We start from the raw sequence: 55,935 nt of genomic DNA, 5'->3' as shown, positions 1-55,935 counted from the left end.
CTGTCGGGCAATTTGACCCGGCCATCGAAGACCAAGGCGTTCGTCAGCCACATTGTCGGGCAGGCCGCCGAAAGCATCGGCGCGGCCTCGGCCGTCTTCGACATCGAGGATCTCGGCGCGTCCCTGCCGCAGGCAAGGCGCCTCGGCGATCTCGACCCGGCGGCGCGCAACATCGTCGAACGGCTGCTGGGCGCCGACATCCTGGTGGCCGGCTCGCCGACTTTCAAAGGCAGCTATACCGGGCTTTTCAAGCATTTCTTCGACCTGCTCGATCCGTCATCGCTGAGGGGCAAGCCCGTCATCCTCGCCGCGACCGGCGGCGGCGAGCGCCATTCGCTGATCGTCGAGCACCAGTTGCGGCCGCTGTTCGGCTTCTTCGAGGCACTGACCGTGCCGACCGCGATCTACGCATCCGACAAGGATTTTGCCAATGGCGTGCTGGTGTCGGAAGCCATCCACGCCCGCGCCCGGCAGGCGGTCGCCGAGGCATGCCGGGTAACCGGGGTGCCCTACGGCGTCGGCCTTGCCGCCTGAGCGCACCGCTGACCCGAGATCCCCTTTCCGATCCGTCCAGGAGCACACCGCGATGACCAGATCCACCAAATCCAGGCAAATCAAACTGGGCGCTTTCCTGCCCGGCGGCGGACAGCATATCGCCGCCTGGCGCCACCCCGAGGCGCCGGCCGACGGCGCCACCAATTTCGAGTTCCACAAGCAGCTCGCCCTGACCGCCGAGCGCGGCCTGTTCGATGCCTATTTCCTCGCCGACAATCTGACGGTCGGGCTCGGCGCCCGCGAAGGCGGCAACGCCAAGATCGCCGGCTTCGAGCCAGTGACGCTGTTTGCAGCGCTGGCGCCGCTCACCACGCATCTCGGCTTCATCGCTACCGCCTCGACCACCTACGAGGAGCCCTACACGCTCGCCCGCAAATTCGCCTCGCTCGATCATCTGTCGAATGGCCGCGCCGGCTGGAACGTCGTCACCTCGGCCGGCGACGAAACCGCGCGCAACTTCAATCGCGAGACGCAGCCTGCCCACGCCGAGCGCTATGCCCGCGCGCATGAGCATGTCGAGACGGTCAAGGCGCTGTGGGACAGCTGGGAGGACGATGCCTTCATCCGCGACAAGAAATCGGGGCGCTTCTACGACAAGGACAAGCTCCACGACATCGACCACAAGGGCGCGCATTTCAGCGTGAAAGGGCCGCTCAACGTGCCGCGCCCGGTGCAGGGGCACCCGGTCGTGGTGCAGGCGGGGCAATCGGAAGACGGTCGCAAGCTCGCCGCCCACTCGGCGGAAGTCATCTTCACCGCCCATCAGAACCTGGCGTCGGCGCAGGAATTCTATCGCGATATCAAGGCGCGCGTGACGGCCGTCGGCCGCGATCCCGAGCAGGTGCTGATCATGCCGGGCGTGGCACCCTTCGTCGGCCGCACCGAAGAAGAAGCGCGTGCCAAGTACCAGCAACTGAATGATCTCATCCTGCCCGAAGACGGCGTCGCTCTGCTCAACGGGCTGGCCGGCCAGACGCTCGACATCAGGGGCTATCCGCTCGATGGACCGCTGCCGCCGAGCAAGGAGACCGAAGGCATGAAGAGCCGCCAGGCGCTGATCCGCCAGATTGCCGACGAGCACAACTTCACCATCCGACAGCTCTACCAATGGGTGGCAACGGCCCGCGGCCATTATACCGTCATCGGCAGCGCCACGCAGGTCGCCGATCAGCTGGAGGAATGGTTCGGCAACGAAGCCGCCGACGGCTTCAACATCCTGCCGCCCTGGCTGCCCGGCGGCCTCGACGACTTCGTCGAGCTGGTGATCCCCGAACTGCAGCGCCGCGGCCTGTTCCGCACCGCCTATGAAGGCAGGACCCTGCGCGAGAACCTCGGCCTCAGGCGGCCGGAAAGCCCCTGGACCGCCGCCCGCTCGGCGGTGCTGGCCGCCGAATAATCCCGAGAAGCCCGATATTTTCCAAGCAGGAGGCAAGACGATGACCTTGCAGCACATCGAACAGGCCGCCAGCCTCGGCACGCCTGACAGCACGACAAGCCTCGGCACGGACTTCCTGCGCCTCGGTGGCCGGGCGGGCATCCGCTTCCTGTCGCGCTACGGCGTTCTCATCGCTTTCCTCGCAATCTGGCAAGTGTCGAGCAGCGCGGGCTGGGTCAACGCGGCCGTGCTGCCGCCGATCGACATGATTGTCGCAGCACTTTGGAAGGGGCTGGCCGGCGGCACTCTGCTCGGCGACATCGCCATCAGCCTGCAGCGCGCCGGTCTCGCTTTCGCGGGCGCCGTGCTGGTCGCCATCCCACTTGGCCTGTTCATGGGTCAGGTGCGCACGGTCGAAACCGCGCTCGATCCCATCCTGCAGGTTTTCCGCCAGACCTCGGCGCTGGCGCTCTATCCCGTATTTATCCTGCTGCTTGGGCTCGGCGAGGCGTCCAAGGTATTCGTCATCTTCTGGGCGACGCTGTTCCCGCTGCTGCTCAACACCATCGGCGGCGTCAAGCAAGTCGATCCGAAACTGCTGGAGATGGCCCGCGTCTATGGTGCCAGGCAGCTCACCGTCTTCCGTCGCGTCGTGCTGCCCGGCGCTGTGCCGTCGATCTTCGTTGGGCTTAGGCTCAGCGCTACCACGGCGCTGCTCCTTTTGATCGCCTCCGAAATGATCGGCGCCAACAAGGGCATCGGCTTTCAGGTGATGAACGCGCAGTACAATTTCCAGATCCCGCTGATGTTTGCGGCAATCGTCATCCTCGCCGGCCTCGGCCTGATCGCCAACCAGGCGCTGGTCAGCCTGCAGCGCCGGCTCTGCCGCTGGAGCAATGCCGTCGACTGACCACCCGCCCTTACCAATCTCAACCAGGCCAGAACTCAAATCAAGAAAGACCCGGACCATGAAAATCACCCGCCGTTCCCTGCTTGCCGGCGCGCCCTTCGCCGCCGGCCTTCTCGCCGCCGGCCTGCCGCGCTTCGCCTTTGCCGAAGCGGCACCAGTGAAGTTCCGCTCCCTCGCCAGCCGTGGCAGCATCTCTCCGCATGAGCTGGCCGGCGAGCTCGGCTATTTCAAAGGCCTCGGTATCGAGGTGGAGAATGTCGGCTATTCCGGCGGCGGCCCGGAATCATTGTTTGCGCTCGCCTCCGGCAGCGTCGATATCGGCTCGGCCGCAACCGCCGCCGTGATCAATTCGATCTCCGGCGGCAACGACTTCGTCGCCGTCTATCCGAGCAACGGCATCAACAGCAAGGTGCGCAGCGTCTTCTACGTGCTCGACGACAGCCCGATCAAATCGATCGCCGACATTGCCGGCAAGACCATCGCCGTCAACACGCTCGGCGCCCATCTCGACTACACCGTGCGCGAGGCGCTGCACAGCGTCGGCCTGTCGCCGGACGCCGCCAATCTCGTCGTCGTGCCCGGACCGCAGCTCGAACAGACCTTGCGCTCCCGCCAGGTCGACATCGCGGCGCTGGGCTATTGGCAGGCGACATTTGCCGGGGCGCTGGTCGACAATGGCGGCGTGCGTGGCGTGTTCAATGACACCGACGTGCTGGGCGAGCTGGCCGGCGGCTTCGTCGTGCTCAGGCGCGACTTCATCGCCGCGCATCCCGACGCCGTCCGCAATTTCGTCGAACAATCGGCGCGCGCCTCCGACTGGTCGCTGCAGAACCCCGACGAAGCGCGCAAGGTGCTGGCAAACATCCTCGACAAGCGCGGCGAGAACGGCGAGCTGGCGCGTTACTGGACCGGCTTCGGCCTGCGCCAGGGCGCCAAGGCGACGGACCGCGACATCGACTTCTGGGTCAGCGTGCTCGAGCGCGACGGCCGCCTGCCAAAGGGCAAGCTGAAGGCAACAGACATCCTCTACCGGCCGGGCGAAACCAAGACCAACTGACAAAAGCGACCGACCAACCAGTTGGGAGACGAGCGCGATGAGCAGCACAAGCGGCGGTCAGGTCAGCATACGCGACCTGTCCAAATCGTTCAGCATCGGCGGGCGCTCGCTCGTCGTGTTGAGGACCCTCAACCTCGACATCCGCTCGGGCGAATGCCTTGTCATCGTCGGCGCCAGCGGATCGGGCAAGACCACGCTGCTGCGCATCCTAGCCGGGCTGGAGGCCGCCGACAGCGGCGGCGTCGCCATCAACGGCAAGCCGGTGCACGGCGTCGGCGCCGAGCGCGCGGTGATCTTCCAGGAACCGCGCCTGCTGCCCTGGCTGACCGTGCTCGGCAATGTCGCCTTCGGCCTCGAAGTGCGCGGCGTGCCGAAGGCCGAGGCCGAGAAACGGGCGCGCTTCTATATCGCGCTCGTCGGCCTCGCCGAATTCAGCGATGCGTTTCCCCGGCAGCTATCGGGCGGCATGGCGCAGCGCGTCGGCATCGCCCGCGCGCTGACCGTGCAGCCCGAAATCCTGCTGCTCGACGAGCCGCTGGGCGCGCTCGACGCGATGACCAAGATCGGCATGCAGGAGGAACTGGCGCGCATCTGGAGCGAGGAGAACGTCACCATGGTGATGGTGACGCACGACCTAGAGGAAGCGATCTACCTTGCCGACCGGGTGCTGATCCTGCCCAAGGAGAAAGGCGGCGCGGCGCGGCTGATCGACATCGACCTGCCCCGCCCGCGCGAGCGCAGCGAAAGCCGCTTCGTGCGCTACCGCGAAGAATTGCTGCGCGAATTCGGCCTGCACTGAAAGCCGCCTAAGATCCCCGCCCCGCGCTTTCCTGGAACCGGATTCCCCACCCCCGCATTTCCTTAACCGGGAGGCGAAGGAGCGCGGCATGAAAGCCTTGTTCGCAATCTTTGGCGGCTTCGTGCTGACGCTTGCCGTATTCGCCAGCGGCCTCGCCTTCGCCACCTGGCTTCTAATAGCCAAGCCGGTACGGCCGGCCGCCCCGGTCTCCAGCGTCGCCGAACTGTGGACCAGGGACCCGCGACCGGTGAACCCGGCCTCGCAGCGCCTCGAGCGCCTCCCGGCCCGCCCGGTCCCCGTTCGCACCTCGGAAGTCGATCGCACCTCGAAACCCGCCGATGCCCCAGCGTCGACAACCGACATCACCGCGACCGGCTCTACCCAGCCACCAGCGGAAGAGCAGCAGACGCTACCCGCCGCCCACGTGGAATGGTGCGCCAGCCGCTACCGCTCCTACAGGCCGGACGACAACCACTACACATCTTACAGCGGACAACAGCGCCCCTGCATCTCGCCCTATCTCGGCGCCGCCGATGACGGCAGCTATTTCGAGGCGAGCGATACGTCGTCGGTGGAGGGCTACCCGCCATCGGATGAACCCGGCGCCGCCGAGCTCTCATCCGATCACGTGCAATACTGCTTCAGCCGCTACCGGTCATATCGACCGGAGGACAACAGCTATCAGCCGTATTCCGGGGGGCCGCGCAGGCAGTGCGAGTAGGCAGGCCGGGGGGTGGCTGGCGGCCGCAGTGCATGGCGCCTTGTGCGACCCCACCCAACGATCACGCAGATTTCTTGGATCGTTCGGGTTGGCGCGGCGTTCATCCGATACCCAAAGGAGAAATCAACATGGGCGACGACCGGGAAGACAAGATTCGTGAGCGCGCATACCAGATCTGGGAACGCGAAGGCGGGATCCATGGCGATCCCGAGCGGCACTGGCACCAGGCCGAGGCCGAGATCGACAGGGAGGCAGCCCTGCCACTGACGGCAGGCGATGCCCTGCCGGAAACCCGCGAGGTCGCGAGCTCCGACGTTTTGACGGTGGAGGCCCTGGCGGTGCGCACCGGCATATCGGGCGAACAGGCGCAGGGGTTGATCGACAGGCTGGGAAACGACAGGGCGGCTATCGAACAAGCCGCGCGCAACCTTAAGGGGAAGCAGCGGCTCGGGGAGTGACAGATGATCAGAAAACTCAAAGACGGAAAATACCGCCTCTATTCGCGCAAGAAGGACGAAAAGACCGGCAAGCGCCGCAATCTCGGCACCTTCGATACCCGCGAGGCCGCCGAAAAGCACGAACGCGAGGTGCAGTATTTCAAGAGGCATTGAGGGGGCGTTGGTGCCCGCCAGCCATGCCCCTGGCGGAACCTGAATTCCAGCTCGTAACAAGCCGTCGCGAAGCCGCTACAGCGTTATCAGGCGATCGGCTGGCCTATTAGGGCGATGCCGTGCAGTGGGCAAAGTTCGGCCTGCGTGGGCTGCGATTGCGACGTCGGCGCCTTAAGGCTTGGCTGTTCTGCCCTGGCAACGGCAACGCTGTTCCCCTTCGCCAGCCAGCTTATCGCTCTGTCGCTCAACGCAGTCGCTCCGACGATCACGACAGTGGCCGAAAGCTGATGCTCGAACCACACTCATTTCAGTTGCGGCGTGCCTCCCAGTTTTGATCTCGAGGCATTTCGACTTGATCCATGTGCATGACCTCAGTCTGGTCAGGCGGGACTATGCCGGCGCGAATGTCTCCGGCGATATACAATAATTCCTTATAGGGAATATACCTGCTATCATTATACCCATGAATCAGAGAGACAATATTGCATCGAAAGATGGCACCTTCGTCGATGCAGTTCGCGTCGGCAGCGGCGAGGCTGGCCGCGTAGTTGGCATATCACTGAAAACCTTGCGGCAGGCTCTCGGACTGACCCAATTGGAGCTTGCACAACGGTTGGGCGTAGGCCAAGCCGCCGTCTCGAAAATCGAACAGCGGGGCGATGTTCAGATTTCTTCCCTTCAGCGATATGTCGAAGCATTGGGCGCGCGCTTGCGTATCGATGCTGTCTTCCCAGCTGTGTCCGACGCTCTCGCCGATACCTTGAGAGCATATCAAGATGATCATGACCAATATGTATTGCCGATCTTCGACCATGACCTCAGGTCGCGTCGCGATCTTGTTCTAAGTATTAAACCCGAGTACTCCAAAAAGATTCTGGTCGGCAAGAAAACAGTCGAACTTCGGCGCAGGTTTCCATTAGCTACCCCTCGAGGAACTGTCGCTTATATCTATTCGACGTCGCCAGTGCGCGCGCTTGTTGGCGCCGCTGAAATCCGTGGTATCGAACGGTTGCCGATCAAAACCCTGTGGCAACGCCATGGCAGATCGGCCTCGATTCGTAAGGCCGATTTCGACTCCTATTTTGGGGGGCTGGATGAAGGCTACGCTCTGACGATGGTGAAGCCACGGCTGTTTTCTCGGCCCCTCGATTTAGCGGAATTGAGGGAGCGATTTGGGTTTAAGGCACCGCAGTCATTTTTGTACGCAAAGCCCAGTCTGCAAAGAGCGCTCCAGAATGAGCCGTCAAACTTATCTAATTGATACTAATGTCATAATTTTTCTAGAAGATAACAGAACGGTCGAACCGGCCTTCGCTGCGTTCACTAGTCTCGCCGCCAAGCATAAAGTGGACATATTTGTCCATGAGGCCGCGCGAGATGATATTGGCCGGGACACTGATGCAACGCGCCGCCGTATCTCCCTAAGCAAGCTCGACAAGTTCCAGACGCTAGTTAAGGTTCGCGGTCTGACAGCCGCACAGCTTCAAGCCGAATTCGGCTCTTTGCCGCGCCCGAATGACGTGGTCGATGCAACGCTGCTACATGCCCTAGCCATTAGGGCTGCCGACTTTGTTGTTACGCAGGACCGTGGGTTCCATGATCGTGCGCGTCGTCATTCGCCCGAGCTCGGACGTCGAGTACTCTTTGTGGCAGATGCCGTGCAGCTGCTCCGTACAACCTTCGAGCCTGTCGAGGCTCCAGTCCGATATGTCGAAGAGGTTTCAGCCCATTCGATCCCGCTCACTGACACGATTTTCGATAGCCTGCGCGAAGACCATAAAGACTTCGATGCTTGGTGGACCGAGAAATGCGTCAAACAGCACCGTCCATGCTGGATCGTAGACGATGGCGGCGTGGCCGGCATTCTCGTACGGAAAGATGAAATCGGCGCGGATACAGATGCAACCCAAAAAGCTGCGAAGATCCTGAAGATTTGCACGTTCAAAGTCCGGCCGGAGAAACGCGGCTTCAAGATCGGTGAGCTGTTGCTCAAAAAGGCTTTCTGGTTCGCCCAGCGGAATCGTTACAATCTCATCTATGTCACGACCTTTGAGACCCAACCCACTCTGATCGATCTCCTGGAATATTTTGGGTTCCAGCATACCGCAACAAAGGAAGATGAGGAGCGGATCTACGAGAAAATGCTGTCGCCTGCTGCACTCCCACCCGTTCCCAGCCAAAGCAGCTTTGACACACACCGCCTGAACTATCCTCGCTTTGTGGTTACTGAGGAGACCGAGGCCTTCGGGATCCCGATACAAGAAGCCTACCATGACGTTCTTTATCCGGACCTTCGCCAGCTTGTGCAGTTTGAATTGTTCGATCCACAAGGCCGCGGTGGAGGCCCCAAACGACCTGGAAACACCATCCGCAAGGTCTATCTTTGCCGCGCGCCGTCCAACCTGGGTGCCCCTGGGGCACTGCTAATGTTCTACAAGGGAAAATCCGACCTCAAGCCATCACAGGCGATTACGGCAATTGGCATTTTGGAAGATATGAAGCTCGCGGAATCGACCCGCGATCTTTTATTGATGACTGGTGGTCGCTCCGTCTACAGCGAGAAGGACCTTGAGGCTTGGCAGGCGACGCCAACGCGTCCCGTTAAGGTGATTAATTATCTCCTAGCCGCATACATGGAGCCCGCAATCCCGATCGCTCGGCTCAGACAGATGGGAGTCTTTGGTGCCCATCCTCCACAGTCGATCTTTCGGATCACGACAGCAAAGTTACGACAGCTGTTGGCCGGTCGTGATCTCGGATTCACGCCATGACAAACCGACGCGTTGTCATCGCTTTGCGGCTAGTGACGCATCATGCGCAAAACCGGTACAGCTTAAATGGCCTGGCCGGCGGCTAGGATACCGCCTCTTTGATTAGGAGTCATAACGGCGCTTGGGTTCTGGCCCACTCTCCACTCCTCAGCGCACCGCCCGGCGCCGGCCCTCCACCGTATCAAGCCGTTCCTGCAAATGCCCATTCAGCACAATCATCTCCTTGAGCGCCTTCACCGCATCGCCCTGGTGCTGGGCAATGAACTTGTCGGCGATGGCCTGCAGGGCTGCCTCCTGGCGGCTGTCCAGCCTCACGATGTGGTCCATGACGACGGCTCCGATCGTTCCTGTTGAAATTGAACAAAACGGGAACAAAAGTGTCAAGAGCGAATTGACTCTGCGAGGAATGCCTTCCTATTTGTCAGCAGGCGGGGCGGTTGCTCACAAATCGAGGAGAGCCGCGATGGGCAGACGAAAAAGCCGGTTCGACAGGCTGTCGGCGAGGGATGCGGAGGCGATCATCAGCGACGCTTTGAGCCTGCGCCGGACGGTGCTGTCGTCGCAGCTGCATCTTAAGGCGCATGGCGAGCTATTCTGGCAGCTTTGCGGGCTTGTCGAGAAATTGCACGAGGTGCTGGCCAGCGTAGCGGAGAAGGAGCCCGATTATCGGATGGCGGAGCTTGGCCTGCTTCCCCTCCCCGAGGATTACTCGACGCGGAAATGAGCCATGGCCGGGCCGATGGACAGCGTTGGACGTGCCGCCAAGGCCAACATGCTGCTTATCGTGGAGTGCGGCCATTGCTACCATGTTGGACGGTTCAGGGCGAATGACGTGGCCCAGGTGGTGGGCTGGAACAAACCGCTGCAAGCCATCAGGTTCAGGTGCAAGCGATGCAGCCGCAAGGACACGACGGTGAGGACGCAGTTCATCGACCAGGATCATCCGCCCAAGGGCTACATCTGGGTGCTGCAGAAATTCAAGCGCTAAAACAATGAGCCCTGCGCGGGCGCCTGCTCCGGAAACTTGATCTGCGTCGCCGGTTTTTCGACGATCACCAGCGCATCATCGGGCGCCGTGCGCTGCAGGTGCCTTGCCTCCGACCACGGCGCGGTGAGCCAGGTCTCGGTTTCTTCCGGCGTGGTCAGGATCACCGGCATCGCCTTCTCGTGGATCGGCGCGATCAGCGCGTTGGGCTGCGTCGTCATGAAGCCATAGACCTGGTGATCGCCGGGGCCGTCCTTGACCTTGCGAATGCCCTGCCAATGCGTCCACAGGCCGGCAAAGAAGAACAGCGGGCGGTCCTCGCCGAGTGCAAACCAGTAGTTGCGCTGGATGCCGGTCTCGGGGTCCTTGTCGCCGGGCGTCGGGCTGGGCTCGGCGAAGCTGGTGACGGGCACCACGCAGCGGTTCTCGATGCCGAGATATTGCTGCCAGTGGCCGTATTGGGGATTGCGGATGTTGGTGGTGCCGTAGTCGGCCTTGCCCTTGACCCGCTCCAGTGGCGTCGGCATGCCCCACAGCAGATTGGCCAATTCGCGTTCGCCGTCCGGCGCGTTGCGCACCACCGGGCCGGGCTGGTTGGGATAGATGTCGATGGAGGGTTCGAGATTGCCGAGGATGTCGCGCAAGGCGCGGGTCCACTGGCGGATGGCCTCCTGGCTGGTCGTGATGTTGTAGAGATTGCACATTTTCAGGCCGTTCCCGGATGCTCAGGCATCTTGTTGGAAACGGCCCGGAATTTCCAGCGCTGTCCGTTGGGTTGCTGACACGGCAGGCCGTGCAGCAATGGCTTTGTGAGACCTACCGCGCCGATTGTCTCATAGCTTGTGCGGCTACCGCCGCGAGAAAAGCCCTCGCCGCGGCATCGCAGGCCGCTCGAGACGGGCCTTTGGCGAAAAGAAGAAGCTCGGCGGCTCGAATGTTGAGCCCGTGCTTCCTTGCGAATGTGGCTAGATCGTAAGGCTTGTTGTCGTAAGGTTCGTCGTAGTCGATCGTCAGATCGTAGTTTTCTTTCATTTTCTTCCTCCCGTTAGCGATCTCCCCCCTCCTGTCGCTAACGCAAAATTAACGTCGATGGCGGCGGGCGAGTCCACCAATCAGAGATTGTGTAAAAAACGTACGAGCTCGCATGCTCACCCTCGCAACGGGCCTGCGAGCAATCGCCGCGGACCGGACCGGTCGAAAGAGCCGATTATGATGGCAATGTTGGAAAGGCTGCCACGGCCTGGTGCTACGGGTGTCCGAGACGCCTAGCGTGCCTAAATGGCCGGCATTTTCATCTTCCAGGCCCCGGTCCGCAGCCGGCCTCGTTGGGTCCGGCTAAAGGATAAATCCGGCTAATAACACTGTAAGGAGCAGCGACAGCGGAACGGCCGCAAGACACCAGATCTCCAACGTGTTGTTTTGCAGCGGGTCCATCATCAGCCTCACTTTTTGGTTTGTCATTGTGACACTAACGGTTGGTCGGAGGTAGCGGTTCCAAGCGACGCCGTTCATAGAGCGCTGCCTATGCTGCATATTAGCAACAGCTTGACGACCGCTACGTACCGCTTGGACAACTTCACTGGCGCCGGTGGATGCGTATTCCGCAGGACTCCAAGCGCCCCTCGGCATCAGTCGTGCGGGGATCGATCGCCGCCCATGATCAGCGCCGAGCCGGTCATGCCCCGGAACCCAATGGCTGCATCTATCTCCGGCCGAAGTTTCGCTACCACCGAACCGATCCGATGTTCACTCCAGCCAGCGATGCGCGTTTACAGGGACCTAAGTCTGACCTGCCTGCGCAATGGTCTTGTGTACGGCCGGCGTCGGGAACAACTGCGCCCGTCTTCAGTTGATGGCGTCACCTCCTCGAGGAGACATCGGCGCAGAATCAGTCCCTTCATGCGCTGATTAGGGTCCGCCTGCCATTGCTGGATTTGGCAGGCGGACCCTTGGTTCTGTACGCTCCAGATGGAAAGCGGGTAAGCTCGGGATCACTCATCATCCCAGAAATCCCGTAGAGACGTATGGCGGAGGTCTTCCTCGCCCCTGAGATGCTTGACCTGGCTTGACATCCGAGACGACCTCCCAGCGCGTGCACGCAGCGGGTCGCCCAGCGCGCGCACGCAGCGGGGTCGCCCTCAGCCTTCCAGCGCCTCGTGCTGGTAAAGCTCGTCCATGCTGAGCGTCGCAAGCGCGGCGAACGGCGCCTGCTTTTTCACGCGGCCGTGGCTCAGGATCACGACGTCGTCGCAGAACGAGATGGTACTGCGATGATGGCTGATGACGATGGTGGTGCGACGGCCGGCGCGCGACTTGAGCGTCTCGACGATTGCCGCTTCCGACAGGCCGTCCACTGCATTGGTGGCTTCATCGAGGATGAGGATATCGGGATCGCGCACCAGGGCCCTGGCCAGCGCGATCCGCTGCCGCTGTCCCGCCGAGAGATTGACGCCACGATAGCCGACGACCGTCCAGTAACCCTGCGGCAGTTGCTCGATGAAGCCATGCGCTTCGGCCAGTTTTGCGGCGCGCTCGGCGTCATCGGCCGAGGCCGCGTCCTGGCCGTAGATGATGTTGTCGAAAATCGTGCCGTCGACCAGCTCCAGCTCCTGGCTGGCGAGCGCGATGTGCTTTCGCCATTGGCTGGGGTCGATGCGGTCCAGGGGCGATCCATCAACGAGAATCCTGCCGCTATCCGGTTCGACGAAGCGGCACAAAAGATTGACGATCGTCGTCTTGCCGGCGCCCGACCGGCCGATCAGCGCGGTCGAGCGGCCGCTGCGGAGGTCGAAGCTCGCCGCATGCAGCACCACCGCGCGCTGTTCCGAACCAGAATAGGTAAAGGTGACGTCCTCGAATTTGATGCCTTGGCTGAGCCCAGGGAACGCTGCGCTGCCTTGCGGCGGCGCGGGCTTGCCGGATGGGTCCAGCATCCACGTCACCTCTTCAAGCGATCCGCTCAGGCCCTGCAGCTGGCTCCAGGCCATTTGCAGCGACCGCATATAGGGCTGCAGCCTGTAGAGCAGGATGACGAAGGCGACGATCAGCGGGAAGGAAACATTGGCGAACCAGGCGCCGATCACCACCGCCAGGAACAGCATGGCGTGCAGAACCTCGGTCAGCGGCGGCAACGCTCCCTGGCGGGTTAAAAGCACGAAGGCCGCCCGGCGCACCGCATCCGATGCCTGGTCGAATGCCGCCTTCTCGCGTTGCTCCTGGCCGAAGATGCGGATCAGCCGCCCGGCATGCACCAGGTGCAGCATCTGCGATGCGAGCTGGCTGTTGCGGGAGGCGACGCTGCGGCTCGGCGCCTTCAGATTGGCCGACAGCATGGCGTGCGCGACCTGGACGAGGGCCAGCCCCAGCGTGACCAGCAGCGTCATTTGCCACGACAGAAGCAGCAGGAAGGCCAATAGGATGATTGCGGCCGATGCATTGACGATTGCCCCCAACGTGATCTGGATGGCATCCGAGGCCCGCCAGGATTCGTTGGAGATGATGTTGAGCAGCCGTCCGGGGCTTTGCTGCAGGAAGAACGGGTAGCCCACCCGCAGCAGCTGCTCCGACAGCGCGCTGCGGATCGAATGGCTGGCCTTGCCATAGATGAAGGTGGTCAGCAGCGTGTTGGCGAAAGCGAACAGGTTCTTCAGCACGATCGAGCCGAGAATCGCGACGGATATGACGATCAGGCGGTCGCGCTCGCTCAGGCTCGATCCGACATGCTGGAAGACGGCGGAAAAGCCGGCCATGCCGGTCTGCCCCTGCTGCCCCATGATTATGTTCAGCAACGGGATGATCAGGCCGATGCCGAAGCCTTCAAGCGCGGCGCTGAGCAGCCCGAGCACCACCACGGCAGGAAGCAGGCGCAACTGCTTTCTTCCGAGCGCGCGGCGCAGCATCGGCAGGCTGGGCGGCATCAATCGCATGGTGGCGGATCACCTCGCCTCGGCATTTGCCTGTTGCTCCTGTCGCATTTGCGCCGGCTGCGGCGATTTCGCCAGCAAAAGCACCGCGAACTTGGCCGCGCCGAGCAAATTCATGCCGACGATCGGCCAGTGCGACAGCTTGAGTTCACGGTCGAACAGAGGGCCTTTCACCAGTTCGCGCAAGGCCGCCCTCATCGACCAGTAGCAATGGCGAAGCAGCCACGGCGCGTGGCGGAAATGTTTCAGGCAAAGCCCGCCATTGCCCATGCTGTAGTCGCGGTGCAGCTTTTCGATGGCCTTGCGGTCGCGCCGGCCGTGATGGTGATAGATGGTCATGTCGGGCACATATTCGACCGGAATCCCAAGCAGCACCGCCCGCACCAGATAGTCCGTATCCTCGGCGGAGCGCAGCGGGCCGCCGGCGCCGAACCGTTCGTCGAAACGGCCGATGCGGGCGGCAACATCGCGGTGCATCGTCATGTTGCAGCCAAGCACGAAGCCGCCGGGATGGACATCCGGCGTAAGCCGCGCGCGCACCGGCGACCGCTTGATGGTGAACGGCAGGTCGCGAGGATCGCCGATCTCGACGCGGCCACCGCGGATGACCCGTTCGCCGGCCGCATAGTGCCGCTGCAGATCGCGCAGATAATCCTTGTGGACAGCGCAATCATCGTCGACGAAGACCAGCACGCGGCCCCGCGCCCGCTCCAGCCCGGCGTTGCGCGCGGCCGCCAATCCGGGTCGCGGCTCGCGAATGGCCGTGAACGGAATGTCCGAAAGTTCGGCTATGCCGGCCAGCCGTTTGGCCGTGCTGTCGGTCGAGCCATTGTCGACAACCACCAGTTCGGCAGAGAAGGCAGCGTAGGCGCGGCACGCGGCCTGGATCGACTTTATGCAAGGCTCGAGCACGTTGACGCGGTCGCGTGTGCAGACAATGAAGCTGACCTCCGGTGCCGGCCCGTGCTGCGGCCGGGGCGACATGGCCGCCGGCACCGTCGAGCGGCCGCGCTGCTGGAGCTGGTGCGATTTGACGAACATGCGTTGCTAGCTCAACTGGTTCGAAGGCAAAACCGCCGCGGCCGGCACGGACTGCAGATACCGCGACAGGGCATCCACCTGCCTGGTGACCGACATCGAGGCGAGACTGAAGCGCGGCGCGAAGGCACCGGTGCGAAACACGTACTGCTCGCGCCGCCGGATGAGTTTCCATTTCGCCGTCCGCGTCAGGAATTCGTGCATCAGCAGCGGCTGCCTTTCCCCCGATATCAGCTGGTAGAGGAAATAGAACAGGTTCAGCGTGCCGGCCTGGTAGCTCGGCCTCGTCTCGGCCGGCAGTGCGGAAATCCTTTCTTCCAGCGCAAGGATCCATTCGGCGGCACGGCGAACCGTGTCCATCGACAGGACCTCACCGATGCCGCGGAGGTCCTGCGTCTCTTGTACGAGCCCTTCGCGCTCGAGGTTCTCGGCGACGATCTTCAAATGCGTCCTGCGCATTTCGCGCTTGTGCCTGTTGGTCACGCTGTCGTCATGGATACGATAGGCGATCAGGCTTTCGGGGCTCATGGCCGCCGGATAGCGGTCGGTCAGCCGCCTGAACAGGTCGAAATCCTCGGCATGCTTGTAGCTGGTATCGTAATATAGAACATCTTCTTCTATGACATTCCTGTTGTATACCACGGTGGAATGCATGAAGATCGTGAAGAACATCGACAATATACGCAGCGGATTGTCCTGGAATATCGGATCGGGCGAACCCCTGACGACGCGGTTGCCGAGCAAGGTATCGAAACCCGCGCCGCATAGAGCGAGGTCAGGCTGCTGGTTGAACAGCGCGACCTGCCGCGACAGGCGCTGGGGATAGGCGATGTCGTCGGCGTCCATCCTGGCGACCAGATCGCCGCGCGCCACGGCCAGGCCTTCGTTCAAAGTTGCGATCAGGCCGCGGTTTTCGCGTGAGATGATCGAGATGCGATTGTCGGCCTGGCGGTATTTCTGCAGGATCTGCAGCGAGTTGTCGGTCGAGCCGTCATCGATGGCGATGACCTCCAGACACTCGTAATCCTGCCGCAGGATGCTGCCCAGCGCAGCGGCGAGATAAGGTCCGGCATTGTAGATCGGCAGCACGACGGACACCAAGGGAGCAGCCATGATCAGCTCCGATCGGTTCGCTGCAGCTTGCGGGGGAAGCGTGATGCGCCATCGAGCGGCCTGCCCGGATATGCTCCCGCCGCGAGCCATCCGGCATTGCCCACGTCGATGCCTGCCGGGATGGCGCCGCGGCCTTTTCGAGCAACATAGGGGAAGTGGCGCTTGAGGCTGTTGAGAGGCTTTTCGAAAAGCAGCCACGAAACCGAGGCCAGCATGAGCGTCGCAGTTCCTGCGACCAGGAACCGTCCCGGCCCTTGTTCCGAGACGTTGAGCGGGATCCACGGCTGGGACTTAACGACCAACGCCAGCACTATCGGATGGTAGAGATAGACGCCGTAGCTGATGCGGCCAAGGCCAAGCAGCGGCGGCAGTTCGAGAAGTTTTCCGATATAGCCGCCAACCCCTGTCGAACAGCTTGCAACGATGACCACCAGCGGTACGAGAGGCAGTATCTGCAACAGCAGCCAGAGGCCCCATTCCTGCACCGGATTTGCCGGCGCCGGCGCAAACCACTGCAGAACGAAAAACGCCACAGCGAGCCCCGGCCAGCCATTTCGAAGCCATTGCGGCAAGCCGGCTGTTCTTGACCGGTAGGCGGCAAGCAGCGCGCCTGACGCCAATGCGTCCATCGACGCCGGCGGCAGCAGGTCGCGTGCCAAACCCGGCGTTCCAGCGATCGGCCAATAAAACCGATAGGCCAGCGACAGCACGATAACGCCAATGTAAATCGATTCCAGGCGCCGGCGCGGCGCCAGCAGGACGATCAGCGGCCAGACGATGTAGAACTGCTCCTCGATGCTCAGGCTCCAGAAATGGCAGAGCAGCCAGGGCGTCCATTCATTTTGCGATGCGTACCAGAAATTCGACAGATAGACCGCATGCCAGGCCAGCGAACCTCTAGACTGCTCCAGGTCCACCAACCAGACGAAACCCAGCACGGCGAAATAGGGCGGGAATATCCGCAGCGCCCGCCTGATATAGAAGGATTTCAGCGCCGGTCCGGTTTCGAATTCGGCGGCCGAGCGGGCTTCGAGCAGCAGGCGGGTGATCAGAAAGCCGCTCAGCACGAAGAACAGGCGCACGCCGATATGGCCCCAGAACGAGGACCCTCCAGCCGCGAAGAAGTGGGCGTACAGCACCATCGTCACGGCGATGGCCCTCAGCGCGTCCAATTGGGTGTCGCGCGCATTTCCCATTAGTGACGTACGCCGGCGGGACGGCGAAACTGCCAATCGGTCAATATAGCGGCTTCGTTCACGGCGCATTCCAATCGGAAGCGCCCCCCTTGCGCAGAATAGGACCACCATTGTGCAACGCAACACAAAAAGTTGACACATTTGAAACAGGAACGTGAGGCACGGCTAATAAAAGCCAAAAAACAGCAGGAGCCAGCCCGAATTGTCCATTTTTGACGATTTTCTCGCACTCCCTTGGCCCGCCGATATCGGCGGCAGGGTGCTGCGATGCAGCATGTTCGCCGCCATCACGGGCGCGCAAGATCTGGGTCTGGACACAGATGCCCCCACAGGACCGGCCGGCAACCGACGCTCGGCGACCTTTTTGCTGCGCTGGCGCGGCTGCTGTTAACGCGACAACAGTGGGAGCAAGCGCAAGCTTCCCCCCTCCGAGTTACGCCTCCTTGCTGGCATTCGCGAGCACCACTGCGCGACGCTCCGGGAGCCCCAATCCGACGAGCGCGCCGGCGAGCGAGAGCAGAGCGGAGACGTCGATTGCCGAGGTGAAGCCATCGCTGAACGCGTCGGCGGATGCGAAGCTTCCAGTGCCGGCGAACACCGCACCGGCGATCGCGATCCCGGATACGCCACCAAGGAAGCGGAATGTGTTGAACGTGCCGGCAGCCTTGCCGACCTCCGGCCGGGCGACCGCATTGAGAACCGCGTTCTGCGCGGCAGGCATGGCCATCGACACGCCGGCACCGGTAATGATCAGCGGGGCGACTAGCTGGATATAGGGCAGATCAGGTGCTGCGATCTGCGCCAGCCAGGCCATTCCAGCCGCTTGCAGGATCAATCCGGCCACGACAAGCCAGCGCTCGCCAACGCGGTTGATCAGGCTGCCGGCGATCGGTGCGACCACGAAAAGCGTGGCGGTCCAAGGCAGCAATCCCATGCCGGCGCCGAGCGGCCCACGGCTCTGGGCAAACTGCAGAAACTGCGGCAACAGGAACACGAGGCCGTACATGGCGGCGCAAAGCAGGAAGTTCGCCCCTACGCCTGAGGAGAATGCGCGCGCCCGAAAGAACCGCAAAGGCAGCATGGGCTCGCGGGTACGCAGCTGCCAAAGGACGAACGCGATGGCGAAAAGCAGCCCGGCCGTCAGCGCCGTCAGCACTTCAGAGCTGCTCCAGCCCACGATGTTGCCGCGCATGAGGCCCCAGACCACTCCGAATGCCGCCGCAGTTACCAGCACGACGCCGAGGACATCGATTGCCGTGCCCGGCCCGTAACTCTCCGGAATCCGACGCAGCACCAGCGGGATGAGGACGATGCCGACCGGGACATTGAGCCAGAAGATCCAGTGCCAGGAGAGGCCTTCGGAGATCGCACCGCCCGCCATCGGGCCGATGATCAGGGCCAGGCCGGTGATGCTGCTGAAGATCCCCAGCGCCCTGCCTCGTTCTTCCGGTGGGAAAGCAACGCTCAGCAGCGCCATGGCCAGCGGCATGACCATTGCGGCACCCGCGCCCTGAACCGCACGGGCCGCAATCAGCAATCCGGCATTGCCAGCGAGCGCGCAGGCAACCGACGCTGCGACGAACAACGCCAATCCGGCAACGAGCGTACGGCGGCGGCCGAACCTGTCACCGAGCGCGGCCCCGGTCATGAGCAGGACGGCAAAACTCAAATTATAGGCGTTCATCGTCCATTGCAGCGTCTCCAGCGAGGCATCGAGCTCGACCCGCATCGTGCTCAATGCGGTCGCCACAACCATCGCATCGAGAACGACCATCAAGGAGCCTATCGACGTGAGGGCGACAACCCAGACCTTCGTTGATCCCGCATTTTGTTTGCTCATGACTATGGCGCCTCCGGCTTGAACAAAGGGCCCGCCAGGTACGGGCCCGTGATCCAGAGACGCGGAAGCACCACCAAAGGATTCCAGCCAAAGAAAGTTTTTTCGACCGAATCCTTTTGCCATCGTCGAGCGTCTATAGGACGCTGCGCCCGATAGCGGGCGCCTCTGCCTGGGAGATACGCATGAAATCGACCCTTGTGCGATGACCGGATCCGCAATCGGCACGCCAGAAGGACGGGAGCCATTTGACCGGCTGCTCGGCGAATTACGGCCGAAACTGCACCGTTATTGCGCCCGCATGACCGGTTCGGTGATCGATGCCGAGGATGTTGTCCAGGAAGCTACGGTCAAGGCGCTCGAGGCGTTCCCCGGGACCGGGCCGATAGCCAATGTCGAGGGCTGGCTGTTTCGCATCGCGCACAATGCAGCGCTCGACCACCTGCGCCGTCGCGCCAGGGTGGATGCCGCGCATGCCATCGAGGATATCGATACGATACCTGACCCCGGTATGTCGGCCGAGGGTCGACACACTGCAGCCGCAAGCCTGCAGACCTTCATGCGCCTGCCCGCGGCGCAGCGTAGCAGCGTCATCCTCATGGATGTGCTCGGCTATACGATCGAAGAGATCGGCAACATTATCGACAGCAGCGTTCCGGCGGTGAAAGCCGCACTGCATCGCGGCCGTCTGCGCCTGCGCGAAGTCTCCGGCGAGCCTGACGATCGGCCTGTGCCGGTGTTGGCCGAGCCCGAACGGGCGCGTCTGGCAGCCTACGTGGAGCGGTTCAACGCCCGCGACTTCGATGCGATCCGCGACATGCTGGCCGAAGACGTCCGGCTTGACCTCGTCAACCGGCTCCGGGCGAGCGGCCGCACGAAAGTGGGCCGGTACTTCCATAATTACGCGGGTATCCACGATTGGCGGCTGGTCCCAGGCCTGGTGGATCGGCACCCAGCCATTCTGGTGATCGATCCGGACGACTCGGCCGGAGGGCTAAAATACTTTATCCTGCTGGAATGGGCCGGCGACAGATTGGCGAGAATTCGCGATTTCCGCTATGCGCGCTACACGCTTGACGGCGCCGAGGTGGTGCCTCTGCGGGCATAGCAATTCGCGTTTCATAATGCCGAACACTGCCAGCTATTTTTGGATCGCGGCCGCTTGCCATCCAAGCGGCCGCCCTTTTCCGCCGATCCTGCTTTAAGCCGGTTGCAACTCCCTGCGCGGCAGCGGCGGGAAGGCGATCGCAATCGCCATCGCGCCAAGCCCGACAAGGGCCGAGCCGATGAACAGCCAAGAATAGCTGGCATAGGCATCGAACACCATGCCGCCGGCGAGCGGGCCGAAAGCCATGCCGAGGCTGGACAGCATGGTTACTGCACCGAACACCGTACCGAGGATGCGCTGGCCGAAATATTCCCGCGCCAGCACCGCATAGAGCGGCATGCCGCCGCCATAGGTGGCGCCGAAGATGACGGCGAGCGTGTAGAATTGACCAAGCTCGCTGACCGCAAGATAGGCGGCGATAACCACGGCCTGTATGGCCAGCCCGGTGATCAGCACCGGCTTGACGCCCAGCCGATCGGCAAGCACGCCGTAAAGCAGCCGGCCACCCAGCCCTGCCAGGCCCTCGATACTGTAGATGCTGACCGCCGCCATCGGCGCTATGCCGCACAGCATCGCATAGCTCACCATGTGGAAGATCGGCCCGGAATGCGCCGCGCAGCAGGCAAAGAAGGTCAGTCCCAACACGATGAATTGCGGCGAGCGCAGCGCCTGCGGAACCGTCATGCCGGCACCCTCGGCGGCAACGGTTGGGGTAGCGCTGTCGGCAGCGGGTTGGGGCGGCTGGCGCACCAGAAGCGCGGCCGGCAGTAGCAGCACCCACGCGGTTATGCCGATGTCGAACATCGCGGTGCGCCAGTCGTAGGCCGAAATCAGCCAGCGGGCGAAGGGCGAGATGGTCATTGGCGCCACGCCCATGCCGGCCGAGACCAGCGAGACGGCGAGGCTGCGGTTCGTGTCGAACCAGGCGGAGGTCAGCGCGATCATCGGCGCGAAGAAGGCGCTTGCCGCGAGGCCGACGAGCACGCCGTAGGCCAACTGGAAAACGAGCAGCGAACCGGTGCGGCTGGCCAGGACCAGCGCCAGGCCGAGCAGCACGGCGCCGGTCATGACGACGATGCGGGCGCCAAAGCGGTCGTAAATGGCGCCCCAGGCGAAGCCGCCGAGGCCCATTACCAGGAAGTTCAGCGTCATCGCACTCGATATGCCGGCGCGCGACCATTGTGTGTCGAGCGCCATCGGTTCGAGAAAGATCGCCAGCGAGAACATCGCCCCGAGGGCGACACAGGTCATCAGCGCGCCAGCCGCGACGATAACCCAACGATAGGGAAGGCTCATTTCACTTTTCTCCCATGCCGGAAGCGTTGATACGGCACGACCTTTTCGAGCTCCGCCGAGCCGCTTGCGTCCGAAGGACGTTGGACATGTCTTGAATCCGACAATCCGGTTGCATTTTTTATCCAGTCGGCGCGATGGCGCCATTCCACGGCTTTCTGGATTGACCGCGCACCATTCGAAGCTAGATTTCCAACCGGCGATCAGGAGCTGTCAAGCATGGCAAATCCGGAACTTCATCGCGGCCGTCTCATCGACCACCTCCAGCTGGTGGTCAGGGATCTCAAGGCCAGCCGTCGTTTCTACGAGGCGGTTCTCAACGTGCTCGGCATACCGATCGGTGGCGCCGGCGATGGTTATTTCTGGGCCGACGAGCTGTTCATCTCCAGCCCCGACAGCCCGGCGGCCCTGGGAAAGCTGACCGGCCGCCACCACCTGGCCTTCCAGGCAAAGGACCGCGCGATGGTCGATGCCTTCTATAAGGCCGGGCTTGAGGCCGGCGGCACCGACAATGGTGCGCCGGGCGAGCGATCCTACCATCCCGGTTATTACGCCGCCTTCCTGCTCGACCCCGACGGCAACAACATCGAGGCCGTCCACCACGGCGCGGCCAACCGCAGCGCCGATTCAGTGAAGATCACCTTCTAGCTTCCGGTAGAGGTGGTTCGCACCGGCCTGCACGGTTGGTCTCTGCCAAATCTGGGTGCTTGCGTCAGACCGCGTCTGCCCTATCGCGTCAGTGCCGCCATTTGGCCCACCAGGAAGTCGACGAACAGCCGCGCCCGGACCGGCAGCTGCCGCCCATACGCATGGACAATGTGCACCGGCATGGTTGGCATCGCCACCTCGGGCAGGATGCGGACCAGGCGACCCGTGTCGAGATCGTTCTGCACGGCAAACCGCATCAGATGCGCGATGCCGGCGCCGGCAAGTGCTGCATTGCGGATGGCGCCGCCGTCATCGGTATCGAGCCGCCCATCCGGCACGATCATCGTACCGTCGGCAAACGTGACCGGATAAGGCCGGCCAGCCATCTGGTGGCGGACGAATTCATGATCCCGTAAATCCTCGACCGATGCCGGACGGCCGCGCCGCTCGACATAGGCCGGTGAGGCCACCAGCACGATCGGCAGATTGGCGATCTTGCGGGCAACCAGCCCCGTGTCCGACAGCGCCCCCATGCGCACGGCAACATCATAGCCTTCGCGGATCAGATCGGCGTGACGGTCGGTGACGCTGAGCTCGACCTTCACTTCGCCATGCTGCGCAAGGAACGCTTGCGCCCATGCCGCGATCAGGCCGCGACCGAGTTCGACCGGCGCTGTAACGCGCAGCAGGCCGCGCGCCGTATCGGCCATCTGGACGATGTCTTCGGCATCGTCCAGCGCCCTTAGCAGTGGCGCCACGCGCTCGTAATAGGCGAGGCCTTCGCTGGTGAGCCCGAGCCGACGCGTCGAGCGCTGGATCAGCCTGACGCCGAGCCGGCGCTCGAGCCGCGCCACGCTTTTCGACACCGCCGACGGGCTGGAGCCGACTAGCCGGCTGGCGGCATGGAAAGAGCCGGCATCGACGGTTCGGACGAAGGCGACGAGACCGGCGGTCTTTTCGAGGATGGTGGTCATTCCGGAATTCCAGGCATGAAAGAATGGATCATGATGATCCTAATACGCTTTTTGATCATTCATTAAATACCGCTCATCGTCGACAAAGGAGAGATTGATGAGCAAGCTGAACGGCAAGGTCGCCATCGTCACCGGCGCCTCCAAGGGTATCGGCGCCGCCATCGCCAAGAGCCTTGCCACGGCCGGCGCCGCAGTGGTCGTCAACTACGCCTCGTCACGGGAAGGCGCCGACCGCGTCGTCGCCGAGATCGAGGACCGTGGCGGCCGCGCCGTCGCCGTCCAGGGCGACGTGTCGCAAGCGGCTGATGTGCGCCGCCTGTTCGAGGCGGCGAAATTGGAGTTTGGCGGGCTCGACATACTGGTCAACAATGCCGGCGTCTTCGCATTCGAGCCGCTGGAAGCGGTTACCGAGGCCGAGTTTCACCGCGAGTTCGACACCAATGTGTTGGGCATCATTCTGACCACGCAAGCAGCAGTGAACCATTTTGGCGCGGGCGGCGGCAGCATCATCAACATAAGCTCGGTCGCCAGCCGCAATCCGCAGCCGAACTCGCTCGTCTACGCCGCGACCAAAGGTGCGGTGGACACGATCACGCTGTCGATGTCGCGGGAGCTCGGCGCACGCAACATCCGCGTCAACGCCATCGCGCCCGGCGGCATCGATACCGAGGGCCTCGCGCGCATCGGCATCATCGGCAGCGAATTCGAGAAGCAGATTATAGCCATGACGCCGCTCGGTCGCTTCGGCCTGCCCGACGACGTCGCCCGCGTCGCGGTGTTCCTCGCCTCCGACGAAGCGTCCTGGCTGACCGGCGAGCGCATCACCGCCTCCGGTGGCTGGCGATAGGCATGGAGGGCGCGAACCTGCCGGCTCGCGGACCGTGCTACCCGCGGCGCGACGCACTGCAATCGATGACGAGAGCGATCTAAGCCCTATGTAGCAGCGAGGGAGGAGCGCCGTGCGCCATCGATGACGGCGAGATGCCAGGGAGGTAACGGATGACGGGCGACGAAAGAGCAATCCGAAAGCTGGTCGAGACGTGGATGGATGCGAGCAAGCGTGGAGACATCGCGACCGTCCTCAGCTTGATGACGGACGACGCTATCTTCATGGTTCCCGGCCGGGATCCCTTCGACAAGGAGATCTTCGCGGCAGCCGCGCGGGAGACGGCCGGCGTTCATATCGACGGCACGAGCGATATCGTGGAACTACAGCTTCTCGGCAATTGGGCCTTCATCCGCAGCCGCATCGATATGACCGCGACCCCGCCGAATGGCGAGCCGGTCCATCGATCGGGATATGCGCTGACGCTCCTGCGCAAGGAGGCGGATGGTGAGTGGCGGCTCGCGCGCGACGCAAACCTGCTGACCCTGCAAGGCTAGAGCCGGTCTCCGGCATCTCTGCACCGGAAGGCACGCCAGGGGGAGCGATAAGATGGCGAAGATGCGATGCAAGTCGCCCTGAATAGCGTTCCCCCTCCACCTGATCACACCGGCAAGAGGGCGTTCGGCTTGACATCGGCGATGGAGGCGAAAGTGTGCGTTTCGCGCACGCCAGGCAGTGGCAGGATGACCCGCTGCAGGAAATCCTGGAACACCGCCATATCGGCGATCCGCGCCTTGACCAGATAATCGAAACCACCAACCACCATATGGCACTCCAGAACCTCCGGAGCTTTCGCCACGGCTTCGGCGAAGCGGTCAAAGACATGCGGCGCCGTGTGGTCAAGCCGGACCTCGATGAACACCAGCGTTCCCCGGCCGACCTTGCGCGGATCAAGCACGGCCCTGACCGCGGTGATGAACCCGTCGCGGAACAGGCGCTTCACCCGCTGGCTGGTTCCGGTCGGCGACAACCCGACGCGCCCGGCAAGATCAAGCGTCGTCCGACGGCCGTCTTCCTGGAGCAGCCTGAGCAGGCTGCGGTCTATCTGGTCGAGATCCTCCATTTCACAATCCACGCTATCTCAGAGATTTTTGTGCTTATTTCACGCAGAGATGCCAAAAACAACGTATTTCATCACATAAAACGTCGCAATAACCTGCGCTTCCCTCTCTCACCTAAGCAAACGCGGTGAGCCGATTTCGACGACCACAGGAGTGCAGGATGACCGAACAAGCGTTCAGCCCAGCCGGCAGGAGTGCGGCGGAAATCAGCAAGGGAGCGACCGAGATCCTGGTGCTGAGCGAAGCCGACGTGATGGCATGCATCGACCTCAGCCAGCTTTTCGATGTTCTGGAAGACGGCTTCAAGGTGCTGTCACAAGGCAAGGTCGTCAATCCACCCCGACCACAACTCGACATCCCCGGGGCCGGCTACAGCCTCGCCATGCCGGCCTGGATGGAGGGCATGAACCTGACCGTCAAGATCGTCAACGTCTTCGAAGGCAACCTGGCCAAGAACCTGCCCAGCCACCTTGCCACCATCAGCCTGTTCGATCCGCTGTCCGGCCTGCCGGTCTGCATCATGGACGGCACCTTCATAACCGCAGTGCGAACCTCCGGCTCCGCCGTGCTGTCGGTGCGCGCGCTTGCGCGCCGGGATGCCAGGATAGCGACCGTGGTGGGCGCCGGCGTGCAGGCCAACCAGCACCTGCATCTGTTGCCGCTGGTGCGCGACTTTGCCGAAATCCGTGTCGCTTCAAAGAGTTTCGACGATGCGGCGGCGCTTGCCCGGCTGCATCCGTCGGTGGTGGCGGTCGCCGACCTCGAGGCGGCAGTGCGCAGTTCCGACGTGGTGTGCCTGGCGACCCACTCCTACCAGCCGGTGATCGACGCAGGCTGGGTCCAGCCGGGCACGCATGTCTCGTCGGTCGGGGTGGCACCGCCCCGCGGTGAAATGCCGATCGAGCTCATCGGCAAATCCAGTCTTTTTGTCGAAACCAAGGATGCGTTCAAACCGACCCCGGTCGGCTCTTGCGAGCTTGCCGGCTTCGATCCGGCTTTCGGCACCGAGCTTGGCGCCATGCTGCTCGACCGCGCGCCGGGCCGCGTTTCGGATCAGCAGATCACCACCTACAAGGCGATGGGCATTGCGATGGAAGACATGGTCGCCGCCGATCTCGCCTATCGTTGCGCCAGGCGTGTGAGCAAGGGAAAGCTCGTCGTGCTGTAGGCGCGTGCCGCGCGCCAGGCGGGATCGACGGTGCTGACAATGGCGCTTTCGCGGAGGCGGCCGGGCTAAAGGCCGGCCCCTCAGGCCGGCTCGCGCTTCAGCGCCTGCGCCATGCAGTGAATGCCGCCGCCGGTCTTCGAGATCTCGCTCATGTCGATGGCCGCCACCTCGAAGCCGCGCGCCTTGAGCTGACCGATCAGCGTCTGGCTCGAGGTCGGCGCGATCACCCGGTCCTTGCCCAGCGACATGAAGTTGCAGCCGAGCGCCATGGTATCCTGGAACGGCACGTCGATGATTTCGTGGCCCTTGCCCTTCAGCCAGTCGACGATGCCCGGCTCCGTGCAGGCGAGGCAGACAGCGGTCAGTTTTTCAGCGATCGGCACCACCATCAGGTCGATATGGACATAATATTCGTCGATGAAGGCGATGCGGGTCTCCCAGCCCTCCTTGTCGAACCAGGCCTGCACTTGGCGCGCGCCCTCCTCCTGCGTGCGGGCGCCACCGCAGCCGATCAGCACGACGCCGTCCTCGATGACGTTGAAGTCGCCGCCCTCGAACGTGCCGGCGGTGACCATGTCGTAGATCGGGATGCCGAGCTTCTCATAGGTGCGGATCGCCGCGTAGTTCTCGCCGCGCCGCCACCACTGGGCCATGGCGGTGATGATGGCGCCATACGGCGTCATGACGCTGGAATCGCGCGAGTAGACCTGCATCGGCAGTTCCGGCGTCGGCTCGTGCCAGTGGATGTTGACACCGAAATGCTCATAGGCGGCGACCAGATCCTTGTGCTGCGCCTGCGCGATCTGGACGTTGCATGGCGCTTCGCGCAGATGCTTGCGCGACAGCGAGCTGGTCGAGAGATGGCGCAGGAAATTCGGCGAGCCGAGCAGCACGTCGGTCAGCACGTCGGTCTCGTTGGCGAAGCCCCAGGCGGTCAGCGGCTTGGTTCCGCCGGCCGGGTTGCGGCGCTGCAGCGAAAACGGCTCGGTGACAATGCGGTCATGGACGGTCATGGGTTTCTCCTCGTGAAGGGCGGCTTGGTTGATCATGCGGCTTGGTTGCCTGGTATCCACCAATCCCGTCCGCGCGGGGTGGTGATGTATTCCGGCCAGCGAAATCCGATTGGCGGATCGTAGTCGCAGAGCGGCGCGATCCAGTTCGAGCCACCGATGCCGCCGCCGGTGCGGGTGACGAATTCATCCATCGCCGCGTCGCGCGCAGCCTCGTCTTCCAATAGGCGAAGTGCTGCCAGCGCGACCGTCTTTGCGGCGCAGATGACCATCGGGTCGATGGTGGCAGAAATGCCGCCCAGCGCATTCATCGCCCAGGACGGAAACGCGTGGCCGTTCTCGGATCGCAGCGCCGGCCGGGCGACGTAGAATCGTGCCGTCGGTGTATGCCACGACATGTCGGTGTAATCGTCGGAGGTGGAATTGAGCTGCCAAGGCGGCAGGTCGCGGCGCAGTAGCGCCTCGGCCGACTGTGGTGCAATCAGCCGCTCCAGTTCGTCGATGAATGGTTCCTCGGTCGCTTCGCCCCCGGCATTGACCTGGATTTCGCGGGCGATCGCCTTGGCCGTCTCGTCCCAGGACGGCGGCCCGACCGCCGCCAGCGCGTCGAAGGCAATGCCGGCCATTGCGTGGTTGGCAAGCCCCGGCCGCGACTTCGACACCCAGTGCCGCTCATGGCGGCAGCCGCTCATTCTCGCGGCGGCTTCGGCATTGCGGTCGAGCACGGCGGTGACCTGCTCGGCCATCGCCAGCGTCGGCACGCGGATCATGTACTGAATCTCGGCCAGCCCGGCAGGCAGATTGTCGGCGGTCGCCTGGCCCGCCGTCAGGATCGCCTCGCTGATCGACCAGCCGCCCTGATGCGGCAGCATGGAATCGCGTAGCGCCTTGGACGCCATATACATCATCATGAGCGCGTCGTTGGCGCCGGGCGCCCTGACTGCCGAATGCGCCTGCGGGATGGGTGCTGCATCGCTTGCGCGAATCCAATTTTCGGGTTCGTCGCACACAAAGCGGTAGATCATCGCATAGGCCGCACCGCAATGCGTGTCCCAGCGCGCCGTGTTGCACAGCGGCAGCATGTAAAAAGGATGGAAGGAGATCATGCCCGCCAGCCCATCGTAATAGCCCTTCGCGGCATGGATCGGCTTCGATCCCCTCACCTTCTCCGCCGGCTCGCCGGTGAAGCGCAACGTGCCTGATACGCCGTGGCGCTGCATCGCCGCCTTGGTCGCCAGCACCCCGCCGAGGCTGGCAATGCCGAGGCCGGAATGCGGATCGGTGTGGCCGCCGGCCTGTTCGCCGAGGCCAGGGCGCGGTCGCTTCACCGTCGCCGCATCCTGGCAATTGCCAGGCACCGCGTCGTACTCGGCATACATGCCGATGGTCGGGCCGGTCCCGTTGGTCCAGTGGGCGCAGAAGGCGGTCGGCATGCCGCCCGATCCTTCCTCGACCGAAAACCCTTCGTGCTTCAACTGCTCCACATACCAGGCCGCCGACTGGTATTCGCGCCAGGCGGTCTCGCCGAAATCGAAGATGGTCCGCGTCCACGCCGACAGCGACGGCTGGATGTCGTCCAGACAGGCAAGCGTGGTCGCTTGCGCGGAGGTCACCGGTATCTTCATCCGTCAAAGAAAGCAGTGAAGCGCCTCGCCAAAAAGTGATATGTTTTTCCGGCTCATGCAAATTCGGTTCACCTCTTGAGAATTCCCTCGACGCAGGCGCTGCGCGCCCTCGACAGTTTTGCCCGCCACGGCAGCGTCTGGCGCGCCGCCGACGAACTGCATCTGACCCGCAGCGCAGTCAGCCATCAGCTTCGCCTGCTCGAACGCGATCTCGGCTTCGACCTGCTCGAGCGCATCGGCAAGGGCGTGGCATTGACGCCGCGCGGCCAGCGCTATGCCAGCGACGTGCGCAAGGCGCTGACGGTGCTGGGCGACGCGGTGACGCGCCATGCCGGCACCGGCATCGGCGGCTCGTTCAGCGTCAGTTGTACGCCGGGTTTCGCCTCGCTGTTCCTGTGCACCCATATCGGCGAGTTCCGGCAGATGTACCCCGATGTCGCGCTGCGCATCCTGACGCCGCGCCGTCTCGACGACGTCAGCAATGCCGAGGCCGATGCCTTCATCGCCTTCGGCGTCGGCAATTGGCCGAACCGCGCGGTCGAGCTGCTGTGCGGGATCTCCTTTACGCCGCTGTGCAGCCCGACGCTGCTCAACAAGATCGGCGGCTTCTCCAAGCCGGCAGACGTGCTGCGCGCCAATCTCCTGCATCTCGGTGACACCGAGGACTGGGCGCGCTGGCTGGCGCTGTCCAAGGTCGAGAACCCCGACCCGGAAGGCGGCATCTTCTTTTCCGACATGAACCTGGTCTTTTCGGCGGCGATCGCCGGCCAGGGCATCGCTATGGGCGACGAGCTGACCAGCGGCCGGGCACTGAGCGAAGGCCGGCTGGTCCGCCCCTTCGACATAGCGATCAATTCACCGCGCTCGTATTTTCTGGTTTCCGAGCACGCCAAGGCGGCGCATCCGGTGCTGGAGGCGTTTGGGCGGTGGCTGAGGTCGAAGCTGTCGGAGAACCAGCGTTAATCTCCCCCCTCGAGGGGGAGATGGCCGCGAAGCGGCCAGAGGGGGTCGGTCCAACTGGGCTCGGCCTGCTGCTGCAGAGGAGGTTGGCACTTCAAGCGAAGCGACCCCCTCTGTCGCCTTCGGCGACATTTCCCCCTCGAGGGGGGAGATTGGCGCATAGATGAATCAAATTTGCCGATCAGGCGAAAACTATTCGGTTGCGGTGAGCCGCCGCCCTGCCTACGATTTCGCCTACGCTAAGGAAAGGGCAGGATGCAGCAACCCGGCCGGGCCGCAGAGATCAAGGCAATCGGGATCGGCAAGAGCTTCGGCTCGTTCCGTGCGCTGGACGATCTGACGCTCGATATCGGCCGTGGCGAGTTCCTCACCTTGCTCGGCCCCTCCGGTTCCGGCAAGACCACCTTCCTGATGATCCTTGCCGGCTTCATTCAGCCGACCGACGGCCGCCTTTACAGCGACGGCGTCGACATCACCGAGCGGCCGGCCGAGCAGCGTGCCGCCGGCATGGTGTTCCAGGGCTATGCGCTGTTCCCGCATATGAGCGTCGAGGCCAACATCGCCTTCCCGCTCAAGGTGCGCAAGAAACCGGCGGCCGAGATCAAACGCCGCGTCGGCGAAATGATCGAGCGCGTCGGGCTCAAGGGCCACGAGAAGAAACTGCCGTCGCAATTGTCCGGCGGCCAGCAGCAACGCGTGGCGCTGGCGCGGGCGCTGGTGTTCGAGCCGGGCGTACTTTTGCTCGACGAGCCGTTTTCGGCACTCGACAAGGGCCTGCGCGGCCAGATGCAGGCCGAGATGAAGCGGTTGCACCAGGAGACCGGCACCACCTTCGTCTTCGTCACCCATGACCAGAGCGAGGCGCTGGCGTTGTCATCTCGCGTCGCCATCTTCAACCATGGCAAATTGCTGCAGGTCGGCGCGCCGGACGAGGTCTACGACCGACCGGACAACCGCTTCGTCGCCGAGTTCCTGGGCGAGATCAACATGCTGCCGCTGAAGGGCGTGCGCCCGGCCGACAATGGCTCGACGGGCCTCTGCGAAGACCGCGCGATCAGCATGCGCTGCAGGGCCGAGAAGGTCCGTGGCGATGCCATCCTGGCGATCCGGCCGGAATACATGTCGATCGCCCGCGAAGCCGCGGCAGGCGAGAACGGCATTGCCGCGACTGCCGTCGCCTCGACCTATCTCGGCGCTGCAACGCGGCTCGATCTGACGACGCGGCAAGGCGCCAAGGTGACGGTCTCGGTGCCGAACGAGGTCGCCGCCTCTGCCCTCAGCAAGGGCAATTCCGTCTGGCTGACCTGGCCCGCGGAGAAAGGCTTCCTCCTTCCAGATGGAGAGCAATGACGATCGGCGTGGCGAATTCGCCAAGCTGACATTCAGGAAACACCAACGACAAAAAAGGGGAACTGACATGACAAACCAAACCAAGAAAAATTCCATCGAGGCGCTATCCGCCAGGGCAGTGCGCGGCGAGATCTCGCGCCGGCAGTTCACGCAGCTGGCCGCATTGGTGCTGGCCGGCACGCCGATGCTGCTGCGCTCGACCGGCGCCGTTGCCGCGGCGAAGGAACTGGTGCTGGTCAACTGGGGCGGCGACGCCATCACCGCCTACGATGCGGCTTATGGCCAGGCCTTCACCAAGGAGACCGGCATCACCGTCAAGATGGACGGCTCCGGCCCGACCGAAGGCGCGATTGCGGCGCAGTTCAAGAGCGGCGCGCCGACCTGGGATCTGGTCGACGTCGATCCGTTCTCGGCCATCACTCTCGGCGCCCAAGGCATGCTGGAGCCGATCGACTATGCGGTCGTCGACAAGAAGAAGATGCGGCCGGGATTCGGCTGGGAGTACGCTGCCTCGACCTATTTCTTCTCCTACGTCATCGCCTACGATGCCGAGAAATACGGCAGCCAGGCACCGACCGGCATGGCCGACTTCTTCGACGTGGCAAAATTCCCCGGCAAGCGCTCGCTCTACAAATGGGGCGTGTCGAGCTGGGAAGCGGCACTGCTCGCCGACGGCATCGCGCCGGCCTCGCTCTACCCGCTCGACCTCAAGCGCGCGCATGACAAGATCGCCGCCTTCAAGGAAAACGTCGTCGCCTATTGGGGTGGCGGCGCCGAAAGCCAGAGCGTGCTGCTCAATGGCGAGGCCTCGATGGCGATCGTCTGGTCGACGCGGGCTTCGCTCATCGAGCAGGATTCCGGCGGCAAGATCAAGTTCATCTGGGACCAGGGCCTGATCTCGCCCGGCGCGCTCGCCGTGCTCAAGGGCAATCCCGGCGGCAAGGACGCGGCGATGAAGTTCATCGCCAGCACCCAGGACCCGGAGAAGGAACTCATCATGTTCGACAAGCTCGGCCAGGGTCCGGCCAACCCGGCCGCCGACGCGCTGATCCCCGCCGACAAGAAGCGCATCAACCCGGTCGATCCCGAGAACATGAAGAAGCAGATTCCGCTCGACATGGATTGGTACGCCAAGAACTACGGGGCAGCACTCGACGAATACACGAAGATCATCTCCGCCTGACAAGCCGGGATAACCGGATGAGAGCATACCTCTCCGACAGGATGGGCGCGGCGCTGTTGATGGCGCCGCTGCTCCTCTTTCTTGTGCTGGCCTACGCCTGGCCATTCCTTGGCGTGGTTAAATGGAGCTTCACCCTGCCCACGCCGGGGCTGGGGCAGTACAATGCGCTGCTCACGGATCAGTTGGTGCAGTCGGTCTTCATCCGCACGCTGCGTATCGCCGCGATCGTGACGATCGTTTCGGTTGCCGCCGCCTACGCCATCACCGTTGTCTGGGTACGCGGCACGCCGGTGCAGCGCGTCGTGGCCGAGTTCTGCATCCTGGTGCCGTTCTGGATCTCGGTGCTGACGCGCGCCTTCGGCTGGGTGGCGCTTTTGTCCAATCGCGGCCTGATCAACACCTGGCTGCAGGCGGTCGGCTTCATCTCGGAGCCGCTGGCGCTGGTGCGCAACGAGTTCGGCGTTATCGTCGGCATGACGCATTTCCTCATCCCCTTCGCGGTGTTTCCACTGGCCTCTTCGATGCGAAGCCTCGACGACCGTGTGCTGCTGGCGGCGCGCGGCCTCGGCTCCAGCCGCATGCGCACCTTCTGGTCGGTGTTCGTGCCGATGACCCACTCCGGCATCATCGGCTCGGCGCTGATCGTCTTCGTCTTTTCGCTCGGCTTCTTCGTCACGCCGGCGATTCTCGGCGGCGGCCGCAGCGTGATGATCGCCGAGCTGATCTATCTCCGCATCTTCCAGAGCCCAGACTGGGGCCTGGGCGCGGCGATCAGCGTGGTGCTGGTGCTGTTCGTCGGCGCGCTGATGGCGCTGCTTTTCCGCTATATCAGGCCGAAGCAGTTGGTGTAGCGCGATGCCGACCTACCGCCCCGGTCCCGTCTCGCTGGTCCTCGCCGCCCTGGTCGCGCTGTTCCTGCTGCTGCCGCTGCTCGCCGTCATTCCGGTGTCGCTGACGCCGAGCCGCATGCTGGCGATGCCGTCGGGCGAATTGTCGCTGCGCCATTACCGGGCGCTGATCGAGGATCCGCGCTGGATCAATTCGATCCTGCTCTCGATCAGGATCGGCATCGTCAGCAGCGCCTTTTCCACCGTGCTGGCGCTCTGCTTCAGCCTCGGCATCTGGATGTTCCAGCCGCGCTTCACGGCAGCATTGGTCGGTTTCGTGCTGCTGCCGATGGTGGTGCCGCCGGTGGTCTCGGCAATCACGCTCTACTTCCTGCTGACCTCGATCTCGGGGTTCTCGTCGTTCTTCGGCTATGACACCTGGCTGGGTGTCGCCATGGCGCATGCGGTGATGACGGTGCCCTTCGCAACGGTGCTGATCCTGGTGTCGCTCAGCCAGTTCGACCGCCGCATCGACCTTGCCGCGCGCGGCCTCGGCGCCACCGTGTGGGAGCGCGCCACCCGCATCATCATGCCCAACATCAAGTTCGGCATCGTCACCGCGGCGTTGCTGTCGTTCGTGCTGTCCTGGGAAGAGATCGGCGTCACCCTGTTCATCACCTCGGTCAACGCCATCACGCTGCCGCGGCTAATGTGGATGGGCCTGCGCGACAACATCGACCCGGCGATCGCAGCGCTCTCGGTGATCCTGATCGTCATCACCGTGCTGGTGCTTGTGGCGCGAAGCGTCGTGGTCAGGCTGCGCGCGGCGCAGTAGACGCCGCCTCACGCCGTGGTGACTGGCGCGAATGAAACCTTGGGCTACGATTTTCGTTATAGATGGTTCAACAGGTCGAAGGCCCCGCCATGAACCAAGGATGGTTTGCCAAGCCGGTTGCGGTTGCGGTCGGCATCGTGGGAGATATCCGCAACATTTCCAACGCACGGCAGGCTGTCGCGTTGCTGGAAGCCCACTGGCGTGACGCCGGCAGCGCCAAACACGGGGTGGCACTGCGCACATGCCGCCGCGCCATGAGCGACGACCGCTGGACCGAAGCCGCCAGGAACGCATTCGTCGAGGCCGCGCGGGAGGCGCATGTCCTGGTCGAGCGCGCCGTCGAACCGGAGAACCGGTCCGGGCAGGCGGGACCGTGATCGATTTTTGAGAGCTCGGTGGTCCGGCGGATTTATTGCATCTCAGGCAGCATGCAACCTTGGAACGGCGCTGACGTCAACCTCGCGCTCCGCGTGCCACGCATCATAGGCGGCCTGCATCCTGAGCCAGATCGCGGCGCCGTCGCCGAACATCTTTCCAAGACGGGCAGCGACAGCCGGCGACACCGGCTTCTTTTCGCGGATGATGTCATAAAGCTGCTGGCGCGAGATTCCGAGCAGATTGGCGATCTCCACCTTGGTCTTTCCGGTTGCCGGGATAATGTCGTCAAGCAGCGCTCCAGGGTGGGATGGGCAGCGCTCCATCGGACGCATCGGCTCATACACGCTCATAAATCGCCTTCTCCAATCTGGCCGCCTCAATGGTACTGTTCGATATCGACGCGGGCGGCATCATTGGCGTCGAATTCGAATGTGATGCACCACGGCCCGTTGACATGCACCGTGTAGCGGATCGGGTTGAAGCCCTTCAAAGCGTGGAAGTCGAAGCCGGGCAGGTCCATGTCATCCGGCCTTTCCGAAACCTCCAAACGGTCAAGCCGGACAAGGATGCGCTTATGCATCTTGGCGTCTATCTTTCCGGTCTTTCCGGTTTGAAAGAGATCTGCCAGCGCCTTGTGCTTGAACGACTTTATCATGCGCTATGTAAGCATATTGCTTACGCACGTCAACTAGGCGTAAGCAAATAGTTTACAGAGCAGTTCAAGCCTATGAAAGGCAATGATCGCGCCCATGGACGCTTGGCCGGATCGGGCGAATACCTGGCGGAGCTATGTCACAGTGCCGCTATCCCATGGCATGGCGGATTCTCTTGGACAGGCGGCTCAAAAATGCCGGCCTCGACGATGCGTCGAGCTTCCACGACAGCACTGCCGTCGCCATTTTCCGCGGCAACAGCCCGACCGACAGGAACCAGGCGGCAAGGATGGCGCGACGCCGCAAGGATGCGGTCATTTCGAGGCTGGCGACGGCGCCGGCCGCCCCGAGCGCCAGCCGGGAATCGTCGGCCACGGGATGTCGGTCTCTGTCCGCGCAAAGCGACGCCAGCCGCTCTTCCAGGTGGACCGGATCGTGGCGGACAGCATCCGACGGCACGATGGTCAGGCCGATCCCGGAGGCCTGGTCCGACAGCGCCTGCATGCGGCGGAAATCGTGAGTTACCCGCCAGCGTGCCCGCTCGGCGAGCTTTTCACCGAAGACTGAATGGTTGGCGCCATGGATGCGGTAGGCGCCGAGGCATTCGTCGATCGATTGGACATGCCCGTACATCGGCGCCAACGTTGCCAGATAGCCGTCGGCGCCCTGGCGGAACTCCGGCTCCGGTATCGGCATGATCGATTCGAGCGTTGCGCGGTCAAAGGCCAGCCCGCTGGTCACTGTCGTCTGATAGCGGCCCTTGTGCAGGAGTTTCGGCATGACGTCGCCGCTGTCGAAAGGCAATTCGGGCGGCGGAAAGACATCCTTGATGCGTTGCCCCTCGTCGACGATATGCAGTCTGGACTGGACCTGAGCGGTTGCATCATCCCAGGTTTCGACAATGGTGGAGACGGCGGTTGGATAAAGGTAATCGTCGGCGTCGAGGAACAGGACGATCTTGCCCGAGCTCGCCGCAAAGCCGGTGTTGAACGCCGCCGCGTGTCCGCCATTTTGCGCCCGCGGGCATGCAAGGATCTCGTCGCGATAGGATTCCATGATTGTCGTGGAATTGTCCTGCGATGCATCGTCGACGACGATGACTTCGACATCCGCGTAGTCCTGCTCGAGGGCACTGTCGATGCTGCGTTTGAGGAAACGCGCGTAGTTGTAATTCGGGATGATGATGGATACCGGAATTCTCGGGACAGGCTGCATCGCGTTTGACCTCGCATCTTGCTTTGGTTCGGCAAAGGCCCTCATGGGCCTGCCCCCCTCTTCAAGCGCCCTCTTGGCGCGCAACGAGTTCCCCGGGAGAAAGCCTGCGCTTTCCATCAGGAGACGGGTCACGTTTCGCTTTGCGACTTCGTATTGAGGCCGCCATTGCCTTCGAGGCTGCTGCCATGGTCAGGGTTGGCGGCAGCAAAAGCTCCGACGGTTCGGCCAAGGTGAGTCGCAACCGAGCCCGACGGAAATGTCTCGCCTCGCGATCAGGTCGGGACCGAAGCGGACGGTGCCATGAAGGCATGGCGGATACTGGCCTTCAAATGCGGCTGGAACAAGCCCCGCGTCGAAAACAGGGTCACTTCAGGTTGCGTTTCAGGCGGCATACTGCGACCGCCGGCGCTTTTGCCCCGGAGCCGGCGAACCGCCTCCGGGCCTTATAGTCGTGTGGCCTAAACAGTCAGGCGGCCTGCAAACCCGGCTGCGACAGGTCGACTTCCTCCGGCAAGTCACCGGCCATAGCGGCGGCAAACTTCGTCTGGTCGAGTTCTCCCTCCCAGCGCGCCACCACCACTGTCGCCACCGCGTTGCCGATGAAGTTGGTCAGCGCTCGGCATTCCGACATGAAGCGGTCGACACCGAGGATCAGCGCCATGCCGGCGACCGGCACGGTGGGGACGACTGAAAGCGTTGCCGCCAGGGTGATGAAGCCGGCGCCGGTGATGCCGGCAGCCCCCTTGGAGCTCAGCATGGCGACGGCGAGCAGCAGGATCTGGTCGCCGTAGGTGAGCGGCGTGTCGGTCGCCTGCGCGATGAACAGCGCCGCCAGCGTCATATAGATGTTGGTGCCGTCCAGATTGAAGGAGTAGCCGGTCGGGATGACCAGGCCGACCACCGAGCGGTTGCAGCCGGCACGCTCCATCTTGGCCATCAGGCCCGGCAATGCCGCTTCCGAGGACGAGGTGCCGAGCACCAGCAGCAGCTCTTCCTTGATGTAGCGGATCAGCGCCAGGATCGAGAAGCCGTTGTAGCGGGCAACCGCGCCGAGCACCACCAGCACGAACAGCAGCGCGGTAAGATAGAATGTGCCGATCAGCATGGCGAGATTGGCGATCGAGCCGATGCCGTATTTGCCGATCGTGAAGGCCATGGCGCCAAACGCACCGATCGGCGCGGCCTTCATCAGGATGGCGACGAGGCGGAAGATCGGCGTGGTCAGCGCCTGCAGAAAATCGACGACCGGACGGCCGCGATCGCCGACCAGCGCCAGGGCGACGCCGAACAGCACCGAAAAGAACAGCACCTGCAAAATGTCGCCCTGCGCGAAGGCGCCGGTGATGGTGTCGGGGATGATGTTCATCAGGAAACCGACGATGGTTGTGTCGTGCGCCTTCTCGGCATACGCCGCCACCTTGGCGGTATCGAGCGTCGCTGGATTGATGTGCATGCCGGCGCCGGGCTGGACGACATTGGAGACGACCAGGCCGACGACAAGCGCCAGCGTCGAGAACACCAGGAAATAGATCATCGCCTTGCCGGCGACGCGGCCGACCTTCTGCAGGTCGGAAACGCCGGCGATACCGGTCGCCACCGTCAGGAAGATCACCGGCGCGATCACCATCTTGACCAGCTTGATGAAGGCGTCGCCGAACGGCTTCATCGCCTCGCCGGTTTCGGGATAGAAATGGCCGAGCAGCACGCCGGCGGCGATCGCCGCCAGCACCTGCACATAAAGATGCCGGTATAAGGGAAGTTTGCCGCGCGGCTCGGCGGCAGCGATTGCTGTCTGCATGACGTCCTCCATGGCGCCCCGATCGAAAGCTCGACTCCCCGGGGCAGTTGTTTTGAGACCAGCAGCCTCGCGACTGCTGAATTCGTGTTTGCAACAGCCGTGCCAGATACGCAGAAGAGTGCTTCAGCATTGATTTTATTGAGCATTCGCAAACGTCCGCACTGCCGGACGCATGGTCAAGTGCGACTCTCCGCATAGGTCGAATTGTGTTTTGTGCGAGTTCATGCACAAATGGGCGATGCTGCAACGCCCCGCCGGTGCCTTGTCTTCGACGCCCGAGCAACTCGCCAGGCGGGCGCGCCGAGCCTGGCTGCTGTTTGCGGCCGTCGCCCTGCTGATCGTCACCGCAGCGCTCTACGGCGCCGGCCTCTACGGCCGCACCGCCGAGGTCGAGACCCTGGCGGCGCAGGGGCGTACCGACGCCAATCTGAAGGTCGCGCTGCTGCGCGCCGTGCTCGAAAGCCCGCGTGCCCTGCCCCTGCTTTTGTCCGCAGACCAGCAAGTGCGTGACGCGCTGACGCAGAAAAATGCCGCGGCAATCGATGTGCTGAACCGCAAGCTCGAGGGGCTGGTCTCGGGCACCAAGGCGTCGGTGCTCTATGTCATCGGCACCGATGGACTGGCGATCGCCTCCAGCAACTGGCGCGAGCCGATCAGCTTCGTCGGCAACGACTACCGTTTCCGCGATTATTTCTCCGGCGCGATGCAGGCCGGAACCGCCGAGTATTTTGCGCTCGGCAATGTCAGCAAGCGTCCCGGCCTCTACATTTCGCGCCGCGTCGGCGATGCAGCCGCACCGCTCGGCGTCGTCGTCGTCAAGATGGAGTTCGACCAGCTCGAAGCCGACTGGCGCGAGGCGAACCGCCCGGCCTATGTCAGCGACGAGAATGGCGTCGTGCTGATCACCAGCGTGCCGTCCTGGCGTTTCATGACAACCGCACCGCTGGCCGCACCTAAGCAAGCCGCGATCCGCGACAGCCAACAGTTCGGCGACGCGCCGCTTGTGCCGTTGCCGATCACGCACCCGCGGGCGCTCAGCCCGGATGTGTCGATCGTCCACGCGGTGACGCCCGGCGGCAGCGACGCGGAGTATCTCAGCCTTTCCACGACGGTTCCTTCGACCCCCTGGCGGCTCGACTATCTTGTCCCGGTCGAAGCGCCGATCGCTGCTGCCGTCCGCGAAATGCGGCTTCTTGCGCTCGGCGTCGTCGTCCCGCTGCTCGGCCTTGCCGCGTATCTGTTGTGGCGCAGGCAGTCGGCGCAGATGCGGATTGCCGCCGAACAGGCGGCCCGCACCGAACTCGAACGCCGCGTCGTCGAACGGACCGAGGATTTGAGCCGCGCCCGCGACCGGTTGCAGGCCGAGATAACAGGCCACCGCAGCACGGAAGCCAAGCTCCAAATCGTGCAGCAGGATCTGGTCCAGGCCAACCGCCTCGCCATCCTCGGCCAGGTCGCTGCCGGCGTCGCCCATGAGATCAACCAGCCGGTCGCCACCATACGCGCCTATGCCGACAATGCCCGCACCTTCCTCGACCGCAAGCAGACCCGGCCGGCCGAGGAAAACCTCGGCGCTATCGCAGCCCTTACCGAACGCATCGGCTCAATCACCGAGGAGTTGAAGGCATTTGCCCGCAAGGGCCGCACCGCCGCCGAGCCTGTCGAATTACGTGGTGTTATCGAAGGCGCCGTCATGCTGTTGAGAAGCCGCTTTGCCGGCCGGCTCGACGCATTGGCCATCGACCTGCCGCCGCCGAGCCTCAAGGTCATGGGCAATCGGGTGCGGCTCGAACAGGTACTGATCAACCTCTTCCAGAACGCGCTCGAAGCACTCGACGGCCGCGACGACGCTCATGTGCAGGTGTCGGTCGAGGAGACCGCGGACGGCGTGACGGTCGGCGTGTCCGATAACGGACCGGGCATTCCACCCGCGATCCTCAAATCGCTGTTCACGCCGTTCAACACCTCCAAGGAAAAAGGCCTTGGCCTTGGCCTCGTCATCTCGAAGGACATCGTCGCCGATTATGGCGGCCGCATCGAAGTTTCGAGCGACGACAGCGGCACCCGCTTCACCATTCATCTCCAGACAGCAGCGTAAGCCATCATGACGAACGACAATGCCGCGCCGGTGATCCTGATCGACGACGACCGCGATCTCCTCAAGGCCACCGTGCAGACGCTGGAGCTTGCCGGCTTCTCGGTCTCCGCCTTTGCGGTGGCGGCTGAGGCGCTGGCCGGGCTCGACGCCGGTTTTACCGGCGTCGTGGTGTCGGATATCCGCATGCCTCAGATCGACGGCTTGCAGCTTTTCAATCGCATCCTGCGGCTGGATACCGACATTCCCGTCATCCTCGTCACCGGCCACGGCGACATCGCCATGGCCGTCAAGGCGATCAAGGACGGCGCCTACGACTTCATCACAAAGCCCTTCGCCGCCGACCGGCTGGTACAGAGCGTGCGCCGCGCAGCGGAAAAGCGCCGCCTGGTGATGGAGAACCGGGCCTTGCGCGAGGCGGCCGGAGAGGCGCAGGACGGCCTGCCGCTGATCGGCCAGACGCCGGCGATGGACAGGCTGCGCCGCACACTACGCCAGATCGCCGACACCGACGTCGATGTGCTGGTGACCGGCGAGACCGGCTCCGGCAAGGAGGTGGTGGCAAGCCTTCTGCATCGCTGGAGCCGCCGCGCCAAGGGCAACTTCGTTGCGCTGAATTGCGGCACGCTGCCGGAGACCGTCATCGAAAGCGAATTGTTCGGCCATGAGGCCGGCGCCTTCACCGGCGCTCAGAAGAAACGGATCGGCCGCATCGAGCACGCCAGCGGCGGCACGCTGTTCCTCGACGAGATCGAAAGCATGCCGGTCTCGACGCAGGTGCAGATGCTGCGCGTGCTGGAGATGCGCGAGGTCACGCCGCTCGGCACCAACGAGGTGCGGCCGGTCGACCTGCGCGTCGTCGCCGCCGCCAAGGTCGACCTCGGCGATCCGCGCCAGCGCGGCGCTTTCCGCGAGGATCTCTACTACCGGCTCAACGTGGTGACGATCTCGATCCCGCCGCTGCGCGAACGCCGCGACGATGTCGCCCTGCTGTTCTTCTATTTCGCCGAACGCGCCGCCGCCCGCTTCCACCGTCCGATGCCAAATGTTCCGGCTTCGGTGCATCGCCATCTGAGCGGCCATGACTGGCCGGGCAATGTGCGCGAACTGGCGCATTTCGCCGAGCGGTTTGTGCTTGGATTGGAGGAAGGCGCCGAAGCACAACCCCCTGCCCCGACCGAATCGAACGCCGCCATGAAGCTGCCGGAGCGGCTGGAGCGCTACGAGGCCGACATCATCCGCGAAACGCTTGGCCGCAACGAGGGCGACGTCAGGCGCACGATCGAAGCGCTGGGGATTCCGCGCAAGACCTTCTACGACAAACTCCAGCGCCACGGCATCGTGCGCAGCGATTTTTCCCGGTAACCGCCGCCGGGCCTCGACCGGGCGGCTCGGTTACTTGGCGTCGTGGAAGATGATGCCGACGGTGTGGCGCATGCCGGAGCGAAGCCGGCTGACGCCGTGCCTGAGATTGACCCGGTAATTACCTCGTGTGCCCTGGACCGGACGATTGTGGACCGCGAAGGCGACCGCATCGCCCTGGCGCAGCGGCACCACCTCGGCACGGCTCTGCATGCGCGGACGCTGCTCGGTCAGCACGAACTCGCCGCCGGTGAAATCCTTGCCTGGTTCCGACAACAGGATCGCGACCTGCAACGGGAACGCCAGATCGCCGTAGAGATCCTGGTGCAGGCAGTTGAAGTCGCCGTTAACGTATTGCAGCAGGAGCGGCGTCGGCCGCGTCTGGCCCTGCTCGTGGCATTGCCTGAGGAACGCGGCGTGTTCGTCGGGGTAGCGCTGCGCGATACCCATGCGCTCGTTCCAGTCGTTGGCGACCGCGGCCAGACGCGGATAGAGCGCGGTGCGCAAGCCGCCGATCAAGTCGGGCAAGGGATAGCGGAAATAGCGGTACTCGCCCTTGCCGAAACCATGCCGCGCCATGTGGACATGGCTGCGGAAATGGCTCTCGTCCGAATAAAGTCCGGCAATCTGCCGGCACTCCTGCGGCGTCAGCAGCTTTTCCATCACCGCGCAGCCATAGCCGCTCAGCTCATCGGCCAGCGTCCGCCAGTCATATCCGGCAACGCGCACCTCCGCCGATTTCACCGCCGCTTTCGCGCCTATCGAATGGATGGTCATGGCTTCGCCTCCTGTAGCTTCTCTGTCATTGAGATGGGTGAAACGGCGCGCGCGGACCACCCGTTTCTTGCCGGGTGAGCTCGTTAGCGATTGTCTCGGGGATTTCGTTGAATACAATGCAGTTGGGCTTGCCGCGATGGGGGGGCGAATTGATCGGACGGGTTCGACAAAGGGACGGGGCAGTCCGGCAATTCCTCGTTTGCCTCGTCGTCATGCTGGTCTCGACGCTCCCGGCCTTGTCCGCCAGCAGCGACTGCGTCAGCGACGACGAGGTCGAGGCCAGCACGCGGATCGCCGCCTGTACGCGCATGATCGAGGACCCCACCGAGCCTGTGGCCAACCGCGCCACTGCCTACTACAAACGCGGCGAGGCACGGTCGTCACAAGGCGACTACGACCGTGCGATTGCCGATTTGGGCCAGGCGATCGACCTCGATTCGAAATTCGCCGGTGCTTACTATGCCAGAGGCACCACAATGGTCGAAGTGGGCGAAAATGATCGCGCCATCGCCGATTTTGGCCAGGTGATCAGCCTCGACCCGACAAACCCGGAGCCGTACAACAGCCGAGGTGTCGCCTGGGAGCACAAGGGCGACTACGACCGCGCCATTACAGACTATGATCAGGCCATCAGCCTCGATCCGAAGCATTCCGATGCCCACAGCAACCGGGGCAACGCCTGGGCAGACAAGGGCGACTACGATCGTGCCATCGCCGACTACGACCAGGCAATCAGCCTCGATCCGAAAAATGCGGGGGCCTACAACAACCGTGGTGTTGCCTGGAAACAAAAGGGCGAATACGACCGAGCCATCGCCGACTATGAACAGGCGATCAGTCTGGATGCGAAAGACGCCAGACCCTACAGCAACCGTGGTGCTGTCTGGGTATACAAGGGCGACTATGACCGCGCCATTGCAGACTATGATCGGGCGATCGACCTCGACCCGAAACATGCCGACACGTATGGAGATCGTGGCATCGCCTGGGCACGCAAGGGCGATAATGATCGCGCCCTTGCCGACTACGATCAGGCAATCGGCCTGGGTCTGAAAGACGCCAGCACCTACTACAACAGAGGCCTGGCCTGGTCGCACAAGGGTGACTACGATCGCGCCATCGCCGATTATGACCAAGCGATCGGCCTCAATCCTCAGGACGCTAGTGCTTACAACAATCGAGGCGTTGCCTGGAAACACAAGGGCGATTACGACCGCGCTATCGCGGATTATGACCAAGCGATCGGCCTCGATTCCCAGGATGCCACGGCTTACAACAACCGTGGCATTGCCTGGAAGAAGAAGGGTGACGACGACCACGCTGTCGCCGACTACACCCAGGCAATCAGCCTCGATCCAAAAAACGTTGATGCCTAGTACAACCGGGGCCTCGTCTGGTCTGACAAGGGCGACTATGATGGCGCCATTGCCGACTTCAGCCAGGCAATCACGCTCGATCCTAAAGACCCAACTGCCTACGACAACAGAGGCAATGCCTGGGCACACAAGGGCGACGACGACCGCGCCATTGCCGACTATAGCCAGGCGATCATGCTCGATCCAGTACATGCCAAAGCCTTCAGGTACCGAGGCCGTATCTGTTCTGGCACAAGAAGGGCCATGATGACCGCGCCATTGCCGACTACGACAAGGCGATCAGCCTCGATCCGAAAGACGCCCGTGCTTACAATGGCCGGGGCGTTGTCTGGTCGGCAAAGGGCGACTACGCCCGCGCGACCGCCGACTACGATCAGGCAATCAGCCTCGATCCGAAATATGCCTATGCCTATTTTGGCCGCGGCATTCTCGCCTTCTATTCGAGCGCGCTGGCCAAGGCGCAAGCCGATTTCGGACAGGCGGCCACGCTCAAGCCCGACAATGCCTATTTTGCGATCTGGCTGGAGATGACCGAGCGGCGCAATGGCGCGGTGGGCCACTTGCAGGAAGCGACTGAAAAGCTCGATATGACCAAATGGCCGGCGCCAGCGGTTCGCATGCTGCTTGGAGAACTAACGCCGGCCGAGGTATCGGCGGCAGCCGACGACGCCGACCCAGCCAAGAAGCGTGGCAATTTGTGCGAGGCGAATCTGTTCATCGCCGAACTCGATCGGCTGCAACGCCATGACGACGAAGCCTTGCGGCTCTACCGGGTCGCTGCCAGCGATTGCCCTGGGGACTATTACGAATACGTTGCGGCCAAGGCCGCTCTGCACGAGTTGGGCGCGGTTCCGTGAAGACAATTTCCAAGACTTTTTGATGACCCGAGGAGCGAATTGACCGGACCGGTTCGAGAACGGCACAGGTTTTTCTGGCGCACGCTGGCTGGTCTCATCGTTCTGCTTGTCACGGGGCTTCCGGCGCTGGCTGCCAGCAGCGACTGCGTCAGCGACGACGCGGTCGAGGCAAGCACGCGGATCGCCGCCTGCACGCGCATGATCGAGGATGCGACAGAGCAAGGCATACCGTCAGCCATTGTCCAAAGAGTTTTATCGAATACCGTGCCGCCAACGCTGCATTACGCGAGTTGGGTGTTTCGCCGTAACTCTGCCCGACGGATGTTCGTTTGCTAAGAAGACTAAGGCGAACAACACGATAGAGGTGCATTCTGCCAGACTGATTCAGGCTGTGCCGCGTCCATATGTCAGGAGCCTTCGCCAGCGCGATTCCGGTTTTCACTGGCCCGCGCTAGACTGGCAGCAACCGCAACCGGACTGCCCCTGGCATGATCGTCCAGACCTGCATCAATGGCGCGCGCAGCGCCGATTATCATCCGCAACTGCCGCTTGATCCCGAAGCCATGGCGCGTGACGGCGCGGCCTGCGTCGCCGCCGGTGCCGCCGAACTGCATGTTCATGCCCGCGGGCTGGACGGTCGCGAAAGCCTGGCTCCGGCGACGATGGACCAGACTGTGCTAGCGCTTCGTCGCGCCTGCCCTGGAACGCTGATCGGCGTGTCGACCGGCGCCTGGATCGAGAACGACGACCAGCGGACGCTGGCCGCGATCGCCGCCTGGAGCGAGCTGCCCGACTATGCCTCGGTCAATCTCAGCGAAGACGCCGCGCCCGCCGTCATGGACCGTCTGCGCCAGCGCGGCATTGGCATCGAGGCCGGGCTCGCCTCGGTCACCGATGCCGAGCGCCTGGTGAGCCTCGACAATGGCAACCGCGTGCTGCGCATCCTGATCGAAATCTCCGAGCAGGAGCCGGACGCTGCGCTGGAGATCAGCGACGATATCGCCGCCGTGCTCGACGGCGCCAGGATGCGGCGGGCGATCCTGCTGCACGGCGCCGACGCCACGGTCTGGCCTTTCGTGCACCGGGCGGCGGAACGCCGTTGGTCGACGCGCGTCGGACTGGAGGACGGCAAGGCGCTTCCTGATGGAACGGTGGCATCCGGTAACGCCGCGCTGACAGCGGTAGCCGTCGCCATCTTCGAGACCAGTCGTTAGCGCGGGGAAAGCGTCGATGTCCGCCGATCTCGTCTTTACGGGGGAGATGCCAGGATTTGACAGAGAGGCAGGCCAAGTCGGGCGGGTCTAAAGTATGGCCGCGAGCTAGTGTCAGTAAAATCTATCTAAAACTTTATGTATTAATTAAACCGACAATTAATCAACACATCAACGATCGCGTGTGTTAGTGCTCCCCCGCACCGGGGACCATTTTTTGATGAACATCATTCCGGAGAATGATCACGCTGCGCCGCGTCGGGTTCAACAATATACATCGATACAGGTCTTGCGCGGGCTGGCAGCTCTCATGGTTGTTGTCTATCATCTTCCGGCCGCACTGGGCATGCTCGATCTGCGTATTCCCATTCTAAACAGTGGCGTTGACCTGTTTTTCGTCATCAGCGGTTTTGTCATGGTTCTCTCGACGGAGAACAGACGTCGTGACCACCGTGCTTTTTTGATGCAGCGGTTCACGCGCGTCGTTCCGTTCTATTGGGTTATGACCTTCCTCATGGTCGCCGCACTTTGGTTGTTTGCCGGTCGTGCAGTGTCTCTTGAGCAGACCACCAATAGCCTGCTTTTCATACCCTATCTCGATACGGTCACAGGCTATGTCCAACCGGTGCTTGGCGTGGGTTGGACGCTCAATCTGGAAATCCTGTTTTACATTCTGTTCGCGGCGACTATGGGTTTTGGCAGGTTGACGCAAATGGCCGCGGTCGGCGTTGTCTTTGCAATCGCCGTTGCTGCACGCATCGTCTTCAAACCCGCCGCCGACACTTTGCTGTTTTTCTACACCACGCCAGTCCTGTTTGAGTTCCTTGCCGGCATGGCTCTCGGCCACTTGGTCGGCAGGCTGGCGCGCTTGCCTGTCGTCTTGGGTGCCTCGGCAATCGTGTTCGCCATCATGTCCGTGCTGGTGATGGTACTTGGCTTCAACTTGCCGCGAACCCTTGCTCAGGGAATCCCGGCGTTGATCCTTGTCGCGGCTTGCATCAGTCTGGCAAGCTACTTCCGGCTTTTTGCTCCTCGCGTGCTGGCAAGGTTGGGTGATGCTTCCTACTCTCTCTATCTGACGCATCCTATCGTGCTGCTTGCGACCGCTCCTGTCGTTGCAAGCGCCAATCTGTCACCATGGCTTGCAGGCGCGGTTATTGTCACCGCCTGCATTGCCGTCTGCCTGGCCAGCTACAGTTTTATTGAAAAGCCGCTTTTGGCCATATTGCGGATGAGCCGTTCCGCCCATCAGGTGAAGGCACAATGAGTTGCGGCTGCGCCCCCACCAACTTGGTCGGCGTGCTATGGAGGTGCCTTGCACCTCTTGCGCACCCTCGAACACAGCGCGTCCCGAACGGCGCTGTCCCGCCAGCCTCAAACCGGCGGCGCTGAACCTCCAAAGGTATCCTGAACACAAAAAAACCGCCTCGGCGGGCGGGTCGTCGGTGTGAATCAGCACCATACCCAAATTAGTAGCATAGCTGACGGCACAAAGCAAGAACAAAATGTGGCGACATCGACGAAACTGCCGATAGGCACAGCGGCACGGCGGATGACATGGCTCTTGCCGTTGTTAAAAATCTCTCATAAGGTATTTTCATATAAGAAAGAAAATAAGATCGTTTCTTTCCCTTTATGAAAGCCTGAGCGTTTGCGGGAACATCTCGATCAGACCGACCGGCGACTGGTCAAGCTGCTGTCGCAGGATGCGCAGCTTGGCGTCAACCGCCTCGCCGAGAAGATGGCGATCTCGGTGCCGACGGTGCGCATGCGGCTGCGCAACCTGCTCGACCGCAACCTGCTCAAGATCGTCGGGCTGCTCAACCTGACCGAACGCCCCGAGCTGATCTCGGCGATCGTCGGCATCAATGCGCAGGGACGCGGCCGCGCCCGGGAACTGGCGCAGCGCATCTCCGAACTGCCTTTCGTGAACTCGGCCGCCGTCGTCACCGGGCGCTTCGACATCATCGTCGACGTGACCGTGGCCGGCGATGTCGCCGATCTCTACCGCGTCACCAGCGAGTTGATCCCCGGCGCCGGCGAGCCGGGCGAGGTCGTGCGCAGCGAAACCTTCGTCGTCATGGCGTCCTGCAACAAATGGATCAGCCTGCCGGAAGGCTGCTGGTCGGACGAGACGCGGAAGGAAATGGCATGAAGATCGCGGTTCTCGGCGGCCTCGGCCTGCAAGGCCGGGCGGCGATCGCCGACCTCGTTGCCAGCGACGGCGTCGAGCAAGTGGTCTGCCTCGACACCGCAACCGACGGCGCTGCGCGGCTTGGCGGCCTGACCGACCTTGCCCGGGTGCGTTTCGTCGTGCCGGAGGGCGCGATCGGCCCAGCATTGGCCGATGTGATGAAGGACGTCGACGCGGTCATCGACCTGTTGCCGCAACCGCTGATGCGCGAGGCGGTGCAGGCGGCGATCGCCACGCGCACGCCGCTGGTCACCACCAATTACGGCAAGGCCATCGGCGACCTCGCGCCCGAGGCCGAAAAGGCCGGCGTTTCGATCGTGACCGAATGCGGGCTCGACCCCGGCATCGACCTTGTGCTCTACGCGCGCGCCGCAAGCCAGTTCGACACCATCACCGCGATCGATTCCTACTGCGGCGGCATTCCCGAGCCGAAAGCGGTGGTCGAGCCGCTGCGCTACAAGGTGAGCTGGAATTTCGACATGGTTCTGGTCAGCCAGAACCGCGACAGTGTGCTGGTCGAGGACGGCAAGCGGGTCGATGTGCCGGCCGCCCGCCAGCACGACAATCGTTTCATCCACGAGATCGAGGTGGCGGGGCTGGGCCGGCTGGAAGCCTTCCCCAATGGCGACGCGCCGCATTATGCCGGCATGCTCGCCGCCGCCAAGGGGCTGCAGCGCTCCGGCCGCTATTCGCTGCGCTGGCCCGGCTGGTCGGCGTTCTGGGCGCCGCTGAAGCAGCTCGGCTTCCTGTCCGAGGACAAGGTGCCCGGCACCGGCATCAGCCCACGCGAATTCCTCGGCCGGCTGCTTGGCCCGCAACTGCAATATGGCGCGGACGAGAAGGACCTTTGCGTGATGCGCAACGTCTTTGTCGGCAGCGAAGGCGGCCGCCGCAAGACGGTGACCTCGGAGTTGGTCATCGAACGCGACCTCGCCTCCGGCCTGTTCGGCATGAGCCTTGGCGTCGGCTATCCCGCCAGCATCGTGGCGCAGATGCTGGCACGGCGCGAGATCGCCACGCCCGGCCTGCTCAACCCGCTGCTGCATGTGCCCGATCGCCGCTTCCTCGACGAGCTGGCCAGGCGCGGTATCAAGGTTGCCGAAATGGTGAGCTGGGACTGAAGGATTTTCGAACGGTGGTTGCCGCCGGCAACGGCGCTGCCGCTCAAAAAGCACCTCGATGGGGTGAAGCAAACAAGTGGAACAACAAACGACAACAAGGAGGAATGCCCAAATGAAGATTGCCAAGCTTTTCATCGCCGGCCTTGCGCTCGCCGGCCTTACCGCTGCCGCCAGTGCGGGAACGCTCGACGAGATCACCAAGCGCGGTGAGTTGCGCGTCGCCGTGCAGACGCAAGGCCCGCCCTTCTCGCTGGTGGGTGCTGCCGGCGAACGCACCGGCAGTTCGGTCGAACTCGCCGAATTGATGGCCAAGGAAATGGGCGTCAAGATCACCTTCCTCGACTTCGACTGGGACGGCCTGATCCCGGCGCTGCTGTCGGGCAAGGCCGATCTTCTGGTCGCCGACATGACGCCGACACTGGCGCGCGGCATGAAGGTCGCCTTCACCAAGCCTTACATGTACACGGGCAGCACCGTCTTCACCAAGGCTGGGACCGCCTTCAAGTCCACCGAGGACTGCAAGGCCAAGGGAACCAAGATCGCGGTGCTGCTCGGCGCCACCGGCGAGAAGGAAGCCAAGGCCGCCTTCCCCGATGCCGATATCAAGAGCTACAAGGGCGGCGGCCCGCTGCTGCTCGACGCCGTCAACAACGGCCAGGCCGATTGCGGCGTCAACGACGTCTCGGCGGTCAAGGGCCAGTCGACCGCTTACCCAGCCGGCAGCTTCACCATCATGCCGGATATGCTGTCGAAGGAGCCACTGGCCTTCGCCACGCGCTATGACGAGCAGGACCTGCTGGTCTGGATGAACCTGTTCCTCGACCAGGTCAGCCTCGACGGCCGCCTGCAGAAGAACCTCGATTACTGGGTCAATTCCGACGCCTGGAAGAAGGATCACTGAGTAGAGTGAATGGTGAATGGTGAATAGTGAATAGTAAGTAGGGAGTAGAGAGTAGAGAAGAGCTACTCGCTACTCGCTACTCGCTACTCGCTACTCGCTTACGCCCTACTCACTATTCACTATTCACTATTCACTATTCACTATTCACCGCCCCACCATGCTCGAAAACTTCAGCTTCCGCACCATCGTCGAATATCTGCCCCTGTTCGGGCAGGGCCTCGTCACGACCGTGTGGCTGTCTGTCCTCTCCTTTGCCGGCGCGCTCGCCGTCGGCATCGTGCTCGCCGCAATGAATTTGCAGCGCGGCCGGCTGTTCCGCGTCCCGGCCAAGGCCTATATCGACGCGGTGCGCGCCACGCCCTTACTGGCGCAGCTCTATTTCCTCTATTTCGGCCTGCCGCGGCTCGGCCTCATCCTGCCCGAGTTCGTCGTCGGCATCCTCGCTTTGTCGCTGAACAGCGGCGCCTATGTCGCCGAGATCATCCGTGCCGGCATCCTGTCGATCCCGCGCGGCCAGGTCGAGGCCGGTGTCGCTTCGGGCATGACCTATGTCCAGCGCATGCGCCTGGTCATCCTGCCGCAGGCGTTCAAGGTGACGATCCCGCCGCTGCTCGGCCAGGCGATCGTGCTGGTCAAGGATTCCGCCCTGCTGTCGCTGATCTCGGTCGCCGAGCTGACGCGCGCCGGCCAACTGCTCGCCTCCGACCGCTTCATGCCGGCGGAAGGTTTCATCACCATCGCCGCCTTCTACCTCCTGCTCTATTACGGGCTGAAGGGACTGGCGGCGCTCTCCGGGCGCTGGCTCGGCCTCGCGGGGGCACGGACATGATCTGGCAGCAGCTGCAAAGCATCGCCGGCAGCTATCCCCTCGCGTTGCGCGGCCTCGGCATGACCGTGGTGCTGTCGCTGATCAGCCTGGTGCTGGGCACGCTGCTCGGCTTCGGCCTCGGCATCCTGCGCACCGGCGGCAACCGGCTGATCAGCGGCGCGATCGGTGCCTGGGTCGACCTGATCCGTGGCACGCCGTTCCTGGTGCAGATCTTCCTGATCTTCTTCATCCTGCCGGAACTCGGCATCGAGCTCGACGCCTTCACCGCCGGCATCATCGCGCTGACCAACCTGGCCGCCTGCTTCATCTGCGAGATCGTCGTCGCCGGCATCCGCTCGGTCCCGACCGGCCAGGTCGAGGCGGCGCTGGCGTCCGGCCTGTCGCGTTGGCAGCGCATGCGCCAGGTGGTGCTGCCCCAGGCGATGCGCATCGTGCTGCCGCCGCTGGTCGGGCAATATGTGCTGCTGATCAAGGATTCCTCGGTGGTCTCGGCCATCGGCCTCACCGACCTTACCCGCGTCGGCTGGCTGGTGGTGCAGCGTGTGCCGAACGGCCTGCTGGTCTTCTTCCTCGTCGGGCTCGGTTACTTCATCGTCTGCTACCCCCTGATCATGCTGGCACGCCGGCTGGAGCAACGCATGGGCGCGGCGCATGGCGAGGTGCAGTTGTGACATCGAACCTCAAGGGTCCGGCAATATGACCAAAACCGGCATGATCGAATTTCGCGGCGTCAACAAATGGTTCGGCACGCTCAACGTGCTCAGGGATATTACGTTGAGCGTCGAGCCGCGCGAAGTGGTCGTCGTCTGCGGCCCGAGCGGCTCGGGCAAGAGCACCCTGATCCGCTGCATCAATGGGCTGGAGACGATCCGGGACGGCGACCTGACGGTCGACGGCCAGCGCCTCGGCGACCCCGCCACCAACATGACGCGGCTGCGCACCGAGATCGGCTTCGTCTTCCAGTCGTTCAACCTCTACCCGCACAAGACGGCGCTCGAGAACGTCACCCTGGCGCCCATCCATGTCCGCAAGATCCCGCGCGCTGAAGCCGAGAAGGCCGGGCGCGAATTGCTCGCCAAGGTCGGCCTCGCCGACAAGGTGAACGCCTATCCGGCGCAGCTGTCTGGTGGCCAGCAGCAGCGCGTGGCGATCGCGCGCTGCCTCGGCATGCGCCCCAAGATCATGCTGTTCGACGAGCCGACCTCGGCGCTCGATCCCGAGATGATCTCGGAAGTGCTCGACGTCATGGTCGCCGTGGCCGAGGAAGGCATGACCATGATGGTGGTGACGCACGAAATGGGCTTTGCCCGCAAGGTCGCCCAGCGCGTCGTGTTCATGGACGCCGGCGCCATTGTCGAGAGCGGCACGCCGGATGAGTTCTTCTCCAACCCGAAGACCGACCGCAGCCGCGCCTTCCTCAGCAAGATCCTGCGGCATTAGGGCTAACAACTCAATTAGCTGACTGCCGGCTGCGACCGAGATGAGTGGAAATCGACCTTAGGACTCGCGCACCGTGACCTTGGTCACAGCTCTGTCGCCACGCTCAATCTTAATGCGCTTGTCACTCGGGATAGGCGGTGGAGCTACGTTAGCAATCTTTCCATCCTCTAACCGATCCGCAGTCAAAAGCTCTTCCCCTTTCGCCGTCTTTAGGCGCTCTAATTGATTGATATACAATCCTGACATGCCGGCCTCCCAAACGAAAAAATCGGACAAGAATATTGTTAATAGCGAGCAGGCAGGCGGAAGAAGCAACTTGCGAATTAGAGAAAGCGCATCACGCTTTCAATATAGCGGCCGAGTCCCTGGCCCTCAATATCAACTAACGGACGTGGTTTACACAGCATGCCGAGAGGTCTGCAGAGGGTTCAACTCGGTCGTTCAGAATGATTGGGTTTTGACCTAAAACGTCAGCCGGCCGTGGCCGGCGTCTTCAGCCAAACGTCGCCAGAGGGTCGGCGCTGATCTCGACCCAGCCGACGGGCTGAAAGAAGCACAGTTCTGGCTCGATGACGCCGGCAGAGCCGATGGTCCCGCCAGCGCAATTCCTTTCTCTGCCCGTTTTGGACCGACGCTTCTCAGAACGCGAAATCCGCGGACTGAACGACATCGGCTGGGAGCCAGGTTTCATGAACTTGCAAGATCTCGGGCCCCCGGCTGTAGCCGCGATCGCGGACCACCATCGTCGTGACCCGGCCATTGTTCGGTTGATCGGAGTCCTTCGCGTCGCGTTGCCATTCGTGGTAGTTCACGACCGCCAGGTCGGCGCTTTGATGGCTGATCCGGATGTCGCGTATCTTGATACGGAAGGCCGGATTCGATCCGTAGATGCTCTTTATGTAACCTGCGAAGTCTTTTTTCCCGAACGCCCTGCCGCCTGGCATGATGGCGACCAGATCTTCGCTGATCCGGTCGAGCGCGTTCTTCTTGAACGTCGCATCGTCGCCACGACATCGGCCCGTCACCCAGTCGGTGAAGAATTCGTGGATGTCGTGGATCGTCGCTTCGATTTCCTTCGTTTGAAGGGACATTTTTTCCTCCTGTCTTAAGATGATGCTGGATCAGGCGCTTTGTGCTGTGGCTTGCCCGACCGGGCGCTCCTTGAGGACAGCCCGTACCACGCGAGCCACAGGCACATGAGAAGCGAGGAAATCAGCCAGATCGGACCTCCGATGCCGATCCCGAGCTGCTCACCGAGTGTCCACCCGGTTGCCGAAAGGATACCGAACGCCGAGCCGACGATCGCGGCCCATCGGGGCAGTATCCCGACGTCATCGCGGGCGTCGTGATACGCGACAAGCGCTGCCGCCAGGGCGAGCGCCCAGAATCCGTTACCCATGCCGCCGGAAAACGCCCACCAGGTCATGAAGGCGCTGGTGTCACCCCGGTCCGCCGCGACCGCGACCACCGATGCCTCGGCGACTGCGGTGGAGAACGTGGTCAGGGCGCCGAGAGCCATCACCATCCAGGCAGAACTCAGCATCGGCGAATGCCGGACCCGGGGGTTTAGCGCCAGGTTCAGGAACGAAGCGCCGGCGATCAGGAACAGCGCCGCTGCCGCCGTCCAATGGACCGTAGCCCATCGCCCATGGCCCTCGGCGATATTCTGCATCTGAACAGACAAATCCGCGTCCGGTGGCCCGTGAAAGACGAGCGCAGCCGCCAGCAGTAGCGTTCCGGTGGCGAGCCAGACACCGCCCGGCCCGCTCATGCTGTTATTATTCGTTGGCATCGGGAAAACCTCCTGTGGCCTTTACCACCCCATGAGGTTTAGACCCGCGCCACGGTTGCCCGCTTCGGCGTAAGTACCCACGCAACGAGAAATTTTGGCTTGGGTAGGATTACCCAAACACGTCCATGCCGATCAGGGCGTGCTCGACCGCATAGGCCGTGGCTGCCGCGCGCGTGCGCACGTTCAGCCGCGTCAGGATATCGCTAACGTGACGGTCTACCGTCCGCTGGCTCAGACCGAGCTCGCCGGCAACTTCCGGGTTGGTCAGGCCTGACGCGATCAGGCGCAGAACCTGCGTCTGTCTGGGGGTGAGAACTTCGCTGCCTGTCGCCGTCATAGTGACCCGCAGCTTGCCGGCAACGGCTTCGTCGGGGCGCGCGCCGAGCTCGCGGAAAAGTCTTATCGCTTCGTCCAGTTCGGTCCGCGCCGCTTCAGTATCGCCGGTTGCGAGACAGGCCCGCGCTGTCAGCACCCGCATCCGGGCAAGATGATAGGGCGCCCGAAGCTCCCAGAGGATCGCTACCGCGCGCCGGATATGGGCCAATGCCTCCGCGGCTCGACCAGCATGGATCAGCACCCGCGCGGTAGCCTCGGCGGCTGCGGCGCGGACTGCATCCGCGGAATATTGGCGCGCGCAGTCGTGCAGTGTTTCGCACAGCTCCCAAGCGTCATCGGCCGAACCGACAGCGAGAGTGATTTCCACCGCAGCCGGCAAGAGGCGGAGTTTGCCCGGCATGTCGTCGACGGACTGCAGTGCGCGGCGGATCGCCGAAAGGGCCGGCTGCTCGTGCCCCTGCTGAAATCGCATAAGCGCCAGCCCCGGCTGCGGATCGAACCCGAGCCTGCTCGCTGCGCGATAGGCGGCATCGGCCTCGTCCCATTGGCCGCGGAGGCGAAATACCTCGCCCTTCTGGTAGAATGCCGGACCGGCGTGGTGCTTCGAGGGCCCCTGCTGAAGGCGGATGCTGGCGACACCGGCCTCGCGGCCGGCCTCGTCCCAGTGGCCGTCGAGGATCAGGATTTCGGCCCGGTGGATCAGGCATCTGCCGGTGAAGGCAACGATGTCGGGCTGTCCCGCGCACCATCCGACCAGCGCCGATGTCCATTCCCTCGCCCGGCCCGTGGCATGAAATTTCTGACAGATCTCGATCACGCTGCAGTAGACCAGCCCGGTGACGATTGGTGAGAGCCGGCCCGAGGTGACCGAAACCATCACCTCGTCCAGCAGTTCGAAGCCGCGCACATAGTCGCCGCGCAGGATCAATATCCGCCCCTGAAGGTGGCGCGCGATAGCCAAGAGGTCCGGATCTTCGCAGCGCTGTCCGATCTCCGCGGCACGTGTTGCGCGCGCGAATGCTTCGTCCGGACTGTCGGCGGCGAGGCTTTGTTCGACCATTGGGAGCTGAAGGTAACCGTGTTCTGCACATTCCTGCGTATGATCCTCGACCAGCCGGTTGGCGCGCGTCAGCCATCCGCTGCCTTGGGCGAATTCACCGCGAAACATCAGGGTGAGCCCGATCCAGAAGCCGCAACGCGCTGCGGATCGTTCACGTCCGTTCCGGAGATGCTCTTCGAAGGCCCTTTCGTAGTCCCGAACGAATTCCTCCTCGCGCCCAAGCATGTAGGCGGCTTCCCCGAGGCGCTGGAGCTCGGCGCCGCCAAGTTCACTGCAGCGGTCTCTGTCTGACAGTTCGCGGTGAAGCCTGGACCAATCGCCGCGATTGGCTAGCTCCGCATACGGATCCGATGCAACTGCACCGTCTTCCGGCGACTTGTCGGGTGATCGGTCGGAGGGCGCGGGCATAGCCTCAGAATAGCACATATCTTGCTGAGGAGGTGGCGGCAGGTTACCAACGTGACAGAAGTTCGTTTCGGGCTCAATCGAGCCGTTCATCGCGTCCGCCGCCGAGGACCAGGAACGGTGATGGAATGCTGCCATTCGTCTCGTCGACGGGAACGAGTAGGTAGCGCCAATATCGCGACATTCATGGCGCTTCTCAAAAGCTGCCCTTCGCGCAACGGCTCGAATCGACCCGAGGACGAAGCCGCTCGCGCGGCACTGGCGCCCCGTGGCGAGGGTGCAGCAATGATCTGAACGCCGTGCATTTGTAGGTTTG

Annotated in this window: 58 protein-coding genes and 2 pseudogenes (1 of these 60 only partly in view); 39 read left to right on the top strand and 21 right to left on the bottom strand. The window is 63.1% G+C overall.

Annotation, left to right across the window (positions count from 1 at the left end; genetic code table 11):
* The 10 genes from msuE to NKK47_RS24095 form a co-directional block, all read left to right on the top strand.
* A protein-coding gene (gene msuE, locus NKK47_RS24140; protein WP_023677302.1) for an FMN reductase crosses the window boundary here: on the top strand, positions 1–534 show its 3' portion. The gene continues 24 nt to the left of window position 1, outside the view; 534 of the gene's 558 nt are visible here — the last part of the coding sequence; its start codon lies off the left edge, out of view; it ends in the stop codon at positions 532–534.
* A gap of 52 nt (positions 535–586) precedes the next feature.
* A complete protein-coding gene (locus NKK47_RS24135; protein ID WP_352578496.1) occupies positions 587–1,951 on the top strand; it encodes an LLM class flavin-dependent oxidoreductase in 1,365 nt (454 codons plus the stop codon).
* 40 nt (positions 1,952–1,991) lie between these two features.
* Positions 1,992–2,840 (top strand): ABC transporter permease, encoded by an 849-nt coding sequence (locus NKK47_RS24130; protein ID WP_352578495.1) that lies wholly within the window; start codon positions 1,992–1,994, stop codon positions 2,838–2,840.
* Between the two features lie 58 nt (positions 2,841–2,898).
* The gene (locus NKK47_RS24125; RefSeq protein WP_352578494.1) at positions 2,899–3,897 is read left to right on the top strand and encodes an ABC transporter substrate-binding protein; all 999 of its coding nucleotides are present in this window, start codon (positions 2,899–2,901) and stop codon (positions 3,895–3,897) included.
* 37 nt (positions 3,898–3,934) lie between these two features.
* The gene (locus NKK47_RS24120; protein WP_352578493.1) at positions 3,935–4,696 is read left to right on the top strand and encodes an ABC transporter ATP-binding protein; all 762 of its coding nucleotides are present in this window, start codon (positions 3,935–3,937) and stop codon (positions 4,694–4,696) included.
* 88 nt (positions 4,697–4,784) lie between these two features.
* Positions 4,785–5,417 (top strand): BA14K family protein, encoded by a 633-nt coding sequence (locus tag NKK47_RS24115; protein WP_352578492.1) that lies wholly within the window; start codon positions 4,785–4,787, stop codon positions 5,415–5,417.
* A 128-nt stretch (positions 5,418–5,545) separates the two neighbouring features.
* Entirely contained in the window at positions 5,546–5,875 is a 330-nt protein-coding gene (locus tag NKK47_RS24110) for a DUF2934 domain-containing protein (RefSeq protein ID WP_352458206.1), read from the top strand.
* 3 nt (positions 5,876–5,878) lie between these two features.
* The gene (locus tag NKK47_RS24105; protein ID WP_023677295.1) at positions 5,879–6,028 is read left to right on the top strand and encodes a hypothetical protein; all 150 of its coding nucleotides are present in this window, start codon (positions 5,879–5,881) and stop codon (positions 6,026–6,028) included.
* A 463-nt stretch (positions 6,029–6,491) separates the two neighbouring features.
* A complete protein-coding gene (locus NKK47_RS24100) occupies positions 6,492–7,289 on the top strand; it encodes a helix-turn-helix domain-containing protein (protein WP_352578491.1) in 798 nt (265 codons plus the stop codon).
* Positions 7,264–8,799, top strand: coding sequence for a GNAT family N-acetyltransferase (locus NKK47_RS24095; protein ID WP_352578490.1), 1,536 nt, complete (start codon positions 7,264–7,266; stop codon positions 8,797–8,799). The genes NKK47_RS24100 and NKK47_RS24095 overlap by 26 nt, the downstream gene beginning before the upstream one ends.
* A gap of 147 nt (positions 8,800–8,946) precedes the next feature.
* On the opposite strand, the gene NKK47_RS24090 is transcribed toward NKK47_RS24095, so the two are convergent.
* Complete coding sequence (locus tag NKK47_RS24090) at positions 8,947–9,126, bottom strand: hypothetical protein (RefSeq protein WP_352451462.1); 180 nt, start codon at positions 9,124–9,126, stop codon at positions 8,947–8,949.
* 136 nt (positions 9,127–9,262) lie between these two features.
* On the opposite strand from NKK47_RS24090, the gene NKK47_RS24085 reads away from it, so the two are divergent.
* A complete protein-coding gene (locus NKK47_RS24085) occupies positions 9,263–9,523 on the top strand; it encodes a hypothetical protein (RefSeq protein ID WP_352578489.1) in 261 nt (86 codons plus the stop codon).
* A gap of 3 nt (positions 9,524–9,526) precedes the next feature.
* Entirely contained in the window at positions 9,527–9,787 is a 261-nt protein-coding gene (locus tag NKK47_RS24080) for a hypothetical protein (RefSeq protein WP_352455449.1), read from the top strand.
* Here the strand turns inward: NKK47_RS24080 and NKK47_RS24075 are convergent.
* The 6 genes from NKK47_RS24075 to NKK47_RS24050 form a co-directional block, all read right to left on the bottom strand.
* The gene (locus tag NKK47_RS24075; RefSeq protein ID WP_352578488.1) at positions 9,784–10,488 is read right to left on the bottom strand and encodes an SOS response-associated peptidase; all 705 of its coding nucleotides are present in this window, start codon (positions 10,486–10,488) and stop codon (positions 9,784–9,786) included. The two genes, NKK47_RS24080 and NKK47_RS24075, sit on opposite strands and share 4 nt — an antisense overlap.
* Positions 10,489–10,600: 112 nt before the next feature.
* Positions 10,601–10,816 (bottom strand): hypothetical protein, encoded by a 216-nt coding sequence (locus NKK47_RS24070; RefSeq protein WP_023677289.1) that lies wholly within the window; start codon positions 10,814–10,816, stop codon positions 10,601–10,603.
* A gap of 1,106 nt (positions 10,817–11,922) precedes the next feature.
* Positions 11,923–13,710 (bottom strand): ABC transporter ATP-binding protein, encoded by a 1,788-nt coding sequence (locus NKK47_RS24065; protein WP_352578487.1) that lies wholly within the window; start codon positions 13,708–13,710, stop codon positions 11,923–11,925.
* Positions 13,711–13,719: 9 nt separating this feature from the next.
* A complete protein-coding gene (locus NKK47_RS24060) occupies positions 13,720–14,748 on the bottom strand; it encodes a glycosyltransferase family 2 protein (protein ID WP_502905040.1) in 1,029 nt (342 codons plus the stop codon).
* Between the two features lie 6 nt (positions 14,749–14,754).
* The gene (locus NKK47_RS24055; protein WP_352578486.1) at positions 14,755–15,858 is read right to left on the bottom strand and encodes a glycosyltransferase family 2 protein; all 1,104 of its coding nucleotides are present in this window, start codon (positions 15,856–15,858) and stop codon (positions 14,755–14,757) included.
* A 2-nt stretch (positions 15,859–15,860) separates the two neighbouring features.
* Positions 15,861–17,054 (bottom strand): acyltransferase family protein, encoded by a 1,194-nt coding sequence (locus NKK47_RS24050; RefSeq protein ID WP_352578485.1) that lies wholly within the window; start codon positions 17,052–17,054, stop codon positions 15,861–15,863.
* 202 nt (positions 17,055–17,256) lie between these two features.
* On the opposite strand from NKK47_RS24050, the gene NKK47_RS24045 reads away from it, so the two are divergent.
* Complete coding sequence (locus tag NKK47_RS24045) at positions 17,257–17,445, top strand: hypothetical protein (protein WP_352578483.1); 189 nt, start codon at positions 17,257–17,259, stop codon at positions 17,443–17,445.
* Between the two features lie 42 nt (positions 17,446–17,487).
* On the opposite strand, the gene NKK47_RS24040 is transcribed toward NKK47_RS24045, so the two are convergent.
* Positions 17,488–18,894, bottom strand: coding sequence for an MFS transporter (locus tag NKK47_RS24040; protein WP_352578482.1), 1,407 nt, complete (start codon positions 18,892–18,894; stop codon positions 17,488–17,490).
* Between the two features lie 202 nt (positions 18,895–19,096).
* Here NKK47_RS24040 and NKK47_RS24035 point away from each other — a divergent pair, with 202 nt between their 5' ends.
* Complete coding sequence (locus NKK47_RS24035; protein WP_352578481.1) at positions 19,097–19,999, top strand: sigma-70 family RNA polymerase sigma factor; 903 nt, start codon at positions 19,097–19,099, stop codon at positions 19,997–19,999.
* Between the two features lie 93 nt (positions 20,000–20,092).
* Here the strand turns inward: NKK47_RS24035 and NKK47_RS24030 are convergent, their stop codons facing one another.
* Positions 20,093–21,295, bottom strand: coding sequence for an MFS transporter (locus tag NKK47_RS24030; RefSeq protein WP_352578480.1), 1,203 nt, complete (start codon positions 21,293–21,295; stop codon positions 20,093–20,095).
* Positions 21,296–21,511: 216 nt separating this feature from the next.
* On the opposite strand from NKK47_RS24030, the gene NKK47_RS24025 reads away from it, so the two are divergent.
* Positions 21,512–21,940, top strand: a complete 429-nt coding sequence (locus NKK47_RS24025) for a VOC family protein (RefSeq protein ID WP_352455441.1) — start codon at positions 21,512–21,514, stop codon at positions 21,938–21,940.
* A gap of 80 nt (positions 21,941–22,020) precedes the next feature.
* Here the strand turns inward: NKK47_RS24025 and NKK47_RS24020 are convergent, their stop codons facing one another.
* Positions 22,021–22,914, bottom strand: a complete 894-nt coding sequence (locus NKK47_RS24020; RefSeq protein ID WP_352578479.1) for a LysR family transcriptional regulator — start codon at positions 22,912–22,914, stop codon at positions 22,021–22,023.
* Positions 22,915–23,011: 97 nt separating this feature from the next.
* Between NKK47_RS24020 and NKK47_RS24015 the strand changes: the two genes are divergently transcribed.
* Together NKK47_RS24015 and NKK47_RS24010 are read left to right on the top strand one after the other, a co-directional pair.
* A complete protein-coding gene (locus NKK47_RS24015; protein ID WP_352578478.1) occupies positions 23,012–23,761 on the top strand; it encodes an SDR family NAD(P)-dependent oxidoreductase in 750 nt (249 codons plus the stop codon).
* Positions 23,762–23,913: 152 nt separating this feature from the next.
* Positions 23,914–24,297 (top strand): YybH family protein, encoded by a 384-nt coding sequence (locus NKK47_RS24010; protein WP_352455439.1) that lies wholly within the window; start codon positions 23,914–23,916, stop codon positions 24,295–24,297.
* A gap of 104 nt (positions 24,298–24,401) precedes the next feature.
* On the opposite strand, the gene NKK47_RS24005 is transcribed toward NKK47_RS24010, so the two are convergent.
* Positions 24,402–24,863 carry an Lrp/AsnC family transcriptional regulator gene (locus tag NKK47_RS24005; RefSeq protein WP_352455438.1) on the bottom strand — a complete coding sequence of 154 codons (462 nt, stop codon included), beginning with the start codon at positions 24,861–24,863 and terminating at the stop codon, positions 24,402–24,404.
* A gap of 158 nt (positions 24,864–25,021) precedes the next feature.
* On the opposite strand from NKK47_RS24005, the gene NKK47_RS24000 reads away from it, so the two are divergent.
* Positions 25,022–26,029, top strand: a complete 1,008-nt coding sequence (locus NKK47_RS24000) for an ornithine cyclodeaminase family protein (RefSeq protein WP_352578477.1) — start codon at positions 25,022–25,024, stop codon at positions 26,027–26,029.
* Positions 26,030–26,109: 80 nt separating this feature from the next.
* On the opposite strand, the gene NKK47_RS23995 is transcribed toward NKK47_RS24000, so the two are convergent.
* Both NKK47_RS23995 and NKK47_RS23990 read right to left on the bottom strand, forming a co-directional pair.
* A complete protein-coding gene (locus tag NKK47_RS23995) occupies positions 26,110–27,042 on the bottom strand; it encodes a dimethylarginine dimethylaminohydrolase family protein (RefSeq protein WP_352578476.1) in 933 nt (310 codons plus the stop codon).
* A 32-nt stretch (positions 27,043–27,074) separates the two neighbouring features.
* Positions 27,075–28,652: a zinc-binding metallopeptidase family protein gene (locus NKK47_RS23990; protein WP_502905039.1), complete on the bottom strand. Its 1,578-nt coding sequence runs from the start codon at positions 28,650–28,652 to the stop codon at positions 27,075–27,077.
* A gap of 87 nt (positions 28,653–28,739) precedes the next feature.
* Between NKK47_RS23990 and NKK47_RS23985 the strand changes: the two genes are divergently transcribed.
* The 6 genes from NKK47_RS23985 (at position 28,740) to NKK47_RS23960 (ending at position 34,196) form a co-directional block, all read left to right on the top strand.
* Positions 28,740–29,627 carry a LysR substrate-binding domain-containing protein gene (locus tag NKK47_RS23985; RefSeq protein ID WP_023677271.1) on the top strand — a complete coding sequence of 296 codons (888 nt, stop codon included), beginning with the start codon at positions 28,740–28,742 and terminating at the stop codon, positions 29,625–29,627.
* Between the two features lie 252 nt (positions 29,628–29,879).
* Positions 29,880–30,974 carry an ABC transporter ATP-binding protein gene (locus tag NKK47_RS23980; protein ID WP_352455434.1) on the top strand — a complete coding sequence of 365 codons (1,095 nt, stop codon included), beginning with the start codon at positions 29,880–29,882 and terminating at the stop codon, positions 30,972–30,974.
* Between the two features lie 67 nt (positions 30,975–31,041).
* Positions 31,042–32,157, top strand: a complete 1,116-nt coding sequence (locus tag NKK47_RS23975; RefSeq protein ID WP_352578474.1) for an ABC transporter substrate-binding protein — start codon at positions 31,042–31,044, stop codon at positions 32,155–32,157.
* Between the two features lie 17 nt (positions 32,158–32,174).
* Complete coding sequence (locus tag NKK47_RS23970) at positions 32,175–33,008, top strand: ABC transporter permease (RefSeq protein ID WP_352578473.1); 834 nt, start codon at positions 32,175–32,177, stop codon at positions 33,006–33,008.
* 4 nt (positions 33,009–33,012) lie between these two features.
* On the top strand, positions 33,013–33,819 hold the full coding sequence (locus NKK47_RS23965; protein ID WP_352578472.1) for an ABC transporter permease: 807 nt from the start codon (positions 33,013–33,015) through the stop codon (positions 33,817–33,819).
* 89 nt (positions 33,820–33,908) lie between these two features.
* Positions 33,909–34,196, top strand: coding sequence for a DUF982 domain-containing protein (locus NKK47_RS23960; RefSeq protein ID WP_352578471.1), 288 nt, complete (start codon positions 33,909–33,911; stop codon positions 34,194–34,196).
* Positions 34,197–34,238: 42 nt separating this feature from the next.
* Here NKK47_RS23960 and NKK47_RS23955 read toward each other — a convergent pair whose 3' ends face one another.
* From NKK47_RS23955 to NKK47_RS23940, 4 genes are all read right to left on the bottom strand, one after another.
* A complete protein-coding gene (locus NKK47_RS23955; RefSeq protein WP_023677265.1) occupies positions 34,239–34,547 on the bottom strand; it encodes a HigA family addiction module antitoxin in 309 nt (102 codons plus the stop codon).
* 26 nt (positions 34,548–34,573) lie between these two features.
* Positions 34,574–34,852: a type II toxin-antitoxin system RelE/ParE family toxin gene (locus NKK47_RS23950; protein WP_352578470.1), complete on the bottom strand. Its 279-nt coding sequence runs from the start codon at positions 34,850–34,852 to the stop codon at positions 34,574–34,576.
* 148 nt (positions 34,853–35,000) lie between these two features.
* Positions 35,001–36,065 (bottom strand): glycosyltransferase family 2 protein, encoded by a 1,065-nt coding sequence (locus NKK47_RS23945; RefSeq protein ID WP_352578469.1) that lies wholly within the window; start codon positions 36,063–36,065, stop codon positions 35,001–35,003.
* 466 nt (positions 36,066–36,531) lie between these two features.
* The gene (locus NKK47_RS23940; protein WP_352578468.1) at positions 36,532–37,863 is read right to left on the bottom strand and encodes a dicarboxylate/amino acid:cation symporter; all 1,332 of its coding nucleotides are present in this window, start codon (positions 37,861–37,863) and stop codon (positions 36,532–36,534) included.
* Positions 37,864–38,101: 238 nt separating this feature from the next.
* Here NKK47_RS23940 and NKK47_RS23935 point away from each other — a divergent pair, with 238 nt between their 5' ends.
* Together NKK47_RS23935 and NKK47_RS23930 are read left to right on the top strand one after the other, a co-directional pair.
* Positions 38,102–39,961 (top strand): sensor histidine kinase, encoded by a 1,860-nt coding sequence (locus tag NKK47_RS23935; RefSeq protein ID WP_352578467.1) that lies wholly within the window; start codon positions 38,102–38,104, stop codon positions 39,959–39,961.
* Between the two features lie 6 nt (positions 39,962–39,967).
* Positions 39,968–41,323 carry a sigma-54-dependent transcriptional regulator gene (locus NKK47_RS23930; protein WP_352578466.1) on the top strand — a complete coding sequence of 452 codons (1,356 nt, stop codon included), beginning with the start codon at positions 39,968–39,970 and terminating at the stop codon, positions 41,321–41,323.
* A 30-nt stretch (positions 41,324–41,353) separates the two neighbouring features.
* Here NKK47_RS23930 and NKK47_RS23925 read toward each other — a convergent pair whose 3' ends face one another.
* Complete coding sequence (locus tag NKK47_RS23925) at positions 41,354–42,097, bottom strand: 2OG-Fe(II) oxygenase (RefSeq protein WP_352578465.1); 744 nt, start codon at positions 42,095–42,097, stop codon at positions 41,354–41,356.
* A 332-nt stretch (positions 42,098–42,429) separates the two neighbouring features.
* Between NKK47_RS23925 and NKK47_RS23920 the strand changes: the two genes are divergently transcribed.
* From NKK47_RS23920 to NKK47_RS23860, 13 genes and pseudogenes are all read left to right on the top strand, one after another.
* Positions 42,430–43,473 carry a tetratricopeptide repeat protein gene (locus NKK47_RS23920; protein WP_352578464.1) on the top strand — a complete coding sequence of 348 codons (1,044 nt, stop codon included), beginning with the start codon at positions 42,430–42,432 and terminating at the stop codon, positions 43,471–43,473.
* A 12-nt stretch (positions 43,474–43,485) separates the two neighbouring features.
* A pseudogene (locus tag NKK47_RS23915) lies at positions 43,486–43,650 on the top strand (tetratricopeptide repeat protein); the annotation flags it as partial.
* A gap of 44 nt (positions 43,651–43,694) precedes the next feature.
* Positions 43,695–43,967, top strand: a pseudogene (locus tag NKK47_RS23910) (tetratricopeptide repeat protein); the annotation flags it as partial.
* Between the two features lie 33 nt (positions 43,968–44,000).
* A complete protein-coding gene (locus NKK47_RS23905) occupies positions 44,001–44,330 on the top strand; it encodes a hypothetical protein (RefSeq protein WP_352578463.1) in 330 nt (109 codons plus the stop codon).
* Between the two features lie 39 nt (positions 44,331–44,369).
* Positions 44,370–44,666: a hypothetical protein gene (locus NKK47_RS23900; RefSeq protein WP_352578462.1), complete on the top strand. Its 297-nt coding sequence runs from the start codon at positions 44,370–44,372 to the stop codon at positions 44,664–44,666.
* A 152-nt stretch (positions 44,667–44,818) separates the two neighbouring features.
* Positions 44,819–45,544 (top strand): 3-keto-5-aminohexanoate cleavage protein, encoded by a 726-nt coding sequence (locus tag NKK47_RS23895; RefSeq protein ID WP_352578461.1) that lies wholly within the window; start codon positions 44,819–44,821, stop codon positions 45,542–45,544.
* 217 nt (positions 45,545–45,761) lie between these two features.
* Positions 45,762–46,808 carry an acyltransferase family protein gene (locus NKK47_RS23890; protein WP_352578460.1) on the top strand — a complete coding sequence of 349 codons (1,047 nt, stop codon included), beginning with the start codon at positions 45,762–45,764 and terminating at the stop codon, positions 46,806–46,808.
* A gap of 384 nt (positions 46,809–47,192) precedes the next feature.
* On the top strand, positions 47,193–47,696 hold the full coding sequence (locus NKK47_RS23885; protein WP_352578459.1) for an Lrp/AsnC family transcriptional regulator: 504 nt from the start codon (positions 47,193–47,195) through the stop codon (positions 47,694–47,696).
* Positions 47,693–48,856: a saccharopine dehydrogenase family protein gene (locus NKK47_RS23880; protein ID WP_352578458.1), complete on the top strand. Its 1,164-nt coding sequence runs from the start codon at positions 47,693–47,695 to the stop codon at positions 48,854–48,856. The genes NKK47_RS23885 and NKK47_RS23880 overlap by 4 nt, the downstream gene beginning before the upstream one ends.
* A 112-nt stretch (positions 48,857–48,968) precedes the next feature.
* Complete coding sequence (locus tag NKK47_RS23875) at positions 48,969–49,757, top strand: ABC transporter substrate-binding protein (protein ID WP_023677252.1); 789 nt, start codon at positions 48,969–48,971, stop codon at positions 49,755–49,757.
* A gap of 157 nt (positions 49,758–49,914) precedes the next feature.
* Positions 49,915–50,586 carry an amino acid ABC transporter permease gene (locus NKK47_RS23870; RefSeq protein WP_023677251.1) on the top strand — a complete coding sequence of 224 codons (672 nt, stop codon included), beginning with the start codon at positions 49,915–49,917 and terminating at the stop codon, positions 50,584–50,586.
* Positions 50,583–51,257 carry an amino acid ABC transporter permease gene (locus NKK47_RS23865; protein ID WP_023677250.1) on the top strand — a complete coding sequence of 225 codons (675 nt, stop codon included), beginning with the start codon at positions 50,583–50,585 and terminating at the stop codon, positions 51,255–51,257. Before NKK47_RS23870 ends, NKK47_RS23865 begins: the two co-directional genes overlap by 4 nt.
* Positions 51,258–51,282: 25 nt before the next feature.
* Positions 51,283–52,026, top strand: a complete 744-nt coding sequence (locus NKK47_RS23860; protein ID WP_352578457.1) for an amino acid ABC transporter ATP-binding protein — start codon at positions 51,283–51,285, stop codon at positions 52,024–52,026.
* 638 nt (positions 52,027–52,664) lie between these two features.
* Here NKK47_RS23860 and NKK47_RS23855 read toward each other — a convergent pair.
* From NKK47_RS23855 to NKK47_RS23845, 3 genes are all read right to left on the bottom strand, one after another.
* Positions 52,665–53,117 (bottom strand): nuclear transport factor 2 family protein, encoded by a 453-nt coding sequence (locus NKK47_RS23855; protein ID WP_352578456.1) that lies wholly within the window; start codon positions 53,115–53,117, stop codon positions 52,665–52,667.
* 14 nt (positions 53,118–53,131) lie between these two features.
* On the bottom strand, positions 53,132–53,797 hold the full coding sequence (locus NKK47_RS23850; RefSeq protein WP_352578455.1) for a hypothetical protein: 666 nt from the start codon (positions 53,795–53,797) through the stop codon (positions 53,132–53,134).
* Positions 53,798–53,927: 130 nt separating this feature from the next.
* On the bottom strand, positions 53,928–55,935 hold a 2,008-nt coding region (locus tag NKK47_RS23845; RefSeq protein WP_352578454.1), incomplete at its 5' end, for a LuxR C-terminal-related transcriptional regulator.

The organism is Mesorhizobium sp. M0019 (genome assembly GCF_040323975.1).
Classification (GTDB): Bacteria; Pseudomonadota; Alphaproteobacteria; order Rhizobiales; family Rhizobiaceae; genus Mesorhizobium.
The sequence above is the reverse complement of the archived record's forward strand: the minus strand, read 5'-3'. Positions and strand labels throughout refer to the sequence as shown.

Coding starts and splice junctions, on each gene's coding strand:
- NKK47_RS24135 (WP_352578496.1), top strand. CDS start 587: ATGACCAGATCCACCAAATCCAGGCAAATCAAACTGGGCGCTTTCCTG.
- NKK47_RS24130 (WP_352578495.1), top strand. CDS start 1,992: ATGACCTTGCAGCACATCGAACAGGCCGCCAGCCTCGGCACGCCTGAC.
- NKK47_RS24125 (WP_352578494.1), top strand. CDS start 2,899: ATGAAAATCACCCGCCGTTCCCTGCTTGCCGGCGCGCCCTTCGCCGCC.
- NKK47_RS24120 (WP_352578493.1), top strand. CDS start 3,935: ATGAGCAGCACAAGCGGCGGTCAGGTCAGCATACGCGACCTGTCCAAA.
- NKK47_RS24115 (WP_352578492.1), top strand. CDS start 4,785: ATGAAAGCCTTGTTCGCAATCTTTGGCGGCTTCGTGCTGACGCTTGCC.
- NKK47_RS24110 (WP_352458206.1), top strand. CDS start 5,546: ATGGGCGACGACCGGGAAGACAAGATTCGTGAGCGCGCATACCAGATC.
- NKK47_RS24105 (WP_023677295.1), top strand. CDS start 5,879: ATGATCAGAAAACTCAAAGACGGAAAATACCGCCTCTATTCGCGCAAG.
- NKK47_RS24100 (WP_352578491.1), top strand. CDS start 6,492: ATGAATCAGAGAGACAATATTGCATCGAAAGATGGCACCTTCGTCGAT.
- NKK47_RS24095 (WP_352578490.1), top strand. CDS start 7,264: ATGAGCCGTCAAACTTATCTAATTGATACTAATGTCATAATTTTTCTA.
- NKK47_RS24090 (WP_352451462.1), bottom strand. CDS start 9,126: ATGGACCACATCGTGAGGCTGGACAGCCGCCAGGAGGCAGCCCTGCAG.
- NKK47_RS24085 (WP_352578489.1), top strand. CDS start 9,263: ATGGGCAGACGAAAAAGCCGGTTCGACAGGCTGTCGGCGAGGGATGCG.
- NKK47_RS24080 (WP_352455449.1), top strand. CDS start 9,527: ATGGCCGGGCCGATGGACAGCGTTGGACGTGCCGCCAAGGCCAACATG.
- NKK47_RS24075 (WP_352578488.1), bottom strand. CDS start 10,488: ATGTGCAATCTCTACAACATCACGACCAGCCAGGAGGCCATCCGCCAG.
- NKK47_RS24070 (WP_023677289.1), bottom strand. CDS start 10,816: ATGAAAGAAAACTACGATCTGACGATCGACTACGACGAACCTTACGAC.
- NKK47_RS24065 (WP_352578487.1), bottom strand. CDS start 13,710: ATGCGATTGATGCCGCCCAGCCTGCCGATGCTGCGCCGCGCGCTCGGA.
- NKK47_RS24060 (WP_502905040.1), bottom strand. CDS start 14,748: ATGTTCGTCAAATCGCACCAGCTCCAGCAGCGCGGCCGCTCGACGGTG.
- NKK47_RS24055 (WP_352578486.1), bottom strand. CDS start 15,858: ATGGCTGCTCCCTTGGTGTCCGTCGTGCTGCCGATCTACAATGCCGGA.
- NKK47_RS24050 (WP_352578485.1), bottom strand. CDS start 17,054: ATGGGAAATGCGCGCGACACCCAATTGGACGCGCTGAGGGCCATCGCC.
- NKK47_RS24040 (WP_352578482.1), bottom strand. CDS start 18,894: ATGAGCAAACAAAATGCGGGATCAACGAAGGTCTGGGTTGTCGCCCTC.
- NKK47_RS24035 (WP_352578481.1), top strand. CDS start 19,097: ATGACCGGATCCGCAATCGGCACGCCAGAAGGACGGGAGCCATTTGAC.
- NKK47_RS24030 (WP_352578480.1), bottom strand. CDS start 21,295: ATGAGCCTTCCCTATCGTTGGGTTATCGTCGCGGCTGGCGCGCTGATG.
- NKK47_RS24025 (WP_352455441.1), top strand. CDS start 21,512: ATGGCAAATCCGGAACTTCATCGCGGCCGTCTCATCGACCACCTCCAG.
- NKK47_RS24020 (WP_352578479.1), bottom strand. CDS start 22,914: ATGACCACCATCCTCGAAAAGACCGCCGGTCTCGTCGCCTTCGTCCGA.
- NKK47_RS24015 (WP_352578478.1), top strand. CDS start 23,012: ATGAGCAAGCTGAACGGCAAGGTCGCCATCGTCACCGGCGCCTCCAAG.
- NKK47_RS24010 (WP_352455439.1), top strand. CDS start 23,914: ATGACGGGCGACGAAAGAGCAATCCGAAAGCTGGTCGAGACGTGGATG.
- NKK47_RS24005 (WP_352455438.1), bottom strand. CDS start 24,863: ATGGAGGATCTCGACCAGATAGACCGCAGCCTGCTCAGGCTGCTCCAG.
- NKK47_RS24000 (WP_352578477.1), top strand. CDS start 25,022: ATGACCGAACAAGCGTTCAGCCCAGCCGGCAGGAGTGCGGCGGAAATC.
- NKK47_RS23995 (WP_352578476.1), bottom strand. CDS start 27,042: ATGACCGTCCATGACCGCATTGTCACCGAGCCGTTTTCGCTGCAGCGC.
- NKK47_RS23980 (WP_352455434.1), top strand. CDS start 29,880: ATGCAGCAACCCGGCCGGGCCGCAGAGATCAAGGCAATCGGGATCGGC.
- NKK47_RS23975 (WP_352578474.1), top strand. CDS start 31,042: ATGACAAACCAAACCAAGAAAAATTCCATCGAGGCGCTATCCGCCAGG.
- NKK47_RS23970 (WP_352578473.1), top strand. CDS start 32,175: ATGAGAGCATACCTCTCCGACAGGATGGGCGCGGCGCTGTTGATGGCG.
- NKK47_RS23965 (WP_352578472.1), top strand. CDS start 33,013: ATGCCGACCTACCGCCCCGGTCCCGTCTCGCTGGTCCTCGCCGCCCTG.
- NKK47_RS23960 (WP_352578471.1), top strand. CDS start 33,909: ATGAACCAAGGATGGTTTGCCAAGCCGGTTGCGGTTGCGGTCGGCATC.
- NKK47_RS23955 (WP_023677265.1), bottom strand. CDS start 34,547: ATGAGCGTGTATGAGCCGATGCGTCCGATGGAGCGCTGCCCATCCCAC.
- NKK47_RS23950 (WP_352578470.1), bottom strand. CDS start 34,852: ATGATAAAGTCGTTCAAGCACAAGGCGCTGGCAGATCTCTTTCAAACC.
- NKK47_RS23945 (WP_352578469.1), bottom strand. CDS start 36,065: ATGCAGCCTGTCCCGAGAATTCCGGTATCCATCATCATCCCGAATTAC.
- NKK47_RS23940 (WP_352578468.1), bottom strand. CDS start 37,863: ATGCAGACAGCAATCGCTGCCGCCGAGCCGCGCGGCAAACTTCCCTTA.
- NKK47_RS23935 (WP_352578467.1), top strand. CDS start 38,102: ATGCTGCAACGCCCCGCCGGTGCCTTGTCTTCGACGCCCGAGCAACTC.
- NKK47_RS23930 (WP_352578466.1), top strand. CDS start 39,968: ATGACGAACGACAATGCCGCGCCGGTGATCCTGATCGACGACGACCGC.
- NKK47_RS23925 (WP_352578465.1), bottom strand. CDS start 42,097: ATGACCATCCATTCGATAGGCGCGAAAGCGGCGGTGAAATCGGCGGAG.
- NKK47_RS23905 (WP_352578463.1), top strand. CDS start 44,001: ATGACCGAGCGGCGCAATGGCGCGGTGGGCCACTTGCAGGAAGCGACT.
- NKK47_RS23895 (WP_352578461.1), top strand. CDS start 44,819: ATGATCGTCCAGACCTGCATCAATGGCGCGCGCAGCGCCGATTATCAT.
- NKK47_RS23890 (WP_352578460.1), top strand. CDS start 45,762: ATGAACATCATTCCGGAGAATGATCACGCTGCGCCGCGTCGGGTTCAA.
- NKK47_RS23880 (WP_352578458.1), top strand. CDS start 47,693: ATGAAGATCGCGGTTCTCGGCGGCCTCGGCCTGCAAGGCCGGGCGGCG.
- NKK47_RS23875 (WP_023677252.1), top strand. CDS start 48,969: ATGAAGATTGCCAAGCTTTTCATCGCCGGCCTTGCGCTCGCCGGCCTT.
- NKK47_RS23870 (WP_023677251.1), top strand. CDS start 49,915: ATGCTCGAAAACTTCAGCTTCCGCACCATCGTCGAATATCTGCCCCTG.
- NKK47_RS23865 (WP_023677250.1), top strand. CDS start 50,583: ATGATCTGGCAGCAGCTGCAAAGCATCGCCGGCAGCTATCCCCTCGCG.
- NKK47_RS23860 (WP_352578457.1), top strand. CDS start 51,283: ATGACCAAAACCGGCATGATCGAATTTCGCGGCGTCAACAAATGGTTC.
- NKK47_RS23855 (WP_352578456.1), bottom strand. CDS start 53,117: ATGTCCCTTCAAACGAAGGAAATCGAAGCGACGATCCACGACATCCAC.
- NKK47_RS23850 (WP_352578455.1), bottom strand. CDS start 53,797: ATGAGCGGGCCGGGCGGTGTCTGGCTCGCCACCGGAACGCTACTGCTG.